Origin of the sequence: Archaeoglobus sp. UBA230 (genome assembly GCA_002507545.1) — an archaeon.
GTDB lineage: Archaea > Halobacteriota > Archaeoglobi > Archaeoglobales > Archaeoglobaceae > Archaeoglobus.
Genome location: DAVR01000042.1, coordinates 1 through 48,381 on the forward strand (window position 1 = coordinate 1; position 48,381 = coordinate 48,381).

The following is a 48,381-nucleotide window of genomic DNA, read 5'->3' on the forward strand; positions in this document are numbered from 1 at the left end:
ATGGGCGGCTCTTTTCGGGGGCGGTTTCAGGCTTAGATGCTTTCAGCCTTTAACCGCGTGGCGCGTAGCTGCCCGGCAGTGCCCTGCCGGACAACCGGTAGACCAGTGGCGCCGGAGGCTCGTTCCTCTCGTACTAGAGCCTCCTTCCCCTCAGCCGCCCTGACACCCCCGTTAGATAGCAACCGACCTGTCTCACGACGGTCTAAACCCAGCTCACGATCCCCTTTAATAGGCGAACAACCTCACCCTTGGCCGCTGCTGCACGGCCAGGATGGGGAGAGCCGACATCGAGGTAGCAAGCCCCCGGGTCGATATGTACTCTCGCCGGGGACAACTCTGTTATCCCTGGGGTAGCTTTTCTGTCGTCACCCGGCCTCACCAAAAGGCCAGGGTGGTTCGCTAGGCCCGCCTTTCGGCTCGTGATCCCTTATTGTGCGGGATCACGTCAGGCCGGCTTTTGCCCTTGCACTCTACGGCGGAGTTCTGACCCGCCTGAGCCGACCTTTGGGCTCCCCCGATACCTTTTCGGGGGAGTGGCGCCCCACCCAAACTGCCCACCTACCGATGTCCCGGCAGAGCCGGTTAGCTCCACAGCTGGAAGTGGGCGGTGTCTCATCGACGGCTCCACCCCGCCCGGAGACGGGGCTTCGAAGCCTCCCGCCTACCCTGCGCACCCCCAGCTGTGAAGCAACGGCAGGCTGCAGTAAAGCTCCACAGGGTCTTCGCTTCCCAACGGGGGTCCCCAGACTCTTCACTGGGATGTCGGGTTCGCCGGCTTCCGGCCGGGGACAGTGGGGGAGTCGTTAATCCGTTCATGCAAGCCGCCAATTAAGCGGCAAGGTATTACGCTACCTTAAGAGGGTCATAGTTACCCCCGCCGTTTACGGGCCCTTCGCCCGGTTGTACCCGGGTTTCAGGTACCCGCACTGGGCAGGACTCAGGGGCTGTACTAACCCTTACGGGGTTGCAGCCCCCTGTGTTTTTAGTAAACAGTCGCTCCCCCCTAGTCACTGCGACCTGCGGAAGCTGCAGAGCAACCACCGCAGGCACCCCTTCTACCGAAGATACGGGGCTAATTTGCCGAATTCCCTCGGCCGGAGTGTTCCGCCACGCCTTAGGCTGTTAACCCAGGGCACCTGTGTCGGTTCTCGGTACGGTCCACTGCCCCCCCTTTTCACGGGCCCCAGGAGTCGGCCGGCTTACGCCATCACGCCTTCACCCCCTTCTCTCCATTACGGATCTCCGGGGGCTTCAGCGCTTGGACACCCTGGCAAAGGTGCCCGGCCTATCCCGAGGCGTCGGGTGCCTTAACGGCAGCGGGCAGCGGTGCGGGAATATTAACCCGCTTCCCTTTTCCCCCGCGTCGAGTTACGAGCGGGGTTAGGACCGACTAACCCACGGCTGACGAACATTGCCGTGGAACCCTTGCCCTTCCGGCGGTCGGGATTCTCACCCGACTATGCTGCTACTACCGCCAGGATATTCGTTACCGACGGCTCCACCCGAGCTCACGCCTCAGGCTTCTGCGCCATCGGCACGCCCCCCTACCGGATCGCCTTTCGGCGCCCCGAGGTATCGGCGGCCGGCTTGAGCCCCGTCCATTTTCGGCGCCCCGAGTCTCGGCGGGTGAGCTGTTACGCACTCTTTAAAGGGTGGCTGCTTCTAAGCCTACCTCCCCGCTGTCTTCGACCCGGGACCTCCTTTATCGTTTACACTTAGCCGGCACTTAGGGGCCTTAACCCCGGTCTGGGTTGTCTCCCTCTCGGACAGGGAGCTTACCCCCCTGCCCTGACTCCGTCCATCTACGGCGGCGGTGGATTCGGAGTTTGACAGGAGGGCGAGGGTGTCACCCCCCGGATCCTCCTATCAGTGCTCTACCCCACCGCCAACCTCCGGACGGGTCATACTGCGGTATGTCTCGGGGGGAACCAGCTATCCCCGGGCTCGATTGGACTTTCACCCCTAGACGGGGGTCAGAGGAGCGATTTGCACATCAACACCCCTTCGGGCCTCCACGGCGCTTTCGCACCGCTTCACCCTGCCCCCGCCTAGATCGCCCGGCTTCGGGTCGTACGGCAGAGACTGCGGGCGAGCACACCCCGCCCCTCGCAGAAGCTGCGGGCAGTCGGTTTCCCTCCGGCTCCGGGCTTTCAGCCCTTAGCCTCGCCTCTGCCGTACACTCCCTGGCCCGTTCTTCAAAACGTACGCAGCGACTCCGGCATGTCCCGGCTCGTACTCGCACCTCGCGGTGCTTTCCTTCGCCGGGATTACCTTTCGAGCCGCTGCTCACTATCCCCGGCCGATTTCAGGCTCTTTTCACTCCCCTTCTTGGGGTTCTTTTCAGCTTTCGGTCACCCTACTACTGCGCTATCGGACTCGGGACGTATTTAGCCTTGGGGGTTGATGACCCCCAGCTTCCCGCGAGAATTCCAACCCGCGGTACTCAGGAGACCCCACCTTGTAACCGCGAGGCTTACGCCTACGGGGCTCTCACCCTCTACGGCGGGCCGTTCCAGACCACTTCGGCTTCACCCCACGGCATTAGGCAGGGTCCTACAACACCACATCCATCCCGTGTTACCACGGGATGTTCGGTTTGGGCTGTGCCGCTTTCGGTCGCCCCTACTCACGGCATCGCGTTTGCTTTCTTTTCCTGCGGGTACACAGATGTTTCCTTTCCCCGCGTTCCCGCTCCAAACGGAGCGTCCCCGAAGGGACAGGATTGCCCATTCGGGAATCCCGGGTTCTAAGGCTCCATGCGCCTCCCCCGGGCTTTTCGCAGCTTGGCACGCCCTTCGTCGGCGCCCGAGCCGAGCCATCCACCGGCCGGGATAATCGCCGGTAAAGCCGGTCCCAGATTGCATTTGGGGACGAACCTCTGCACGGCTTCACCTGGGCACTTTGCCCATCAACCCTTCCCCGACGACTTTCATCGCCGGGTGCACGGAATAATGGACTCGGCGGGATTTGAACCCGCGGCCTCCGCCTCGCAAAGGCGGCGCTCTCCCGCTGAGCTACGAGCCCATGGGCTTGCCAGCATATGAGCCCGGCAGGCGAGGCTGAACGCACCTTTAGGAGGTGATCCAGCCGCAGATTCCCCTACGGCTACCTTGTTACGACTTAGCCCCCCTCGCGGACCCTGGGCTCGAGGATGGCCAGCGACCATCCCCTCGCCCCTGGCCCACTCGGGTGGCTTGACGGGCGGTGTGTGCAAGGAGCAGGGACGTATTCACCGCGCCATTTTGAGGCGCGATTACTACGGATTCCAGGTTCACGAGGGCGAGTTGCAGCCCTCGATCCCAGGTTAGACCGGGTTTAGGGGATTACCTACCCCTTTCGGGGTCGGTACCCATTGTCCCGGCCATTGTAGCCCGCGTGTAGCCCGGGGGATTCGGGGCATACGGACCTGCCGTTGCCCGCACCTTCCTCCGGCTTAGCGCCGGCAGTCCCCCCAGTGTGCCCGGCATCCCCGAAGGGATCCGCTGGCAACTGGGGGCGCGGGTCTCGCTCGTTGCCTGACTTAACAGGATGCTTCACAGTACGAACTGACGGCGGCCATGCACCACCTCTCAGCTAGTCTGGTAAGGTCTTCAGCCCGACCTTCATCCCGCTGTCTCCCCCGGTAAGCTTCCCGGCGTTGAATCCAATTAAACCGCAGGCTCCACCCGTTGTAGTGCTCCCCCGCCAATTCCTTTAAGTTTCAGCCTTGCGGCCGTACTCCCCAGGCGGCGGACTTAACGGCTTCCCTCCGGCACCACCGAAGCTCGTAGCTTCGGTGACACCTAGTCCGCATCGTTTACAGCCAGGACTACCCGGGTATCTAATCCGGTTCGCTCCCCTGGCCTTCGTCCCTCACCGTCGGACCCGTTCCAGCCGGGCGCCTTCGCCACAGGTGGTCCTCCCGGGATTACAGGATTTCACCCCTACCCCGGGAATACCCCCGGCCTCTCCCGGTCCCTAGGCTGGCAGTATCCTCCGGCAGTCTGACGGTTAAGCCGCCAGATTTCCCGGAGGACTTACCAGCCCGGCTACGGACGCTTTAGGCCCAATAAAAGTGGCCGCCACTCGGGCCGCCGGTATTACCGCGGCGGCTGCCACCGGCCTTGCCCGGCCCTTGCTATGGGGTGCTTTTTAGGCACCCCGACAGCCCGCGCGATGCGCGAGCACTCCGGCTGACCCCGTCGCGGTTTCCCGCATTGCGGAGGTTTCGCGCCTGCTGCGCCCCGTAGGGCCTGGACCCGTGTCTCAGGGTCCATCTCCGGGCTCCTGCTCCCACAGCCCGTACGGATCTTCGGCTTGGTGGGCCGTTACCCCACCAACAACCTAATCCGCCGCAGACCCATCCTCGGGCGCTAAGCGCTTTCGGAGATGGGACATTCCAGTACCCATCCCCTATGGGGGATTAGCCCCAGTTTCCCGGGGTTATCCCCCACCCGAGGGCAGGTTGTCCACGTGTTACTGAGCCGTCCGCCGGTGCTTGCATCCCCGAAGGGATACAAGCCCCTTGACTCGCATGGCTTAGTCCCAGCCGGATAGCAGCGGCCTCTGGCAGGATCAACCAGAATTGGCGGGGAGTGTAAAGCGGGTGAATACGTCCCTCGCCTGCCGGTTTACTCTGCTGGCAAGCCCACATCAGACCGCATTACCTGCGGTCCTCCCGTATTATACCGTGGGTAGGAAGGCTTCCCCTCATACCAGGCTTACGCCTTGTCAGGGCACTTGCCGGACCCACGGTTTCAACCGTTTTGGCAACATCTTATTTGGTTTTTAGATTTATAAGGCTTTTGCTTACGCCCTTAACTTTCAAGGGCATCTGTTATGAGATTAGGTGCATGAGGTAGGGTATTTAAGACTTTTGGATTGTCAGACAAGCGCTTATCGCTATTTTTCCTGTAAAATCATCTCAAGATACGACTGAGTTATACTTTCTTCCCTTGAGTAACCCAGTAATTTAGCAATATCAAAGAGTATCTCCTTGTCCCTAATACTTCCAGACTCAATTTCAATCTCAATAAACCTCCCAACACCTTCAACATCATCAACGCACACTATGGCACCCTTTAATCTGTAGATTTTCCTCAGTTTCTTCACTTCCCTAACAGGTCTGAACCCCAACTTCTGGAGAAGTTCAAAGGCGTTTTCAAAGCTGTCAACTTTAACCTTAACTTCCTCTCTGCTTTTCGTTTCTAAATCAACCTTGGGACCTTTGTACGTAACGGTTACACCCTCAACGTCCCTTCTTATTCTAACGGCTTCATCCGTTTTCTTGAAGTCTTTACACGGATGATTGAAATAGATGTCATGCTCAAACTTTTCGATAACAGGTTCGGCAATCTCTCTGAGCTTTTCTTCAACACCTTCCTTGTAGATAAACTTGGCCTCGACCTCCATCTCAATCTTTTTATACCCGCCCCTTGGGGCTTAAAAAGGTGGTGCTAATGATATCGGAAGGTGACGTTATCAGGATCAGCTATACAGCTAAGCTCGAAGATGGTACTATTGTAGACACTACAGACGAGGAAGTGGCCAAAAAACACGACATATTCAATGAGAATGCAAGGTATGGAGACATATACTTAATTGTTGGTAAAGGGCACGTTCTGCCGGGACTTGAAGAAGATATAAAAGGAAAAGAAGTGGGTTACAAGGGAACGGTAGAAGTGCCGCCAGAGAAGGCATTTGGAGAGTATGACCCAGAACTCAAAGACACGTTCAGTGTGAACAGATTCAAGGAAAGACCAGAGGTTGGGCAACGAGTTAGAATTGGAGACAGACTTGGGACTGTAGAAAGGATAGTAGGAAGAAGAGTCATCGTTGACTTCAACCATCCTCTCGCGGGAAAGAAAATCATATTCGAGTATGAGATTAAAGAGAAACTTGAGAAACCAGAGGACAAAATCAAAGCTCTGTTTGTAATTCACACTGGTGTTGATACCAAAGATGTGAAAATTGAAGATGGAAAAGCGGTTGTCGAGGTGTCGAGTGACGCGTATCTGAACCAGTTGTTCCTTATAGGAAGATATAGAGCTGTAAAGGAAATCTTTGAGGCAACAGATGTTAAGGAAATAGAAATCATCGAAAGATTTGAGAGAGAACATGAACTGCTTAAACTTGGAAAGGAGATTAAGGGAGAAAAGAGTGGAGAGGAGGAGTCAAAAGAGAGTAGCGAGACGAAGAAGACAAATGAATAAGTTTTTTCTTTAATAACAAATTCGTAACCTTTTTTGATTTTGGCTGTAAAGTGTGAAATTAATGGAGAGCGCCCGGGCCGGGATTTGAACCCGAGTCGCGGGCTTTCCGCGGAATTGGAGCTTACCCTCACTCCACCTCCACGACAGGCCCGCATGATAGGCCGGACTACACCACCCGGGCTTCTTTAAGGCTTAGGGCTGTGAGGTTTTTAAGAATTTTGGTAAAATCACGGGTGGGTATAAATCGCCAAAACCTCCTCTCCAGCCTTCTCAATCTTGCAAAACGCAAATCTTTCAAACTGCACAACCTTTCCTTCATCACGCACAACGCTCTTTTCCACCAGACCTCCCCACGTTTTCTCTCCTAAAACCGTGCATTGGAGAGTTTCTCCATCAGGAAGCCAGTGGATGATGTTCTTTCCCTTCTTCACATCACCAAGCTCAAATCCTCTGAACTCAGCCTTTTTATCAAGCAAGATGTTACAGAAGTCCTTCAACCTCACAACCTTCCCCTTAAGCCTCTCGAAGTCATCCCTTGTTACATACACTACACTCCTCCCCCTCAGCCTCCTACTCGTCCCTTTATTTGGATTGAGAGGTAATTCAACCTCTATATCCTCGGACAATCCTTCAATCTCAACCTTGACAGGATTCCAGACGAAGAAATAGCGATTAGCCTTAGGGTCAATAATTTTCCTATTCTCCGCATAGAGATTCTTAAGGCTGATGGAAACATCATTCTCTCCAACTCCGAGTGAAATGAAGAACTTTCTGATCGCCTCACTCTCAAACCCTCTCCGTCTGAAGGCTCTGATCGTCGGCAGTCTCGGATCATCCCATCCCTCATATCTCCCACTCTCCACATCCCTTCTCAGCGAAGAGGTTGAGAGTTTGCCAAACTCGAATATTTTCACCCTGCCCCAGTGCTTGGTAACCGGATACTCCCAGTTAAAGTATTGGTAGATATACCTCTGCCTTCTCTCAGAGTCTATCAAATCTTTACCCCTTATTATGTGCGTAATCCCACAGAGACGGTCCTCAATCGCAGACTCAAAGTCGAGGGTGGGATACACCACAAAACTATCGCCCGTCAGAGGATGAGACTCCTTTATTATCCTGAAGGCGACCCAGTCCCTTATCGCGGGGTCTTTGTGTCTCATGTCTGTCTTGATCCTGAGAACGACTTCTCCCTCCCCATACTCACCATCCAACATCCTCTCCCACACTTCGAGAGTTACTTCGGGTGAAATATCACGATGAGGACACTCAACACCACTATCTCTGTACACCTTGAACTCCTTCTGACTGCAAAAGCACGTATAGGCTTTCCCCATCTCAATAAGCTTTCTGGCGTATTCATAATACACTGGGATTCTTTTTGAAGCATAAATAACCTCATCTGGTTTGTAACCAAGCCACTCAATGTCCTCGAGATACCAGTCATACGCCTCAATCATCGGCCTCTTTGTTCTCGGATCGGTATCGTCAAATCTAATGACAAACTTTCCATGATACATTTTCACGTATTCTCCATTGACAATTATCCCTCTCGCAGAACCGAGTGTTGGTGGGCCGTTAGGGTTAGGGGCAAAACGCATCACAACCTTTCCCTTCTCCGCTTTTTCGAGAGGGGGTAAAGCTACAACCTGTTCCCTTCTCTTTTCGGCTTTTTCAGTACTAAATTTTTGGATTAACTCCCCTTTTTCACCTTCACTCAGACTTTCAAACTCAGCAATGCATTCCCTGACCATCTCAAGAACCTCTTTCACCCTACTTCTCAGTTCAGGGTTCTCTGCCATCACCTTACCCATTACTGCCTTCTCGTTCGCCTTTCCGTATTTTGCTGCGTTAGCAACCACATATTTCATTATCAGGTCTTTCACAAATGCAATTCAGGGGGCAGAAATATAAAGTCTGTGAAAAAGGTTAAAAGACAGGAGACTACCAATGAGAGATGAATCAGAGTTTTGCGCTGCTCGCATCAATTGCACTTGTTCTCATGCTTATCAAAAGGCTGGGCATTGGAGTATCCCTATTCATTGGCTCAGCTGTACTCAGCTACCTATTATTCGGATTTGATAGGTTCGAAATTCTTCTACAAGCCCTCACCAGCCCCCAAACCTTAGAAATTGTTGTAATAGTCATCCTTGCATTCACACTCGGCTACTCCATGGAATATTTTGGAATGTTGAACGAGCTTGCAGATGAACTTTCAAAGTCCATTGGAGCTCTGAGCTTCGTTATGATACCTCTTCTTATCGGATTGCTTCCAATGCCGGGTGGAGCGTTGATTTCTGCTGTAATGCTCGGCCCGCTGATGAAAAAATACACTCTCTCTCCAGAAAAAGCGACATTACTGAACTACTGGTTCAGACACGTTTGGGTCTCCTTCTGGCCTTTGTATCCGAGCGTGATAATTGGTGCTGCAGTCCTTAACATCAATTCCTTCACCTTCGCAGCCTCAACTTTTCCTATTGCGATATTAGCGATTGTTTCGGGACTAATGTTAACGAGGGGGATTGAAAAAAGGTTCCATATTTCGAGAGATACCTTCAAAGCCTTAATCCACCTCTACCCAATAGCCATCCTGCTACTCCTTTCTGTGATCCTTAAGTTCGATCTTCTGATTTCACTCCTGATTGCCATCTTTGCAGTCGCGATCCTCAGAAAGGGTAGTGTAAAGGATTTTGAAAAAATTCTGAAAAAAACCGTTGACAGAAAAATAATAGTGCTGGTCTTTGCTGTCATGTGCTATAAGAGCGTGATACAGTTGAGTGGTGTTGCTGAGAGCTTGCTCACTGACATATCTCTCGAATTTCCCATGCCTATTGCAGCCTTCATCCTAACTCTGATCGTGGGTTTTGCAACTGGCATCGAGATGAGCTATTCATCTATCGCACTTCCTCTGCTCACCGGGTTTACAGGGGTTGAAGCTGTCAATCCAAAGAACCTCATGCTCGTAATAGCTGCTGGCTATCTTGGTGTTATGCTTTCTCCGATGCACCTTTGCTACGTTCTGACCGCTGAATACTTCGGCACGGATGTGAGCAGGACCTACAGGCAGCTTGCCCTTATTGCAGCTGTCGTTGCAGTACTTGTGTGGGTGCTTTACCTGATTTAATCTATTGTTTCATGTAATAATCCTTGTACTGTTCCCTCAGCATTCTCTTGCTGAACTTCCCAACACTCGTCTTTGGAATCTCATCTGTGATTATTATGTCATCTGGGAGTTGCCATTTTGCAAATCTCTGTCTGAGGTGCTCGTACAGCTCTTCCTTGGTTATATTACCCTTAAAGTCAGGTTTTGGAACAACGAAAGCCAACGGTCTCTCCTCCCATTTGGGATGAGATATACCAACAACGCACGCTTCAAAGACCTTTGGGTGCGCCATCAGGTAGTTTTCCAGATCAACGCTGCTTATCCACTCCCCACCACTCTTTATCAAATCTTTGAACCTGTCAACGATCTTGATATACCCATACTCGTCAATTGTTGCCGCATCTCCACTTTTCCACCACTTCATAACCCCGTCTTCAATGAAGGACTCGAAAGTTCTCGGATCCTTGTAGTAGCTTCCAGTAATCCAGTGTCCCCTTATGCAAAGCTCCCCAATTGTTTTTCCGTCATGAGGTAGCTTGTTCCCTTCATCATCGGCAAGCATAACCTCAACACCAAATACAGGGATTCCCTGCTTCCTCTTTAGCTCCCACAACTCGTCCTCAGACATTTCCTTCTCAAGACCCGGCTTGACGAAGTTGTAGCAGACAAGCGGAGAGGTTTCTGTTGCTCCATAGGCGTGAACGATCTCTATACCAAACTCCTTCAGACCCTTCATCATTGCAAGTGGTGGTTCAGTTGCTCCACTCCAAGCCCTTATGTTGAATTTCGGTTTCGGCTCCATCTTTTGCAGATAGTTCAGCAGAGGGATGAATATAGCCGGAGCTCCTGCTGTTGCCGTCACACCTTCACTCTGCATAAGCTCAACCACTGGGGCAAGGTTGTCTACTGCATACCTTCCGGGAAATACAAGCTTACTCCCTGCAATCGTAGCCGCGAAGAAGACTCCCCAGCCGTTCGCATGAAACATCGGCACAATCTGCATATAGACATCCTCAGGTTTGAGTCCCATTCCAACCGCTGCAATGATTGAGTGCAACACCATTGATCTGTGGGAGTAATAAACGCCCTTTGGATTCCCGGTGGTGCCAGAAGTGTAGCATGCAGCATAAGCAGAGGTCTCATCAACCATAGGAAAGTCATACTCTTCATCAGCGTCCTTTAACAGCTCCTCATAGCTGTAAACCTCTGGCAGCTTTGTCTCAGGAAGTTCACCATCCGTCATTACAACATATTTCTCCGCCTTTATCGCGGGAGCTATAGCTTCAGCAAGCGGTAACAGAGATTCATCAACAAATATCACCTTTGCTCCACTGTGATTTGCGACATAGGCTATTTCCTTCGGATGCAGCCTCAGATTCATCTCAAGAAGCACAGCTCCGATTCCAGAGATACCAAAGAAGAGTTCATAGAACCTGTGGGTGTTCCAGCTCAGAACCCCAACTCTGTCTCCAACGTCAACACCTATACTTTCAAGGGCATTGGCAAGTTTCGAAACCCTTCTGAAGGCTTCGCCATAGCTGTATCTGAACAAACTTCCATCCAAGTTCCTCGAAACTACCTCTCTCTCCGGGAAGTTCGTCGCTGCATATTTCAAGATGTTTATCATATTCAACTGGTAGTCATCCATCATTGTTGATGGAAACCCTCTCACAAATCGCATCTTCTATCACCAATTTTAACTACAATTAATCACCATATTTAAATTTAACTTAGAGAGCTGTAGGATGGTGACAAACCATCTCCGTTCTCAGGACAAAGTTTAAATTCATTGTGGCAAAGAAGCTGATGAGCCGCCGTAGCTTAGCTGGTAGAGCGTCCGGCTGTTAACCGGACGGTCGCAGGTTCGAATCCTGCCGGCGGCGCTTCGTCGCCGCTTTTAAAGCATTTTTGAGTTCGTTTACTTTAACACCCCCCTAACTTTGTAACTGAGCTGTCCTGTTCTACAACAAAATTTTTAAATACTGCATGGCAAACAACAGGCAATGGGTCTAACGCCAAGACTCGAAAACACCTTTGGATTTTTCTTCGGTTTTAGATATAGCTTTAGCTTTTAAAAGGAGGTGAACTGCATTGGTTTCGGGTGTTTGTATATGTCTATGGTCTAAAAATATAAGAGGTGTTTTATATGATAGGTAAAAGAAGAAGGATGCAAAGAATACTTAAGAATGGAAGGTCAGTGATACTTCCAATGGATCACGGAATCACTCAGCCAGAGAAAGGGATTGAAAAAGTTGACAGAGTCGTCGAAGTAGTACAGGAATATGTGGATGCCATAATTGTACATAAGGGAGTTGCGAAGAGGTCAGAGGTTATTGCAGAGATGGATGCAGGACTGATTATACATCTGAGCGGTTCTACGATGTGGGCTGAAGACCCGAATGACAAGAGACTGGTGACAACCGTGGAGAAGGCAATCTCTCTGGGAGCGGATGGTGTAAGCATGCATGTAAATATCGGGAGCAAAACTGAAGCCGATCAAATCGAGAAACTTGGTTACGTATCCGAGGTATGCGACTGGTATAGCATTCCGCTGCTTGCGATGATGTATCCGAGAGGGGATATTGAAGTCAACACTGAAACTGTAAAACATGCGGCAAGAATTGGCTATGAACTGGGAGCAGACATAATCAAGGTTCCTTACACCCTCAAGTTCGAGAAAGTGACAGCAATTTGTGATTTGCCTGTTGTCATAGCCGGAGGAAGTAAAGGGAGCGAATATGAACTTTACAAAAAAGTGGAAGATGCCATGAGCAGGGGTGCTGCTGGAGTCGCTGTTGGGAGAAATATATTTAACAGTAGCCATCCAGCTAAGGTTGCCAAAGCACTGCACATGATAGTCCATAACAACCTGAGTGCAGAGGATGTGATAGAATATGAAGGAAATATGGTTGTTGGCTGAAACTGAAAGTTGGGAAGTTGCCAAGGAGATGCTGAAAGACGCGATCGAAATTGGATTCGACGGTGCTGTTGTAAGTGAGAAGTTTCTGGACAAAGCGAAGAAGCTCGGCAGGATAAAACTCCTGCCCCTTGAGAAGGCTTTGATGAAAATAAGCTCAGCAGATGACCAGCTTAAGGCTGTTGAAAGTGGTGACGTCGTCATTTTGAAGTTTGAAGACTGGAAGGTTATTCCGCTTGAGAACATCGTAGCAATGAAAAAGGGTGGGAAGGTAATTGCTGCAGTTGATAATACCGACGATGCAAAGCTGGCTCTGACAACACTGGAAAAAGGAGCTGACGGCATAGCGGTCAGGGGCGATAGAGAAGAGCTGATGAGCTACTACAGATTAGTTAAAGAGCAGAAAGAGAGCATTGAACTTCTGAGAGGTAAAATTGTAGAAATAAAGCCTCTTGGAGTTGGTGAGAGAGTCTGCATTGATACCGTAACACTGATGACTCCCGGAGAGGGGATGCTTGTTGGCAACAGGTCTGCTTTCATGTTTCTTGTGGCAAGTGAGAGTGAAGAAAGTGAGTATGTCGCTTCAAGACCTTTCAGAGTAAACGCCGGAAGTGTCAACGCTTATCTGAAGGTGGGAAACAAGACGAAGTATCTTGCAGAGCTTAAGGCTGGGGATGGAGTTGAGATTGTGAGGTATGACGGAAAAGTGAGAGAGAGCTACGTGGGTAGAGTTAAGATTGAGAGGAGACCGCTTATCCTTGTCAAGGCTTCTGTGAATGGAGAAGTAGGTAGCATCATACTCCAGAACGCTGAAACGATAAAGCTTATCGCTCCAGATGGAAAGCACATTTCGGTTTCTGAACTGAAGGAAGGTGATGAAGTGCTTATCTGGATTGGTGAAAAGGCGAGACATTTTGGTGTTGAAGTTGATGAATTTATTGTGGAGAGATGAAGCTCGTTGCCACAGTTTCAAGCCTTAAAGAGGTAAAGCTGGCAGAGAAGGCCGATTTAATCGAAATCAGGCTTGATCTGTTCAATAGAGTTTGGGAAGCCATTGACGAGATAAGAGGGATTGAAAAGGAGATAATTGCAACCTGCAGAAGAGAGAGAGATGGTGGGAAGTTCACAGGAAGAGAGGAGGAAAGAATCGAGGCTTTGAGAAAGTTCGCTGAGGAGACCAATGTGGCCTATGTAGATGTTGAGTGTGACATGCCAGATTCCGCCTTCAATTTTGATTGTGAAATAATCGAATCATACCATAACTTTAAGGAGACGCCTGACTATTCAGAACTCAGGAGTATTGTTGAGGGCAAACGGGGAGACCTTGTTAAGGTCGTGACGATGGGGAGGAGCAAAAAAGATGTTGGAAAGATTGTCAAACTCCTTCTGGAATTTGAGGGTGTGATTGCTTTTCTTATGGGCAAAGAGTTTTCCTTCACCCGCATAATGGCTGCCTACTTGGGGTCACCCTTCATTTACTGCCATGTTGGCGAATCCAAAGCTCCGGGACAGATTCATCTTAATGACGCCTACAAGATACTGAAAACTCTGGGGTGATATGTTTGAAAATTCTGATTTATGGCGTTGGGAACATGGGGGAGCTTTTCAGAGACCTGTTCTACAGTAGAGGTTACTATGTAAAGGGATACGATATTGACGAGATGAAAAGAGATACAAACACCGTTTCAGGCTTTGATGTGATTTTTGTTTGCACACCCATGTATGCGCTTGAAGAATCTATCAAACATCTGATGAGGGAGGCTGACCCAACATCCCTCCTCGTTGACATTTCCTCAGTAAAGAAGGATTCAATTCCAATCTTTGAGAAATCTGGTTTTGACTTTCTCAGCATTCACCCTATGTTTGGGGGTGACAGTGAGATTGCACTTTCGAATATTATCGTAGTTCACGAGTCGGGAAGAGAAGAGGAGAGAGCGATCCTTAATGAGTTCATAAAGAGCGGAGCGGTGATAAGCAAGCTGGATGTTGAGGAGCACGACAGGAAGATGGCAGAGATTCAGGGTGTGGCTCATTTTCTGCTTGTCTCGATGGCCGATTTTCTGAGATACAAGAAAGATGAACTAAGATACGCCTCTCCGATTTTTACAGTTCTTTACAAACTTGCAAGCAGGATAATCAACCAGAACTGGGAAATGTATTACAGGATTCAGAAAAACGCTGAAGATGTGAGGCAGCAATTTTTAGAAAGAGCTTTGAAGCTCCACGAAAATTTAAAGAACTATGATAAGTTTAGAGAAACTTTTGAGGATTTGAGGAAGATTTACACTGATTACGAATCGAGCACGATAATCTTGGAGGCTTACAAAGCGACGAAGAGAGTCGAGAACCTTGATGAACTCAGGGGACTCATAAGGTCTATTGACTCCCTCCTACTCAGGTTGATAGAGAGGAGGGTAGAGGCTGCAAGAGAAATAGCGAGAATAAAGGCTGAGAGGGGTGAACCTATAGAGATCAAAGATGTGGAAGAAGAGAAGATAAGGGATGTGATTTCAAAAACCGGACTTAACCCCATTAGGGTGAAGGATATCTTTGAAAGCATAATGGCACTTACAAAGGAGGAGGAATACAGAGTTACTGGGATACAAAGAACCGTTGCCGTTCTCGGTCCTCAAGGTAGCTTTAGCGATGAAATGGCACTAAAGCTTGTCGGTTCGAGAGTGCCATTGAGATACTGCGCCACAACAGATGAGATTATAAAGCTGGTTGAAAGGGGTGAAGTTGATTTTGGTATTGTTCCCATTGAGAACTCGGTTAACGGAACAGTTCTACCAGTCCTTGACGCTTTAATGAGCCACGATGTTGAGGTTTTTGGCGAGGCAAGGCTTGAAGTTAATCATTGCCTCGTCGCGAAACGTAAGATTGAGCTGAAGGATATCAAGACCATCTACTCTCATCCTCAGGCAGTTGCACAGTGCATGGGATTCATAAACAACTATCTGCCAAATGCAAGCATTCGTTACACGTCTTCGACAAGCGATGCTGCAAAAATGCTCGATGATTATTCTGCAGCGATAATGTCAGAAAATGCCGCAAGGTTCTACAGGCTGCATGTGCTGAGGAAGGGAATTCAGGATTTGAAGGGACGAAACATAACGAGGTTTTACCTGATAAGGCGTAAAACTGGTAGGAGAGAAGGGAAGATTACCTCTCTTTTCTTTGGAGTTGAAGATAGACCGGGAGCGCTGAAGGATGTTTTAGAGGTGTTTTACAGGAAAGGATTCAACCTGAGAAAGCTTGAATCAAGACCCGCAGGGACGGGATTGGGAGACTACGTCTTCTTCGTTGAAGTGGAAGCGTCACTCAGTGAGGATGATCTAAAAGACCTTAAGAACGTTACAGCATTCTACAAGGTGGTAGGGGTATTTGATGAGATCGAAACCCTGGACGTGTATAATTTCTGACCTCAAACAAGTCTAAAAAATAGGGTGTAGAGAACCAGTACAACCAGTACAACAACTTTCAGAATCCAATATCTGTCAAAATAACTCTTTGCGAAGAGATAAAGTGTCAAGTAGAGGAACACAAGTGTGCTAAGGAAATTAAGCATGCCGGGATAAAGAATGTACATGGCTAAACTCAATAAGATGCCAAAAGGTGCCAGATACTTAAGCAGAGCCATGTAACCTCTACCATAAGTCACGTCCAGCACGGGATAACCTTTATCTACCTTTTCAAGTGGCTCCGGCAATTCTTCAATCGGAAGTTCCATAAAAACCGTTCCAACAAAACCGCATCGGTTACATCTGTAGCTGTAAAGAGCGCCAAAAGCGACTGCTGCCGGAATGGAGAGATCGGGAGAAATATCAGCGCTTCTGCAGACCGGACAGATTCTGACGTTCTTCATTTTATTTTTCAAGTCACCACGTTTCATAGTGTGTTAGCATGCTTACAGGATACCTGCTTCTTCTACCCGGATTCTCCGCTGGATGCCCTATTGGCACGATCGCCATCGGTCTTACGAACTCCGGAAGATTCAAGATTCTGGATACCTCTCTCTCATCGAAGGCACCAACCCAAACAGCTCCGAGATCAAGAGCTGTTACAGCCAGTAGTATGTTCTCAACCGCTGCTGTTGCATCCTGCTCAGCATAGAGCTTTCCTCTTTCCCCATAAACCCTCATGCTTCTCGGATAGTTCGCACACACAACGACAACAACCGGAGCTTCGGCGATGAACATCTGCTTCAACGCCGCTTTTGCCAGTTTGATCTTCCTCTCTTTGTCCCTAACAACAACAAAATCCCTCGCCTGCAAATTTCCGGCTGACGGAGCGGCGTTGGCAGCTTCCAGTATGAGTTGAAGAGTTTTATCGTCAATATCATCACTGGTGAATCTCCTTATCGAGACCCTCTTAAAAATTAACTCGAGTCTTTCCTTCATGGAATAATTTTTGCAAGGGGTTTAAAGAATTTAATGTTTAAGCCTTTTCCTCAATCCTCTCTCTGAGTTCATGGAAGAATCCACGTGGCATTAAAATTCCGATTGCAATCAGAATTGCGTAAAGTACTATTTCATCGTTTATCGGGAGCGATGCAATGTCTATCAAATCCCTCAGCCACCAGTTCTTGGCGAGGTAAATGACAATAGCTCCGATCAAAGGTCCATAAATTGTTCCAAGACCACCAAGAACTGCGGATAAAATTACGAGAAGCATGAGAGGGATATCATATAGCTCCGGGCCGACTGTATAGCGGTAGTTCACAATTGCCGCTCCAGCTATGCCAGCGAAAAAGGAGCTGAGAACGAACGCCAATACCTTGTATTTTGTCGTATCTATCCCGATTGACTCTGCAAGTTCCTCGCTATCCCTTACAGCCATAAACCTTAATCCTATCCTGCTTTTTACAATCCTACGCATCGCAGCAAGTGAGACGAGGAGTAGAGCAAGGGAAAAGTAGTATTTTGACAGAGTGGTGTCAAGCAAAGAGTATCCTGCTATCGAGAATCCCTCTTCTCCACCAAAAACGTCTCTCCAAATGAAAACCGTCTGCATAAAGACAAGGGGAAGAATAGCTGTCACGAGTGAGAAGTAATATCCCCTCAATCTAAGAGTGATTATGCCAATAAAAAAGCCAACGAGTGCTGCTGCAAGTCCACCAAGGATTATTGCAGCTAAGGGGTGAATTGCAATTCCTATTCTCATTGGAGTCTGGAGCAGTGCTGCGATGTATGCCCCAAGTCCCACGAAGGTCGTATGACCGAGATTTACCTGCCCTGTATAGCCCACCATCAGGTCCCAACTTATCACAACGATTGCAAAGAGATACGTGAGGCCGATGAGATAAAGGTACGCTTCTGGAATTACTACCGGAAGAGCTGCGGAGACGAGAATCATTAAAACTCCAAAAAGCTTTAGGATACTCTTCATTCTTCCACCCCAAATAACCCTGTTGGTCTCACAACCAGTATCGTCACTATTGCAAGCAGCATGACAAATTCAGACCATCTTGCTCCAAGAAATGTTATCGTCAGGACCAGTATGTAGCCCACTATGAAAGACGAGACTATGCTTCCTCTCAAACTACCAAGCCCACCGAGTATGACTATGGCAAAGGCGTAAATTAAAGCTTTGAGCGAGGTTTCAGGAGATATCGCGAAAATCTGTGCATAAAGGATGCCAGCAAATCCCGCAAGAATAGATGAAAGAACCATAACAAGAATAAAGACCTTCTCAACATCTATCCCAATAAGCATTGCCGCCTCACTGTCTTGTGATGTAGCAATTATCTTCTTTCCGATGCTCGTTTTTGAGACCATGAGGTCAAGGGAGACCAAAGATGTTACAGCGAGAACAAAAGATGCTATTCTCATATTTGTAACCTTAACATTGTTTAGCTCTACAACTCCCTGAACTAAGGGAAGCATGGAAATCCCCTTGTCACCAAAATTAACAAGTAAAATCTGCTGAATGAGGAGAGCAAGGGCAAGGGTTATGATTATGACCATCACCTCGTTTTTACGAACCGGTCGGGTTAACAGGTAAACGAGAAGTCCGAGCAAACCTGAGACTGCCAAACCGGCGAGAATGCTTAGATAAACGTTAAATCCACTTCCAGAAAGTAAAAATGCCACATAAGCCGCACAAACAAAAGCTGCACCATGAGCGAAGTTCAGAATTCTCGATACTCCAAAAATTAAGGAGAAACCTGAGGCCACGAGACCCCAGATTCCCCCAACGACCGTGCCAAATACTATGATCTTGAGCAGGACATCTATCATGTACCTGCTGCGTTATCTAAGTGTTTATTTACCTTACTCAATCCATGGTGGTAGCTTTAGCTCTCCATTCGCAACGCTCTCTGGATAGATGATGTATTGCTTCCCGTCCTGCCACTGTGATATCCAGTTCCTGACGTAGTTGTCACCCCACATCAGGTCGTGGTTTTTGTAGAAGGCAATAGGTCTTGTCAGCTCGATGGGATTTGAGGCGTCGAACTTCTCGAGATACTTCACCAGAACATCCGGGTCAAAGGGGTCCTTCTCACCAGCCTTTGCTGCCATCTCGACCACTGTCTTGTAGAGGTAAACTGCATCATAAGCTCCATACGCCTGATGCGACTCTGGATAATGGCCGTACTTCTTCTTGTAGGCATCAACAAACTCCTTGCATTTCTCTGTCGGAGGAGCAGTAATGAGAGCACCACCATCAGCGAGGAATATCTCGTAATTTGCCATTCCATTTGTCTTGTTGTAGAATTCAGCATCTATCGCAGCAAGGTCATGCCCGGCAAGCAGAATGTTCGGTTTCAGCGTTGCCCATTGCTTGGTCAGTATATCCCCTGTACCGGCAATCGCAAGTATTGGCATTATGAGGTCGGCATCCAAGCTCTCAGCTTCGTGAATAAGCTGCTCGTATTCTGAATAGCCTCTGGGAACTCTGACATCTTTGACAATTTCAACCCCTTGCTCTTCGAGCAGGGGTGTGAGAGCCTCTACAACAGGGTCTGTCCAAACGTGCTCGTCCCTGATTATGTAAACCTTCTTGACATCATATCCGCTGTCTCTCAGGAATCTAACCATATCAGCCAGATCAAGTGCAAAGGTTGAGCCGTTGTTTTGAGTAACCCTGAACCAGTACTTATACCTTTCATAATTCTCAGCGACCTTTTTGGCGTGTGCAGGTGACGACGCATCTGCAAGAAATAGGGTTTTTGTTTCTGCCATCGTCTCCATCATCGTAAGCATTACACCGCTCGAAAAACCACCGATTATGACATCAGCATTTTCTATGGTCGCAAGTCTCCTGAACTCTGTTGAGGCTGTATTAGAATCAAGCTTGGTGTCTCCCACAACCACCTCAACCGGATGTCCGAGTATACCCCCCTGTGCGTTTATTTCCTCCGCAGCCAGCTTCACAGCTTTTTCTTCTGCCATCCCCTCAGGTAGAGACATGGGACCAATTACACCGATTACCACCTTTTCTCTTTCAGTCTTCTGTCCTCCCTGCACACATAGCGACGTTATAGCAGCGAGCAGTATTAAGGCTGTTAGCACAGCTTTAGCATATCTCATGTTGTGGATGAGCACAGCAAAGTATTTAAACCTTCCTCAAACACAACGAATCATGCTAAAGGTCAAAGACGTGCACAAGAGCTTCGGCGAACTCAAGGTTCTTGAAGGTGTAAATCTTGAGGTTAACAAAAGAGAGAGGGTTGGTATTATAGGTCCAAACGGGGCTGGAAAGACAACCCTGTTCAACATAATATCAGGTTTTCTCAGACCGGATGACGGTAAAGTTATCTTCAAGAACAAAAACGTTGTTGGTTTAAGACCGAATCAGCTTGCAAAAATGGGGTTGGTCAGAACATTCCAGATTGTTAAGGTATTCAGTAACATGACAGTTGAAGAGAACATACTAACTATCTCTTCCGATCTCGACTACCTTAAGGATTTTGGTTTATGGGAGAAAAGAAGGGAAATTGCAGCAAATCTATCCTACGGAGAACTCAGAAAGCTCAGCATTGCCCTTGCTATTGCCTCAAACCCGAAATTGCTTTTGCTTGATGAACCATTTTCCGGCCTTAGTCCGAAGGAGGCGAGGGAGCTTGCAGACATAATCAGAGATATACATTATAACGGCCAGTCTATTGCGATAATTGAGCACAGGCTCAGCGATCTCTTTGATGTTGCGGAAAAGGTTCTGGTTTTGAATTCAGGGAAGATAATATTTGAGGGGCAACCCGATGAGGTGGTGAGGGAAAAGTCTGTTATAGAAGCATATCTTGGTAAAAAGTATGCGAAAGTATTTGCTTGAAGTCGAGAACCTTTATGCCTACTACGGAAAAGCCGAGATACTCAGGAACATTAACATTTATGTTGAAAAGGGAGAATCTGTAGCGGTTTTAGGTCCAAACGGGGCTGGAAAGACAACCTTACTCAAATCTATTTGCGGACTTGTTGAAACTAAGGGGGAGATTCGATTTAACGGTGTAGAGATTTCCGGATTGAAGCCGCACGAAAGAATCAAGCTCGGAATTGCTATAAGTCCGGAAGGTCGAAGGTTATTCCCCGAAATGACCGTTGAAGACAACCTACTGCTTGCTGGAAATGGTGAAAAGCTCGAATTCGTTTACAACCTTTTTCCAAATTTAAAGGAAAAGAGGGGGCAGCTTGCGAGGAACATGAGTGGTGGAGAGCAGCAAATGATTGCCATCGCAAGGGCTTTGATGCTGGAACCAAAGCTTTTATTGCTCGATGAACCCTCCATGGGTCTCGCCCCCATCGTTGTTGAAACAATAGCCGAGGCTATAGATAGAATAAGGGACGAGCTTGGCATATCCATCCTTATAGTCGAACAAAATACACAGATGGCCTTTGATGTTGCAGAGAGAGCATATATTCTCGCAAGCGGTGAGGTAGTAAAAGAAGGAATGATTGAGAGTTTACAGGGGATAGAAAGGGACTACTTTGGTTAACCCTTTGAATTTATTGTCCCTCTCCATCTACTCCATTGATTGGGTACTCATCAGTAAAAACTAAGCCCCCAAGCTGAAAATTGCCTCCCAAATCCTTTCTTCAATCCCGAGCCTCTCCTCCTCTTCATAAAGGTCAATGGCTGCGGTAATTGCTGAAATTTCCTCTCTCGTAAATTCACTCTCCATAAATATTTCGTCCAGCTTTGCCTTTATCGGTCTGAAAGCTGCCATATACTCCTTTACCTTCTCTGCTATGTTTCTCTCCTCCACGAATCTCGTGTGGATGTTCCCCTTCACAAACTCTTCGTCGTTCATCACCGCAATGTGGAAGGGGATGTTGGTTTCAACACCCTCAATCACATACTCGTAGAGAGCCCGCCTCATCCTCGCAATAGCCTCTCTTCTTGTCTCTCCGTACGTAACAAGCTTTGAAATCATACTGTCGTATTCCTCTGGAATGCGGTAGCCCATATGGATGCCACTATCAACTCTTACACCTATCCCACCCGGACTTCTGTAGTGCACTATCCTTCCGCTTCTTGGATAGAAGTTAATGGGGTCTTCAGCATTGATCCTACACTCTATCGCATGTCCTCTAAACGTAACATCCTCCTGATCGTGGTGCAACGGTTCTCCATCAGCTATCAGAATCTGATATTTCACAATATCAATCCCCGTGACTACCTCAGTGATCGTGTGTTCAACTTGTAGTCTCGAATTTATTTCAAGGAAGTAAAATTCACCATTCTCATACAAGAACTCAAAGGTTCCCGCATTGGTGTATCCAATCTCCTTGGCACCTCTCACTGCAAGTTCGCCGATTTTTTCCCTTAACTCCTCATCAACCACTGGGGAGGGCGATTCCTCAATCAACTTCTGATGCCTTCTCTGTATGCTGCACTCCCTCTCCCCCAGATGAATTACATTTCCATGCTCATCAGCGATAATCTGAACCTCAATGTGTCTCGGCTTTGCGAGATACTTTTCGAGATATATCGTCGAGTCCTTGAAATAGCTCTCTCCCAGCTTTTTGGACTTCTTAAAGGCCTCTTCCAGCTCAGAAGGGTTGTTTGCAATTACAATGCCTATGCCCCCTCCACCGCCGGATGCCTTAACAGCTACAGGATAACCAAGTTTTTCAGCCCATTCAAAGGCATCATCAACACTATCAATCTTCGGTGAACCGGGAATAACTGGCACACCAGCACTCGTCATCTTCTCCCTTGATCTAACCTTGGAGCCGGCTATTCTGATAGCCTCCGGGCTTGGGCCGATGAAGATGAAGCCCTCCTCCTCACACATCTCAGCAAATTCGGCATTTTCTGCAAGAAAGCCATAACCGGGATGAATAGCATCAACTTCAGCCTTTTTCGCCACCTCAAGAATTCTCTCAATGTTCAGATAACTTCTCCTCGGATCAGCCTTACCGATATAGTGGGCTTCATCCGCATAAACCCTGTGGAAGGCTTTTTTGTCTGCTGAGCTATAAATAGCAACACTTTCAATTCCAAGCTCCCTGCAGGCTCTCATCACTCTTACCGCTATTTCCCCCCTGTTCGCCACCAGCACTTTGCTGAACATCCGGTTTAAAGGCTAAAACACCCGATTTAAAAACCTTTTTTCAAATAATGCTGCTGTAATACATAAATTTGAGGACAGAAATATCTCGAATACGTATTTGATTTGTACCACCTGCAGAGAATTTTATTCTATAAGTTAAAATAATTAATTTTGTCACCGAAAACAATTTACAGCGGATGCGACTTGTGAACATGATGAGCGAAGTTAGAGTGTTTGACACAACTCTCAGGGACGGAGAGCAGATGCCAGGAGTTTCTCTACCCTTGAATTACAAGGTGAGGATTGCGAAGCAGCTTGACAAGCTCGGGGTTGATGTTATCGAAGCTGGCTTTCCCTCTGCCACAAAAGGTGAGTTTGAAGCTGTTAAGGAGATAAGCTCACTCGACCTTAATGCTAACGTTTGTGGGCTTGCAAGAATCGTTAAAGAAGATATTGACGCTGCCCTTGACGCTAATGTTGATATGGTCCATATCTTCGTTCCCACCTCGGAGATTCAGATCGAGCACACTGTAAAAATGACTAAGGAAGAGATCATCGAGAAATCTGTTGAGTGTGTAGAGTACATCAAGTCTCACGGTGTAAAATGCATGTTTTCCGCAATGGATGCCACAAGAACAGAGATTGACTATCTCAAGAGGATTTTCAAGGCTGTTGAGGATGCCAATGTTGATATTGTGAATGTTCCGGACACCGTTGGTGTTGCAACACCCTTCAAGTTCCACGAGGTGATAAGGCAGCTCAGAGAATACCTGACAGTTCCCATTGACGTTCACTGTCACAACGACTTTGGTCTTGCAGTGGCAAATACCTACGCAGCGGTTCTTGCTGGAGCCAATGAGGTGCAGGTCACGGTGAATGGCATAGGAGAGAGAGCTGGTAATGCTGACTTAGCTCAGGTAGTAATGATTCTGCATTCGATTGAGGGGATCAAGACAAACGTTAAAACTGAACATCTCTTCGAAACTTCAAAACTCGTGGAAAGGCTCACGGGGATTAAAATGCCTCCCAATACCCCCATTGTAGGGGATAATGCCTTCAGCCATGAGAGTGGAATTCACGCCCACGGAGTGCTGAAGGAGTTCTCAACCTTTGAGCCGGGAGTCGTAACTCCCGAGATGGTTGGGCACAAGAGGAGAATCGTTATTGGAAAGCACGCTGGCAGGCACCAGATCAAGAAGATTCTGGAAGATGCAGGATACGCTGTTGATGATGAAACGCTGAACAAGATATTCGAGAAGGTCAAGGAGATCGGAGACAAAGGGAAGAGAGTTACAGACCTCGACCTCTTTGCCATTGCGGAGGTTGTGATAGGAGAGCTCAGGAAGGAGGAGAAAGCAATACTTGTTGATGAGGTTACTGTGCTTACCGGTAATAAAATCACACCGACTGCAGTTTTGAACGCAGAGGTCTTTGGTGAGAGAAAGGTAACCTCTGCAATCGGTGTTGGACCCGTGGATGCATCGCTCAAAGCTGTCACTGGGCTTCTCGGCAAGAGTGTGAAGATAACAGAGTTCAGAATGGATGCCATTACTGGCGGTAGTGACGCTCTGGCTGAAGTATACGTCACGGTTGAGGATGAAGAGGGACACTCCTTCACAGCCAGAGGTGCAGCACAGGACATTGTCATGGCCTCCATAGATGCGGTGATAAACGCCGTGAACTACCTTTTGAAGATGAAGAGCAGAAAATAAATCAGTAGGCGAAAAATACGGGTGGAAGGCACACGTAAGCAATCTTCCCACAACCCATTTCCTTTAAAATTTTTATCGCCTCATCCATGTCCTCAGCTGACTCAAATCCGAGTGGTTTTAAGGCTGTGGACTTGCTGCCAGCAACTACAACCTTCTCAAGTCTTTCCATGCCCAGAGCACCCCAGTAGTAGGCAATCACGGCATGGGCAGGGTGATACGCAAATCCATTTCCGTAGGCATTCATGAGCTTTGAATTTTCAACAAGCTGTCTCTCGGCACTCTCAATTTCATCAAAGTCCGTCTTTCCCTTGGAAATGTATTTACAGTAAAATTCCCGGTAAGCGGGATGCTGCTTTTCATCAAAAACCTCATAAACAGGATTCTGAACGACAAAAAATGCCCTCTTCCTTAGCATCTTCTCGAACATGTTGCACAGATAGCCTCTTACCATTGTGTGGAATAGAATTGGATTAAGCTCCGAATTTACGCTGTAAGGAGACATGTTTGGCAGTCCGAATATAAGCGCATCGTACTTCTTCTCGATTTTCAATCCTCTGTGCTCGTAAACCCTCTGAAGCACTTCAGAATGCACTTCATCAACCTCGCCTGCCGCAACGTAGGCGATTTCGTAACCTGCTCTGTATCTTCTCCTCACTCTGGACTTTATGGATGAGGGCATCATATTGGAGAGGGACATCAAAAGCTTCTGGTCAAGCCTATCCTCCCCCCTAACATTTTTCCATGCTTTGCTGACAAATCCCCTGTAAAAGCTGTTGTTCACCACAGCATCAATGTGAAGGACGGGAATTTGCTCCGCGACATGCCTGCCGATCTCCTCTATAATTCTGTGCATATCGGAATGCGGATTCATGTATGGGGATTTTGTAAGAATGTCGGGGAGATGATGCTGCCTGATGCAAGCATAACTCCCCAACCCAACAGCAATTGACTTCCATCCTCCGTTCATCGGGAGGAATGGCACGCTCAGATAGATTATCACATCCGATTCGGCAGCATACCTGTTTATCTCAACAATGTATCCGCTTTCAGTTTCTCCAAGCGACACAACATCCCTGCAGTCATGGTTCACAACTCTGTAAGCTGAAACCACTTCTCCGAGCATTTGCCTGAGTTCCGCATTACTGCATTTCCTGTGCATTCCCGTGGCGCATACAAGCGTTACCTGCTCTTTACCAATACCCATACTTTTCAACTTTCTCAAAATCTCTTTAACCATGAGCCTTCTTGGATCAGTTTGAGGGAGGGGCAGAGGAACACTTACGTCATCAAATGCTATGACCACCTTGGAGTTCTTGCTCATTTTTAGCTCTGCATCGTCTATCGCCTTTTTTACAATCTCACGGGCTGGTTTAGAAGTGGAGATTGGCTCAGGAGGGTAGATTATGTCAACTTCATCCGGAAAATCGTAAATTTCAACGTTATCTCCGTTGAAGATTACCTCCCTCATACCATCCCCTTTAGCATCTCACAAGGTTTGAAGGTCTCCGCCCCTGTCTCCCCGTATTTCTTCTCCAGCGCATCAAGGATGGTCGCGTAGCCGAGCATTTCTGCAACATCCAGTATCCCTACAGGTGAGCCAAGTGCGAGACTGTAGGCTCTGTTTACGGTATCTCTATCCGCTAAACCCTCTTCAATTTCTCTAAGAGCCTCATTTACCGTTGCAGCTGCCATTGGAAGGATGTCTGCAGGTTCAGCTTCGGGAACTGTTGCCCTGCCGTTTATCCATCTGTAAAACCCTTCCCCACTCTTTTTGCCCAGTTTGCCCCACTCAACCATCCTTTCAAGCAGCCATCTGAAACCCTTTGAAAGCTCAAATCTATCACCGTGAGCCTCTATAAGACTATCCTGAACCATCAGAAGAACGTCTATTCCGATGTGGTCAAGCAATTCAAAAAAGCCTACAGGTGAGCCAAGGCTTTTTATCGCTGCATCAATTTGCGGTGGCGAGAATTTTCCCAAATCCCAACCTATAGCTGCGACGGCAGCACAGAGAAACCTGTTGAATACGTGTCCTCTGCTATCTTTTCTCAGCACGACGGGCTCTTTCCCTATGCTTTTTACAATCTCCAGCACCTCCTGCATGTATTCCTCAGCCAGTGTCTCTCCTCCAACCTCCACAATCTCCCTCAGTATGGGAGGATTGGAAAAGTGGAATAAAGTGAACCTATCTGGTCTTTTCAACTTTACAGCAAGCTCGGAGGGTTTAAATGAGGAAGTGTTGGTCGCGATTATGCAGTCCTCAGACACGAGATGCTCAAGCTTTTCGAGAAGCTCGATTTTCACCGGGAGCTTTTCAACAATTGCTTCAACGACAAAGGAGCAGTTCCCTAAGTCTTTTATATCCAAGGTATATTTTATTTTCGAAACCAGATCATCCCTCTTCTTTAAGCCAGCCTCCATGAGTTCTCTTAAAATCTCTCCCTCATGTCTTTCCTTAGCCTTCTTCAGGGCTTCCTCACTTACGTCAACAAGAACTACATCATAGTCAGCATTGGCAAACAGGGCAGCTATTGCAGCACCCATCGTTCCTGCCCCTATAACTCCTACCCTGAGCATGGTCTTAATTGAACATGATTTACTAAATACTTTTGGGAAATACGAATGGCATAAATATTCCCGAGCAGATTCAGCCTGTGAACATCATAATTGGGAGTGGCGATAGGGTAGGTAAGATAGCCTCAAAACTTCCAGAAAGCCTGATTATTGACCGAAATCCCAAAAGTGCAGCCGATCTTGAGCTTAAGGGATTTAACGTGCTCAATGCCGATGCTTCGAATGTTGAAGTTCTCTCGAAATTCGACAGTGGTTCAAAACTAATACTTGCGGATGAGGATGAGTTTAACCTGAAAGTCGCAAAGATTGCAAAAACTCTCGGTTTCGACGTTTTTGCTGTTGTTAGTGACGAGGAAAAGTGCAGTCTTTACGAAATTGAAGGTATAAGCAAGGTTTGCAGTTCTGTCGAATCTTTAATTTCGTCAGTATTTGGAAAAACGAGGTATCTTGAGGTTCCAGTTAGTGACGAAATGGAGGGTCTGACCCTAAGGGAATACGATGCTGGAGAGGACTGTATGGTTGTTTCTATTTTCCGTGAGGGTAAGATTTTGCATCCATTTCCCGAAATGAAGCTCAAAAGCGGAGATCTACTTGGTGTGGTTTGTGGAGAGCACGTCAGAATTACCAAGAATCCCTTTGATAACATTTTACTGCTGAAAGGAGAAATGGGGGAGGGTGAAGTAAAAGAGGCAGAAATGCTTGCAGAGAAGTTTTCTGCCAATCTCATTCTGTTTGAAAAGGTTGGAAATGCCTTTGCTTGTGTTTTAGATGGTTACTCCGAAAGTTTTAATCTCGATGAGGCTGTTGAGATGCTTAAAAGGAGCGATGAGCTTGACCTGATAGTGACGACATTAAAGGAGAAAAACGAAAAGATTCTGAAAGACTTGGTGTCGAAATTTCCAACTTTAATCCTGACAGGCAAAGGCAACTACAGAAGAACACTTGCCCTCGTGAACACTTCTAACCCCGATAGTGTAATAAACATAGCCAAAGCCTTTTCAAGGTACTTCGGTGGGGTTAAGGTTCTTTTCTTGGAGGAGGAACAGCTCAAGCACTTCTCGAAATTCACCGAAACTGAGATGGAGGTAGAGGTTTCGAAGGGGAATCCAATGGTTGATGCCGTTAAGGAGTTCAAGAGCGGCTATGATCTGGTAATACTCTCTCTGAGCAACAACATCGGGAACATTGACAGAGACATACTCTGGAAGATTATCCTCGACAAGAATTCGTCGGTTCTGGTGGTCGAGTGATTGAAGTTGCAGGAGAGTTTGCCACAATTGCCTTAATCTCCGCTATAGCCTTTGTCTCACCCATAATTGCTGAAAGAGTGAAGATTCCTGCGGTTGTTCTTGAAATAGTTCTCGGCATGGTTTTTGGAGTTAGCTTTCTCAACATTATTCAGGAGTCCGAGTGGCTGTCGTTCCTGTCCCTTTTTGGTCTCATCTTCCTTATGTTTCTCGCTGGGCTGGAAATTGAGGTTGAGAACGTCCTGAGAAGTGGAAACTTAAAGCAGATAGTTGCCTTCTTTTCCCTTTCCCTTTCACTGGCAGTAGTTTTTGCAGTTTTGATGGGATTCGACCTTTTTTACGCAATAATTCTCACAAACGTTGCTGTTGGTGTTGTTGTTTCCGTTCTGAGAGAGGTAGGGCTGGAGAAAGAGAACTTTGGACAAATAAACATAGTTACAGCCCTCGTTTCAGACTTTTCGACCATGTTCCTGCTTTCAATATACTTCCTCACTGGCCTTTTGCAGATTGCCTTCGCCCTCATGATTATTCTGGTCTTCTATGTCGCCTATCGCTTTGGCAAACTCGCAATCTGGTACTTTCCCGACTTCATTTCAAGGTGGTTCTCGGATGAACCTTCAGAAATTGGTGTGAGGGGGAGTCTGGCAATAATGATCCTCTTTGTGGGCTTAAGCTCCCTGCTCGGTGTTGAGGCAATTCTCGGAGCATTCCTTGCAGGAGTTCTCCTTTCCATAACCTTCAGGGGTGGAAGAAAGCTCTATGATAAGCTTTACGGCATGGGTTTTGGCTTCTTCATCCCCATATTTTTCATAAAAACTGGAAGCGAACTCAACATCTTTCAGGGGATTGAAAGACTCGATCTCGTTATCATACTGCTTTTAGCCTCAATGCTGGTGAAGATCGTCCCATCTCTGATATTCTCCCCAGTATTTGGAGTTAGAAAAGCTATTTCAATGGGCGCTTTGCAGTCTACAAAGCTCAGCTTAACAGTCGCGGGAGTGGCGATTGCAATGACTGCAGGAATTATAACGGAGATTGAAGCCACAGCCCTCGTAACCTTTACGATAGTGTCCTGTCTGCTTTCTCCAACCCTTTTCCAGTACCTTTATCCAAGTTTTCTGCCAAATACAAGATAACCGGTATGCCAGATTTTGGTCGAAGCTCTCGTTCCAACACGCTTTATGTCCAAGTCTACCTTTAAAAGCTCGAAAGCTTCAATTTCCTTAAAATCACGCCTTTCCATTTCCCTGTAAACATCCCTCGCAGCCTCGATGTATGGGTTGTAAACCACCACATATCCGCCGGGCTTCAGAATCTCCTTAGCCTTGGGTATAAAGGCAACATCATCCTTCATATCAAGCACAATCAGGTCAAAATCAACCTTAAATCCATCCGCAACAAAAAGGGCATCTCCGATTATCTGATGGATGTTCTTCAGACCTGCAGTTTCAAAGTTTTTTCTCGCAATCTCAGCAAAATCCTTTCTCTTCTCAACCGTGACTACCTCCCCATACTTGTTGAAGTAGGCAAGGTAGGCTGCAAGAACTCCACTGCCAGTTCCAGCATCAAAAATGATTGAGTCCGGAGATAAGCCGGTGTAGGCTATTATAGCCCCTATGTCCTTGGGCATTATCGGTGTAGCCCCTCTTTTGAAGTGTCTGAAAAAGTCAGAAGGTTTGAAGGGCAAAATTCTGTATTTGACACCGAGATGTGTTCTTACCTCATCCCCATAGTCCTTCTCTTTAAGCTCCTCCAGCTTAATTACTCCGTGATGGGTATGCAAAACACCTTCAAATCTCTCAACGAGAAAGCTATGCTTACCCCTTGAGAGAACTACTGGTGGTTCCATTTTTATTCCTGAAGCTTCATAAGGGCTTCTGCCAAATCCCCATTTGCCTCTTCAAGTGCTCTTCTCGCAGTTTCCTCGTCAACATTTGCTTGTTCCATGATCAGCTTCACGTCCTCCTCGCTGATCTGAGGTGCCCTTTTGATAACCTCATACTCGCCAATGACCTGAAAGGTCTCAACACCTCTCGCAGAAATCTTGGAAACATTCGGATTCCGAAAAACCAGCTCTTCATCGCTTGTTCTGATTATCACTTCTTCTGCATCAAGTTCTTCCATCTCTATGCCCATCTGTTTCATCATCTTTTTCATTTGCTTGGGATTCATTGGGAGCATAGTATGAGTTTGAGAGAATGTTAAAATATTTTGGGTCAACCTTCCCCTTTCCCTTTCTCCTTCTCCTTCACCCTCTTCCTCACAAATCCTCCCGCAATTATTAGCGCGATTAAAGCAAGGAAGAGTGCTACGTAGATCAGGTAGGGTTGTGACTGCTTTACTTCAAGAGATATCACGATGGAATTGGATATATGACTGTATCCCCTTTCGTCGTAGTACTTGACCTTTACAGAGGCTGGATAGCTTCCCTCTCCCGCATCCTTGTCAACTTCAACCCTGAACTTTGCTATTGCAGTATCTCCGGGTTTCATAGTTCCAATAAAGTATTTACCGGGCTGTGACTGACCCACAAAACTGGCTATAGAGGTCGTTCCTGCAATAGACAGGGGTGGTGAAACTTCGAGCATTATTACGGTGTTGTAAATCTCAGCGTTCCCCGAATTTTTGATTTCAAGCACCACCTCACCCGTAGAGTCGGGATAAAGGTCACTCTTTATCGAGAGAATCTGGAATGACGCAAGCTTCGGTGCGATGTAGATCGGGAATTCGGCAACACTGACGAGGTCTTTTGCATACCGGGTATCAAAGGATTCTACAAGATACAGCAAATGTTTTCCAGCAAGCGAATCATCACTGACCGCAACTCTAAAATTGGCCCTTTCGCCAACATTATCAATGTAGGATGTAGAACTAACAGGAGTTATGGTCGGATCGGGTGATATCAGGTAAAGTTTCACATTGTTGACATCCAATTCGCTGCTCAGGCTAAGTTCGAGATCGCCAACAAGCCCGACACCTAAATTTGAGGTTTCAATCTCTTTAACAGAGATTGCAGGATCCGCGCTTACTTCCACATTAACGTATATTTTTGGGCTGACAACCTCGCCACCATACTCATCCTCGTATTTTATAATCACATACCCCAGATAGCTTCCCGCAGGAGCGTTCGAGGTTACGTAAAAGGTAATATTGCTGCTCTCTCCACCCTCCAAGTCACCGATATAGGGTGTGCTTGTTGACGTCAGCAGCGGAGTATCAAAAATCAGAGAGGCGTAGGCATCTCTGATTGTCTCACCCGTGTTCGTGATCCGGATAGTTACATAGCCACGTGAGGGTATGGTTATAATACTGCTCGCACTCTGCTGCGAAACTGATTGTTGTGTAGAGGGAAGTGCTGGTATGTTTAAAGATGGCACTTGTATCTTCTGCTCAACTCTTACAGTCTTAACCGAACTCAGAAACTCGCTGATTTTTTCAACCTTGAAGTAACCCTTACCCTCTATCTCAAGACCGAGTGGCTTTGAATTCCTGGCAGGCAATCCTGAGGACGTCCTGAATATCATGACGAGTTCTGCGGGATATGACTGAAGAAAGACACCATCAGGAACAAAGACCTTGAAGGACGCTGATGCTGTATCCCCTTCTTCCATATCTCCCACATACACACTCATAGCTTTTGGATTGGGTTTTAAGGGGGGCGTTGTGTTGAGAACCAAGACAGCGTCGTAAATCTTCTTTTGTCCCGTGTTCTTTATCTCAACCGTAACAACCCCCTCTCTACCGGCAACGAGGTTTGAGGTTACGGACTGAATGCTGAAGTCGTAATCCTTCTTCTCGATTTCGATTTTAACAGACACACTGTCCTTCTGATCTGTAACATACTTCAGCGTCACATTTCCTCCAGAATCAATCTCAGCCCTCATCTTCGTGTAGTAAATATCAAATTTTAGGCTGTGAGTGCCCTCCGTTGCTCTCTCATCAACATCCACAACAATCGTGATCGGGATTGCTCTCCCGCAAGGCAGATCTCCGACAAGAATCTCTTCGCTTTCAACCTCAATCACCGAGGCATAGGGTTCCAGCCTCACATCTTTGGCAGTTGTCAGCATGGGCAAAATTTCAGATGTGTTCTCATTTACTGGCAAATACTCTATGCTTCCACCCGTAACCTCGCATGATAAAAGGAGGGTCACCGATGTCTTATCTCCCGGATGCAGGATGTTTGTTCCTGCCAAACTCGCGTGAAAGTCAAAATTTGACTCAAAGCTTACAGCAGATACCTTCGCTGCTAAAAGTAACAGCACAACGACAACGAGTAAACCTGACCGCATGGTAATTTGGCTTTAAAAAAGTATATAATTTTGTTGTTACCAGCAGAGTTACAATGGATGATGTGGTTGAAGCTCTAAAAAAGCTGGGTTTCAGGGAGTACGAGGCGAGGATTTATGCAACTCTCGCGGTAAAGGGAGAAGCTACGGCGAGTGAGATTCACAAAATCAGCGGTGTTCCAAGGACAAAGGTTTACGAGGTGCTGAAGTCGCTGGAATCCAAAGGCTTTGTGGAGACAATAAAAAGCTCTCCAGCGTCTTTCAGGGTGATTGATCCCGAAAAAGTGCTTGAAGATTACAAGCAGGATTTTGTCAGCGCTGTAAACACAGTTGTTGAGGCCTTCAAAGATATGAAGTACGAGCGGCATATGCAGCATCCCGTTTGGTGTGTGAGAGGTTCTGCCGGTGTGAGAAACAGGGCAAAGGCTATAGTTCAGGAAAGCAATGAGCTTATTGTTATCACAGCAAGGAGAGACCTGGTTGACAGGATTATGGCTATCAAACGAGATAAGACGAAAGTTGTAATTGTTACAGACGATTCCAGCAGATTCAGAGATTTGGACGCTGAGGTCATGGAAATTCGAAGGGATTTTGCTTCGATATTCGAGGAAACCGTGATTGATGAAGTTAAATACAAATTCGAAATCTTGCTCATTTCTGATGGATACGAGTCATTCGGAGTTTACAGAACCGGCGATGACATCGTTGGAGTGAGTATAAAACTACCTTTGATAATACTGTTCCAGAAGATGATTTTTCTTGGCTTGCTGGCGAAGAGATGAAACATTTTAAAGCCTCTGATAACTTTTTCCATGAACGAAATTCTCAGCCTCAGAAGAGAATTCAAGATTGACGATTACATCGAGAAGGTCAAGCCTGTGGTAGACGCAGTAAGAAAGGAGGGAGATAAGGCGGTAATAAAGTTCACGAAGGAGTTTGATGGCGTTGAACTTAGAGAAATTAAAGTTGGCGAAGACGAGATTGACGCAGCATACGATGAGGTCAGTGACGATTTGATTGATGCCTTGGAAGTTGCAAAGGAGAATATTGAGAGATTTCATTACGTCACGGCAATTGAGAGGGAGATGAGAATTCAGTTCGAGGACTGTTTGATGGGCAAGATTTACACGCCAATTGAGAAAGTTGGAGCTTACGTACCCGGTGGAAGGGCAAGCTATCCTTCAACGGCGCTCATGATTGGCATTCCTGCAAAGATTGCGGGAGTCGAAAAGCTGATAGCTTGCACACCTCCAGACAGTGACGGAAAGATTGGCCCGCTTACCCTTGTTGCTCTCGATATGGCAGGATTTGACGCCGTTTACAAAGCTGGGGGGGCACAGGCAATAGCAGCCATGGCTTACGGAACTGAAAGCATACCGAAAGTATACAAGATAGTAGGGCCGGGGAACATATTTGTCACCGCTGCAAAGCTGCTGGTTGCGAAGGATGTGGCAATTGATATGCCCGCAGGCCCTTCAGAGATTATGGTTATTGCCGATAATACTGCAAATGCCGAGTTTATAGCCTATGACTGCTTGGCTCAGCTTGAACACGATCCTATGGCTGTAGCTGTGGTGTTAACAACCTCAAAAGACCTTGCTGAGAGAGTTAGAGAACTGGTGGAAAAGCACGGCAGCTTTGAGAATTTCAGAATAGCAGTTGTTGAAAGCATTGAGAAGGCAATCGAAATATCCAATGAGTTTGCCCCTGAACACCTGACCATTGCTGTTGAGAATGTCGAAGAGTTACTGAGCAAAATCAGAAATGCTGGAAGTGTCTTTCTCGGAAATTACTCCCCCGTTGCCGCTGGAGATTATGCATCCGGAACGAATCATGTCCTACCCACTGCAGGCTTTGCGAGGATGTTTGGAGGGTTGAGTGTCGAGAGTTTCATGAAGCACTTCACTTTCCAGATGCTGAGCGAGGAGACGATGAACAGAATTGGAGATGCAATAATTAAGATTGCTGAAGCTGAAGGGCTGAGATTTCACGCTGAGAGTGTGAGGAGGAGGCTTGGGAGATAGTTTTTGGCACTTTTTAATTTGGATTGGCTGCAAACTGATTTGCGGTCGTCAGATTGCACATTGTCTTGATGCTTACACTTATAGAACAGTTAAAGTTATATAATAGCTGGATAGTATGTAACTATGCGATTAAGGGTTAATCTGACACCCCCTGAGGGTGTGGCCAAGGTTGACCTCAACTATTCCTACTACCTCTCTTCTCTCATATACCGGGCCATAAAATCCGCAGACAAAACCCTTTCACTGGAACTCCACAGGCCTTATGGTCCAAAACTCTTCACCTTCAGCAAACTTTTTGCCGAAAACTTCAAAATTGATGGAGGACGGATGTGGATTGAGGGCTCAGCCCACTTCTTCTTCTCCTCGCCAAAAAACGAGATGTGTGGGAAGTTCGTTGAGGGACTTCTAACGAACCCTGAGGTAAATATCGGAGATGCACAGTTTCTCGTCACCGGTATTGAGGTACTGAGGGAGAAGAAGATAGGAAAAAAGGAGAAGTTCGTCACCCTGAGTCCCATAACGGTCTCAACCGTCGAGCGTCAGGGTTATTCCAGAAAAAGCGTTGACCTCTATCCATCAGATGCGAGATTTTACGAAGTCATCAGGAAAAACCTCGTGAAGAAATACGTAGCTCTTCACGGCATCGAGCCAGAGGATGTTGAATTGAGTATAAAGCCAATTGCCGTGAAACCGAAGAGGTTGAGGATAAAGAATACGTTTCACCGCTGTTCAGAGATGGTTTTCGTCGCAGAGGGAAGCAGGGAGCTTCTTGAGGTAGGCTACAAGACAGGTTTTGGGGCGAAGAACAGCATGGGGTTTGGGATGGTGAAGGTGGTATGAAAATGAACTTGCTTAATACCCTCAGCTCATTGATGAGGGGATAATAAATGATCGAATATTGGCTCCAAAATGGTGACGCATATCTACTTGAGAACAATCTTGAACCAGAAGATATACCTTCAGAATTTCAAATAAGAGATCCTCCAAAACAAATACGGGATATCTTAGAACCATTACTTCAAAACAATGGTAAAGCTACAATATTCTTTAACTCTTATTTTGGGCAATTTAGGGGAGGTAAAGCTAGATTCAAAGAGAGTAAAACCAAGACTTGCTCTACTTGCGGAAATAAAGGTGCAGACAAAATAAAAGGATGGATATTTCCATTCATAATTGACAAGAACAAGTTTCCAAATCTTTACCCACATGGAAAGATAGAATCCTTAAATCTCTGTAGAAATTGCGCTGTTAGAAGTTTTGCAGCTTATCACAATGTCTATTTCACAGCCCAAAGAGACTACATAAGCTTTGTGATATTTTACTCTGACACACCAAAAGACCTTAACGAATTTTTAAAAACATATGCTCCAAAAAGAGTTTCAAGAGAATATTACTACAATTGGAGAGCTCCAGATAGAGTTTTCTTTCCATACGAGTATTTGGCAACGATACTTAATGAAATTTCCGAAAATATTAAAATTGAAACTGAAATATTTGAAAAAAGAACTGGAGCCTTAGTTTTTGGCGTATCTGTGAGAGGTAACAAGAAAATATTTGAGTTTGCAGAAATACTTAGTGATTTATCAGAATTCATAAATATTTTCCAAATATTCAAAAGCAAGCACACAAAAAATCCATTTTATCAGTTATTTAGAAATCTTCGAAAAGGAAAAGATGGGGAAGTTAAACCCGATTTATTTATCTGGAGGAACTTATTTTTCAAGAAACTTTTCAAATATCGTGATATAGACTGGAATATTGTAGAGAACATATTGTTCTATAACATAAGGGAGAGGAACCAAACTCCACCTTTTTTACCTTCTTTTTTGTTATCTGTAATGGAGGTGTTCGGAATGGGTGATAAAGAATTGTATGAGAAAGTTTCAACCTTGGGGTACAGATTAGGAATGGAAACTTTAAGAAAGGAGTTGGGGAAAAATATAGAGGAAGCTAATAGAGATGAAATCGATAGAGCGAGGAAAAAGCTAGTTCAGCGGATATATGAGTTGAAAAGAAAGAGAACGTTAGAAGAGTTCCTAGATTCTCTGAATACTCTCCAGCTAAGCGCAGAAAGTGAAATAGACGATAGACCATTTAGAGAGAATGAAAAAATTTTCTACAAACTGAAAGTTTTCTTTTTGATTGGTATAAGCAACGCGGCGTTTAGCAAAAGGAAAGAAAAAGGAGGTGATAAGAATGAGGGCTAATTTTGTGGAAATAGCTTTTTTAAGTAAGCTAGAGAAAACAAACATAAATGCAAGTGGAACTGAAGGGAACGTAACAATTCTAAAGAAAACAGAAGAAATTGATGGAACTCAGAGAATTTACATTTCTGGAGCATCGCTTAAATATGCAATTAAAACATATTTAGCAGAGAATGGATGGATACTCTCCGAAGTAAAACCAAAAACACGCACAGCACAAATAACAACCGAATGTAATCCAAAGGAGCGAATAGACGATGATTTATTTGGTTATTTGGATACAGAAGCAGATAAAAAGAGAGTTGCACCTATTAAAACAAATGGTATGATTTCGCTATTCCCATATAAGGGTGACCTAAACAGAGGAGTTAGATTTGACCCAGAAGGGAAGGAACACAGTCTTTATGATATAGAAATTGCAACAAACGTCTTTAGAAGCAATTGGGCAGTTGAATTAGACAGGATAGGGAAGGGCGATGATTGGGAAATTCCAGTAGAGGAGAAAGAGAAAAGAATTAAAGCGTTCCTAAAAGCTTTATTTAATCTTTGGAGCAGAGTCAAGCAAACAAACTTTCTAACAAAAATATCCCCTGAGGTTATTGTGTTCGCTTTTAGAGACGATAAAACACTTACTATTGCAGATAAACTAAGAATTGACGAAAATTACAATCTTGACATTGAAGCTCTTAAAGAGGCTTTGGATTACCATAAAGATTCACTAAAAGAGGTTTATATTGGTGGTATGAAGTCTTCTATTAAAAACTGGAATTATGTTGCAAAAGAGCTTGATGGCTACCTAAATGGTAAAGTAAGAGTAACGGATTTACCATCGTTAAAGAGTCTAATATTAGGCGATGATTTCAAGTTCTATGGGTGAAAAATATGCATGGATTATACTTCGAAGTAACATCAGATTTTGGACACTTTAGAAATCCGTTTACATTATCTTTTTTTGAAACTTTTTTAGCACCACCCAGAACAACGATCCTTGGGCTTGTTGGAGCTGCACTGGGGCTTGATGAAAGTGAAACTATAAAGTTAGGAGATAAATTGAAGGTAGGAGTGAAGATTCTCGAAATTAAAGGATTTGCAAGAGAGATCGTCACTACATTTAATTACAAAGTAAAACCACCTGAGCGCACACCAATAATGAGAGAAATACTTGTAAATCCAACCTACAGAGTCTATTTAGGGTCTGAAGATAAAGATTTATTAAAATCGATCATTGAAGCATTAAAAAAACCAAAATACTCATTATATATGGGCATAAGCGAGTTTTTAGCGAGAGTTACTAAAATAAGTAAATTACAGAAATTTGATGGAGTTATGGAAAAACGTTTCGGCTGTATAGTCCCGATAAATGGAGAATACAAAGTCAGGGTAGAACTAGATGTTGGCAAAAGCTATTTTCCTCCTAAGATATGCAAAACTGTTTATTCATATGAAATTACAAAGAAGGGGAGAAATCCTAAAAAATTTATAAATTTGCTAATGTTTTTAGGGTATGATGTTGAATTAGAAAAACCAATTAAAGCATACAAGACAGAGGAGAACGAAGTTATATGTCTACTATGAATCTACTTGCAAAACCCAATAAAAGCTTAAAAAGTCATTTGGAGGAGACACTGAAAATTGCAGAAAAGATATGGATAGGTGACGGAAAATTAAAAAAATATGCTTTAATTGCTTCAGCTTTTCATGATATCGGTAAAGCTGATAAGAGATTCCAGGAATATATCAGAAACGGGAGAAGAGCCCCTCCTCATCCATTGTTGGGGTTACCTATCTTGAATAATGTTTTAAGTAATTTGGGTATAGAGGAACCATATAAAAGTTTAGTAATCTTAGCTGTTGCTTCGCACCACACTCCTTTGCATGAGAAACTTTATTTTGATTACCCCTTAGATTTGAAGATCGAGATCAAAGCAGTTAATGAATTAAAAGCAATAATAAGTGGATTGTTATCCACTATGGGGTACGATGTTGAAATTGACTTAAATAACTTGGATTTACCGAGAAAAATTTTGGAACTTGCAAGAAAACAGATTGTTGGAAAATATGCTTCACAAATCAGAGAAGATTTTGTTGAAATTCAAGGTTGTTTAATGTACGCTGATTACCTAGCGAGTGCTGAAAAAGAAGTTGAAGACTTTCGTTTTCCGAGCAAATTTGTTGAGGAGGAATATTATTACCAAATAAAAGCGATGAAATTGATGGGAAATGTGTTCATCACGCTTCCTACTGGCACTGGTAAAACTGAAACCGCTCTTTATTGGGCTAAAAACAATTTTAAAGGATGTTTATTCTATGTTCTACCAACGGCTACTACAATAAATGCAATGTATAAAAGACTCAGAAAATTCTTTAAAGAGTCTGTTGCATTGTATCATTCATATGCAGATATGTTTTTATTTCATGAAGATGAGAACCTAGAGAATCTTTTATATTATAAATATTTCCTTTATCCAATCAATGTTACAACTCCCGACCAATTAATGTTAGCTTTAATGAACTACAAAAAATACACCTTGAAGAACTTTAGAATTCTTAACTCCACAATAATAATTGACGAAGTGCATTCTTATGATCCTGAAACGTTCTTCCTTTTAAAATATTTGTTGAAGTATCTCTCAAGAAACTCAAATATTTGTGTTATGAGCGCTACTTTTCCAGAAAAGTTCAAAGAGGAGCTATCCTTTCTGAATGCAAAAGAATTAATGTCAAAAAATGAAATAGAGGAGATATATTCCTCCAAAAGAAGGACAAAACCGGTGTTTATTCGTGATTATTTGCTCAATTATATTGAAGACGTATTAAAAGACTATAAGAATGGTAAAAGTGTCCTTGTTGTTTTGAATACTGTAAAAAGAGCACAGGAATTTTATAAAAATATTTTAGATAAAATCCCAGAAGAAGCAGACGTGGAATTATTTCATAGCAGATACATTGCCAAGCACAAGATGGACAAAGAAAATAAAATTACACAAAATAGTGTAAAGATTCTTGTGACAACACAGGTAGTTGAGGTATCGCTGGATATCGATTATGATCTGTTATACACTGAGGCAGCATATCTTGATTCTTTAATTCAAAGAGCAGGTAGAGTAAATAGGAGAGGACTAAAAGTTTTTGGTGAGCACAATGTCAAGATCTTCGAGCCAGAAAATTATTATCCGTACAACAAAAAGCTTTTGGAAACAGCATTAAATATTCTTGAAAATTCGGATATGATAAACTCAGAGTTCGAGTACTTGAGGTTGACAAATTTATTTTATGATGAAATATGGGCTGAAATAAAAAAGAATGAGGAGAACAGATATAAAAAAATATGGAAAGAGTTAAGCTATATTTATTCTGCAGATCTAACAGATGAGCAAATCCAGAAGTTATTGAAAACAAGAAGTGGAATTATAAATATACCCGCTATACCATACACATATAAAGATTATATGGAAGAAATCAATGCGAGAATTGACGAGATTAATGCTAAATTAAAAAGAACTCATAACAATAATCTTGAGTACAATAGACTGAAACTAATTGAGGAGAAGAGAATGTATATCGTTAATGTTCCAATTTTTTATAAAGATTATATTACGTTGGATAACAAAGATTATTATGTGATGTTAGAATACGACAGGAAACTTGGACTAACAGATGAGTTTGATAACATGATTTGAAATACAAAATTGGAAACTCCTGGATGAAAAAGCGAAAGCAATTGACGAAAACTAACCAAACTTCAAAAGCATCTCACAGCTTTTGATAAACTCATAATAATTGAGAAAATATGCCTACCATCTGTTGATGTTTCTGTTGACGGTAAGTTATACAGACCAACTAAAACTCCTCCAAACCCCTCACAAACACCCCATACTCGTCCCTTAAACTATCAATAAGCTTCCTGTCAGCAGTGACCATGACAGAATCCTTCAGAATGGCCAAAGAGACATACGCAGCATCGTAAACAGTAACGTTATTTTCAAAAGCTACCTCCAAGGTTTTTCTTGCATATTCTCCCCTCAGGGGATACAATTCCATCGAATAAGCTTCCAAAGCCTCTGAAATATCCTTTAGCTCGGAAATTGAGAAGAGTTTTTTGTAGTAAAGAGCATTTAAAACTTCAAAAACTATCAGCTCTGGAGCGATAAGTTTTATTTTTCCATTAATGTATGCATCTCTTATCTTCAGGGCCTCATCTGATTTCTCTTCCTCCACAAACCACTTGACAACAACGCTCGCATCAACTACGATTTTCTCCATATCTATCCTCTCTGAATTGCCTTATTATTTCTTCAGCCTTGGCCTCCCCTTTGCTCTTCTTCCTTAATCTCTCATTTATAAGTATTGCCTTGGCCAAATTTCTGTTTTTTTCCTCTTCTATCTTTTTTCTTATGGCTTCTCTTATGAATTCGCTCCAGTTTATCCTTATCTCATTCATCAGTTTCTTTGTCTCATCATCTATCCTCACGGTAATTACAGCCATATTCGTATTATTGTCATTACAGTAAATATTGTTTTCTCTACTTATAACCTGAAAATCTCCCATCACCCCTCAATACAGGGAGCTTATGCAGATTTTTTGTGAGCCACCCTACTTTCTCTGTCTCTCTCGCATCGAATTCCGGGACGTAGGGTTTGATATCCAGCAGAGGAGTTCCATCCACAATGTCCACATCTCGATGTGCAGCACATTTTCCTCAACTCTGACGAGGCGCACAACCGGGCTGGTGCTCTGGTTGCAAATACTCCACGGAACTGGTCATCCAGAAACGGCTTTACCTTTAAGCTGTAGCCCTTGGCCAAATGGAAGTGATATATCAGAATGATATGGGAGAAACCCTCGATATCTTTTAAACCCTCAACGTATTCGGGGAATACTTCAACTGTCCCGTCAATACCAATCGCAGCAGCAGGCTGTATCGGCGTTCCCTTGGGTTCCTTAAATGGAGAATGAATGATCCCGATCGGTCTGTAATTTATAACGTCCATCATGGACTCACCTCTTTTAATTCAAATAATCTCATCCACACTGCTTTTCTCTATCCCCAAAACCTCCCTCTTTGCCGCATCCCTCGACCTTAACCTGTATATCACAATCATGTCCTCATCCTCGTTTATGATTTCCCGCAGCCCCATTTTGACTTCCTCAAGGTCGGCTTGTGTCAGCTCACCCTCAAACAGCGAGTTTTGAATCCAGTTTAGGTGCTTCCTCAGAAACTTCTTCACTTTGTTCACCCTCTCCACGTTGACATCGTAGGCAATTATCACATACATACTACCACCACATCATGAAAGGCCTGTACTTTTCCACCCCCAGAATGTGTTTAACGAGCTTGTAACATTCCAGTCTTATCAGCCGCTGGTAGGAAACGTTCCTGCCCAATGTTCTGTGTTTTACAGTCCTCTCAAGCCTCTCGTTGAAAGCCTTTAGAAATTTCTTCCTGCCCTTCTCACTCAAAAGAACTCCTTTAAAGTCCTCATCAAAGTCCCCTTCACCAACCATTTTTTTGTTCACGAGGGAAATAACAAGTCTGTCCACGAGCAAGGGTTTGAAAATCTCTGCAAGGTCAAGCGAGAGGCTGAATCTCCTCTCAGACGGTTCATGGAGATAGCTAATTGCCGGATGCAGCTGAGTGTGGTAGATTTCAGTAAGAACTGCAGAATACAGGAGAGAATTGCCGAAGCTGATCATGGCATTAACTTCATTCTCCGGCGGTTGCCTGCTCCTTTTCTCGAACTTCATTCCAGTCAGCATGTTATCAAACTTTGAATAATACTCCGTCCTTGCTGCTGCTTCAGCTCCCATCACCTCCTCCACACTCTCTGACTCTTCAAGGCCTTGAAGAGCTGAAATTACGCCTGAATCATCTTCTCCACTCCTCCTTAGCACACGGGCCATGTTCATGATGCTGCCCTCAACGAACGCCTTTGCAAGGTACAGCCTCTTCACCCTGTCAAGGTAATGCTCCGCCTGCCTGACCACCACATCTCCGGAGATTAAGCTCTCTCTGGGATAAAACGAGCCGGTGTAGTAACCATATCTGTTGAAGAAATGCACACAGATGCCCTCCTTGGCCAGATAGTTGAGAGCCTGCGAGGTTATGGTCAGCGAACCGAGAGCGTATATGGCGTATATTGAGTTTATCGGAATCGGCCTCTTTCCTTCGGCATTCTCAAAGTATATCGTATTCTCCTTCCTTTTCAGCTTGCCGTCGGAGACTATATAGAAGTTCCTTTTCCTCATTTTGTCACCCGGCAAAGCAGAACTCGAAATAAGCGCACTTCCTGCAGTGCTTTTTCCTGACGGGCTTTGGCATCTCTCCCCTCTTCAACCCATCAATTTCTCTCAAGATTTTTTCCAAATCTCTTGACTTCTCCTCGTCCAACTCAACATTCACAACTTCCTTGCTCTTTGGATATGTGATTCTGCCCTTGGCGGATATTCCAAGCTTTGACAGGTAAAACAGATAGTATGCCATCTGAAAAAAGTCAGCTTTTTCCATCGATTTTGCTTTCTTTACCTCCTGAATCTCCAGCTCATTTCCCTTCCTGATAACATCTATTGCTATTGGCCCAATCTGGACATCTTTTCTATCCCTCTGGTAGAATTCTTTATGGACGAGCTTTCCAAGTTTTACAAGGTCGCTCTCCTTCTCTAAACTCACGTTATGACTGAAAAGCCAAAGTTTGGTCTTGCACACGAAATAATAGTTAACCTCCACGCCCCTGATGTACATTTCATCAATCATAAATTAACTACTTTTTGTACAATAAATAACTTACTTCACACTGATTTCTGTATTGAGCTTTAGCCTGAAGAGAAGTCGCAAAAATTGGAATAAACTGTTTAAAAAGGGGTTGGGCTGAAAAACGGCTGTTTGATACGGTCGCAAAACGATTTATTTTGGAATTTTATTGCATATACTTTTAATTTTTATTTCCTTTATTTTAAAAACAGAGTAACTGAATTTTTATTATAAGATTCCTCCACGCCGATTTGCCTTAAATTTCCTTAAAAAGTGATATGGTTCGTCCAATTTGAAATAAATCTCCAGAATAAAAGTTGCACATCTTTATAAATGACCTGCAACTTTAGGGATTTACGACAGTATATAAATCAAAGAAAGGACAAGAAAGCTTTAAATTAGAAATAGAGGAAATATTACTGGATGTTGAAATCAGACCAAAGTGGGATTGAAAGCGTAAGCGTCTAAATCGGTTACTGTCCACGTTCCACCACGTTGAAATCAGACCAAAGTGGGATTGAAAGTTTTGGAACAGAGATATTAAAGAATGAAATACTGCGCAGTTGAAATCAGACCAAAGTGGGATTGAAAGGAATCGTCTGGTAAGCATTTTATGCTTACAGAATCTGCGTTGAAATCAGACCAAAGTGGGATTGAAAGTTTTTGTTTTGACTGGTTTGGGGGCCTGCTCAAGGAGTGTTGAAATCAGACCAAAGTGGGATTGAAAGCCACCTCGCCGCGCTCCATGAGTTCTCCGAGCTTCAGGTTGAAATCATACCAAAGTGGGATTGAAAGACAGTAAAACTTGATGTCAACGCTTACGAAATCCTGGTTGAAATCAGACCAAAGTGGGATTGAAAGGTGGATGTATCGCAGCTACAAGAAGCAGCACAAAGAGTGTTGAAATCAGACCAAAGTGGGATTGAAAGTTAAATTTATATTCTTAAAAAGAAATTTTTAATTGGGGTTGAAATCAGACCCAAGTGGGATTGAAAGGAATCTGCAACTTCTGAAGTTAGCGTATATGGTGGTAAGTTGAAATCAGACCAAAGTGGGATTGAAAGACTTATGGAAGTGACAATAATGAAAAGTAAAAGTACAAGTTGAAATCAGACCAAAGTGGGATTGAAAGACTACAGCCCCTATAGAATCCGAATCTTTTGAATTCGTTGAAATCAGACCAAAGTGGGATTGAAAGTTATACAGATGACACTCAATTAATGTTTTGGACATTAGATGTTGAAATCAGACCAAAGTGGGATTGAAAGGAATACTTGCGAGGTCACAAAGCCCACCGAGTAATCGTTGAAATCAGACCAAAGTGGGATTGAAAGATTTACATGTCTATTTATTAATGCAAATAATTTATAAAGTTGAAATCAGACCAAAGTGGGATTGAAAGGAGGAGGAGGCGGGATGCAGACATCGGGATATGAGGGTTGAAATCAGACCAAAGTGGGATTGAAAGACATCCCCGACGATGTCGTGAGTCAGGTAGTGGAGCGTTGAAATCAGACCAAAGTGGGATTGAAAGGTGGTTTATGCGTTTTCTCAACTTCTTATTGCCAGAAGTTGAAATCAGACCAAAGTGGGATTGAAAGGTTGAGGTGAGGGTCGATGAAGTTGTTAAACATATTAGTTGAAATCAGACCAAAGTGGGATTGAAAGAAGAATCCTCCAATCCAGTTAACAAACGACGAAAACGAGTTGAAATCAGACCAAAGTGGGATTGAAAGAAGGGTGTTAAAACAAAATATAGATTTGGAATTGTGGCGTTGAAATCAGACCAAAGTGGGATTGAAAGATTAGAATTTTGCTGACATGCTCGACTACGGAGTTAGGTTGAAATCAGACCAAAGTGGGATTGAAAGAACCTATCCACTGCATTGTTGGGTCTGTTGGCATCGTTCGTTGAAATCAGACCAAAGTGGGATTGAAAGATAGTTGATGATTCAACAATATTTAAGGTTAGGGATTTAGTTGAAATCAGACCAAAGTGGGATTGAAAGTGAGGATGTTTCATAAGACTAATCTACCAATACCGAAATGTTGAAATCAGACCAAAGTGGGATTGAAAGACTTTATTGCTTCAATTGCTGCAAAGGTTGCATCTCTTAGTTGAAATCAGACCAAAGTGGGATTGAAAGCTGACATTTCTGAGAACTTCCTCTTTATCAATTCTGGTGGTTGAAATCAGACCAAAGTGGGATTGAAAGTGGACATTAGATGATCTTGATATGGCATGGCGTGAGGCTGTTGAAATCAGACCAAAGTGGGATTGAAAGATACTCAACATCAACAACTGAATTGACTCGATAAGTCGTTGAAATCAGACCAAAGTGGGATTGAAAGTTGCGGCAATAAGAGGTGCAAGGGGCGGCGTTAAGATAGTTGAAATCAGACCAAAGTGGGATTGAAAGATTGAAGCCTATTGGCTTAAGATTACCAAGAGGGTCTTGTTGAAATCAGACCAAAGTGGGATTGAAAGGTCTTGTGTCAAGAATCCACATCTGAGGCATCTTCTCCGTTGAAATCAGACCAAAGTGGGATTGAAAGACATCCAAGTTGGTTTACTGCAACATCCGCTGACTATGGTTGAAATCAGACCAAAGTGGGATTGAAAGGAAGTTTTTCCTGTCCACCCCGAACAGCACTTCAGCAGCCTTCAAAACAAGTTGAAATCAGACCAAAGTGGGATTGAAAGGACTCTCTGAAAGTTGGTGAGGTGACGCAGAGTGTTAGTTGAAATCAGACCAAAGTGGGATTGAAAGTCCACAAACTCACTATCTTCTCTCTCTCATCATACTGAGTTGAAATCAGACCAAAGTGGGATTGAAAGCGAGTTCGGTCATTAGTATGGAGTAGAGAGCAGCTAGAAGTTGAAATCAGACCAAAGTGGGATTGAAAGTCAGCTGCAGCTGAAACTGTGGATACAGTAAAATCAAAGTTGAAATCAGACCAAAGTGGGATTGAAAGAATTTTATATCTTCAACCGGATAATTGCTAAATGAAGTTGAAATCAGACCAAAGTGGGATTGAAAGAAACGTTGGAGTTACTTAAAAAAAGTCGTTAAAGATACGTTGAAATCAGACCAAAGTGGGATTGAAAGAGCTCTTCACAAATCAGGGAAGGATTAGGATACCAGCGTTGAAATCAGACCAAAGTGGGATTGAAAGTTGTTTGCTCCTCTGAACCACCTCCACTCCAAGAAGTATGTTGAAATCAGACCAAAGTGGGATTGAAAGATGCTTACAATATTGATGACAGTCGCTACATTACAGTGTTGAAATCAGACCAAAGTGGGATTGAAAGTGAATATCATTTTAGAAATGCAGTTCAAGCAGAGCCAGGTTGAAATCAGACCAAAGTGGGATTGAAAGCATGGTTTCACCAGCCCAAGGACACTGCAACCAGCAAGACCGAGTTGAAATTAGACCAAAGTGGGATTGAAAGGGAGTTCCTCAGAGAGCAGTCGGAGTTCTTGGACAAGGGTTGAAATCAGACCAAAGTGGGATTGAAAGAACAGTTTAAAAACATCTCTCAGTCCTTCTTTTCTTTTTTCGTTGAAATCAGACCAAAGTGGGATTGAAAGTGATGTAATTTTTCAGCCCCCTGCTGATCCGCTCCGGCAGTTGAAATCAGACCAAAGTGGGATTGAAAGACATTTACATTGACGAAACTGATTTTACGGCGGAGCGTTGAAATCAGACCAAAGTGGGATTGAAAGCAAGATACGCAACAAAGAGTACGCCCTCGTGATCTTCGTTGAAATCAGACCAAAGTGGGATTGAAAGCTTTACGTCCGACCAGTGGGTCTTTCCACTTGCGATTGGTTGAAATCAGACCAAAGTGGGATTGAAAGGTGTACACTGTTACGGTGCCGTACCTCTTCCTGCGGCCACCGTTGGTTGAAATCAGACCAAAGTGGGATTGAAAGGTCTTGGTCTTGAAACATGCTATCGTTAGGAGCGTGGTTGAAATCAGACCAAAGTGGGATTGAAAGCTTCACGACACCCATGATATTCCTTATACTCTCTCCATGTTGAAATCAGACCAAAGTGGGATTGAAAGCGCAAGAGCTACAGGAGGTGAAACATGCTCTGCCTTCTGGTTGAAATCAGACCAAAGTGGGATTGAAAGAGATGACTCTGCCTGCACCGTCAACGACGATTCCGTCTGTTGAAATCAGACCAAAGTGGGATTGAAAGTGACCTTTTTGGAGTGCTTGGATACCACCGTCAGCAGGTTGAAATCAGACCAAAGTGGGATTGAAAGTCAGTCGTGTCCTGCCTATTTCGCCAGTGCTGTGGACGTTGAAATCAGACCAAAGTGGGATTGAAAGTCCTTTCCCCAATCTTCATCGTACTGCTCTTTGTATTCCTCAGGTTGAAATCAGACCAAAGTGGGATTGAAAGCTCCTCTGTAAGGGCGTTCTTGTCCACTTCCAAATACAGTTGAAATCAGACCAAAGTGGGATTGAAAGCTCTGCATCGGCGAGCGTTGCGCTTGGTTCGTGCCAGTTGAAATCAGACCAAAGTGGGATTGAAAGAGATACCGAAGGGCAAGACAGTTCCCGATGAAGAAAGTTGAAATCAGACCAAAGTGGGATTGAAAGTCCTCTCTCCCCATCCTCCTCAACAAATCTCTTTTCCCGTTGAAATCAGACCAAAGTGGGATTGAAAGGTCAATTTCACTAACTCCAGTCGTTGGTGGACTCCAACCGCGTTGAAATCAGACCAAAGTGGGATTGAAAGCAGTTTTGAGGGATCTGTCGATGTACCAGCCCAGGTCGTTGAAATCAGACCAAAGTGGGATTGAAAGTTTTGCCGTTTATGACTGCGATGAGTTTGACGATTGATGTTGAAATCAGACCAAAGT

The 48,381-nt window shown here is 44.9% G+C and carries 37 protein-coding genes, 3 tRNA genes, 2 rRNA genes, 1 pseudogene and 1 CRISPR repeat array; of the genes and pseudogenes, 19 read left to right on the plus strand and 24 right to left on the minus strand.

Going from position 1 to position 48,381, the window contains the following annotated elements; genetic code table 11:
• From BP688_RS11855 to cyaB, 4 genes are all read right to left on the minus strand, one after another.
• Positions 1–2,847, minus strand: a 23S ribosomal RNA gene (locus tag BP688_RS11855); the annotation flags it as partial.
• A gap of 105 nt (positions 2,848–2,952) precedes the next feature.
• Positions 2,953–3,024: transfer RNA gene (locus BP688_RS11860), tRNA-Ala, on the minus strand.
• A gap of 49 nt (positions 3,025–3,073) precedes the next feature.
• A 16S ribosomal RNA gene (locus tag BP688_RS11865) occupies positions 3,074–4,565 on the minus strand.
• Positions 4,566–4,881: 316 nt separating this feature from the next.
• Positions 4,882–5,391: a class IV adenylate cyclase gene (gene cyaB, locus BP688_RS11870; protein ID WP_290596113.1), complete on the minus strand. Its 510-nt coding sequence runs from the start codon at positions 5,389–5,391 to the stop codon at positions 4,882–4,884.
• A gap of 47 nt (positions 5,392–5,438) precedes the next feature.
• Here cyaB and BP688_RS11875 point away from each other — a divergent pair, with 47 nt between their 5' ends.
• The gene (locus BP688_RS11875; RefSeq protein ID WP_290596114.1) at positions 5,439–6,191 is read left to right on the plus strand and encodes an FKBP-type peptidyl-prolyl cis-trans isomerase; all 753 of its coding nucleotides are present in this window, start codon (positions 5,439–5,441) and stop codon (positions 6,189–6,191) included.
• A gap of 69 nt (positions 6,192–6,260) precedes the next feature.
• Here the strand turns inward: BP688_RS11875 and BP688_RS11880 are convergent.
• Both BP688_RS11880 and gltX read right to left on the minus strand, forming a co-directional pair.
• A tRNA-Asp gene (locus BP688_RS11880) sits at positions 6,261–6,372 on the minus strand.
• 46 nt (positions 6,373–6,418) lie between these two features.
• On the minus strand, positions 6,419–8,059 hold the full coding sequence (gene gltX, locus BP688_RS11885) for a glutamate--tRNA ligase (RefSeq protein WP_394329803.1): 1,641 nt from the start codon (positions 8,057–8,059) through the stop codon (positions 6,419–6,421).
• A gap of 86 nt (positions 8,060–8,145) precedes the next feature.
• On the opposite strand from gltX, the gene BP688_RS11890 reads away from it, so the two are divergent.
• A complete protein-coding gene (locus BP688_RS11890; RefSeq protein WP_290596116.1) occupies positions 8,146–9,312 on the plus strand; it encodes a TIGR00529 family membrane protein in 1,167 nt (388 codons plus the stop codon).
• A 1-nt stretch (position 9,313) separates the two neighbouring features.
• Here the strand turns inward: BP688_RS11890 and BP688_RS11895 are convergent, their stop codons facing one another.
• Positions 9,314–10,972 (minus strand): long-chain fatty acid--CoA ligase, encoded by a 1,659-nt coding sequence (locus BP688_RS11895; protein ID WP_290596117.1) that lies wholly within the window; start codon positions 10,970–10,972, stop codon positions 9,314–9,316.
• Between the two features lie 129 nt (positions 10,973–11,101).
• Here BP688_RS11895 and BP688_RS11900 point away from each other — a divergent pair.
• The 5 genes from BP688_RS11900 (at position 11,102) to pheA (ending at position 15,630) form a co-directional block, all read left to right on the plus strand.
• A tRNA-Asn gene (locus BP688_RS11900) sits at positions 11,102–11,174 on the plus strand.
• Between the two features lie 263 nt (positions 11,175–11,437).
• A complete protein-coding gene (locus BP688_RS11905) occupies positions 11,438–12,211 on the plus strand; it encodes a 2-amino-3,7-dideoxy-D-threo-hept-6-ulosonate synthase (protein ID WP_290596118.1) in 774 nt (257 codons plus the stop codon).
• On the plus strand, positions 12,186–13,160 hold the full coding sequence (locus BP688_RS11910) for a 3-dehydroquinate synthase II (RefSeq protein WP_290596119.1): 975 nt from the start codon (positions 12,186–12,188) through the stop codon (positions 13,158–13,160). Before BP688_RS11905 ends, BP688_RS11910 begins: the two co-directional genes overlap by 26 nt.
• Positions 13,157–13,765, plus strand: a complete 609-nt coding sequence (gene aroD / locus BP688_RS11915) for a type I 3-dehydroquinate dehydratase (RefSeq protein WP_290596120.1) — start codon at positions 13,157–13,159, stop codon at positions 13,763–13,765. Before BP688_RS11910 ends, aroD begins: the two co-directional genes overlap by 4 nt.
• Positions 13,766–13,800: 35 nt before the next feature.
• On the plus strand, positions 13,801–15,630 hold the full coding sequence (pheA, locus tag BP688_RS11920) for a prephenate dehydratase (RefSeq protein ID WP_394329804.1): 1,830 nt from the start codon (positions 13,801–13,803) through the stop codon (positions 15,628–15,630).
• 2 nt (positions 15,631–15,632) lie between these two features.
• Here pheA and BP688_RS11925 read toward each other — a convergent pair whose 3' ends face one another.
• From BP688_RS11925 to BP688_RS11945, 5 genes are read right to left on the minus strand one after another with little or no spacing between them, the layout of a single operon-like run.
• Complete coding sequence (locus tag BP688_RS11925; protein ID WP_290596122.1) at positions 15,633–16,073, minus strand: hypothetical protein; 441 nt, start codon at positions 16,071–16,073, stop codon at positions 15,633–15,635.
• A 13-nt stretch (positions 16,074–16,086) separates the two neighbouring features.
• Positions 16,087–16,608: a nitroreductase family protein gene (locus tag BP688_RS11930; protein WP_290596123.1), complete on the minus strand. Its 522-nt coding sequence runs from the start codon at positions 16,606–16,608 to the stop codon at positions 16,087–16,089.
• A 37-nt stretch (positions 16,609–16,645) separates the two neighbouring features.
• Positions 16,646–17,596: a branched-chain amino acid ABC transporter permease gene (locus BP688_RS11935; protein WP_290596124.1), complete on the minus strand. Its 951-nt coding sequence runs from the start codon at positions 17,594–17,596 to the stop codon at positions 16,646–16,648.
• Positions 17,593–18,447, minus strand: a complete 855-nt coding sequence (locus BP688_RS11940) for a branched-chain amino acid ABC transporter permease (RefSeq protein ID WP_290596125.1) — start codon at positions 18,445–18,447, stop codon at positions 17,593–17,595. The genes BP688_RS11935 and BP688_RS11940 overlap by 4 nt, the downstream gene beginning before the upstream one ends.
• A 33-nt stretch (positions 18,448–18,480) precedes the next feature.
• The gene (locus BP688_RS11945) at positions 18,481–19,740 is read right to left on the minus strand and encodes an ABC transporter substrate-binding protein (RefSeq protein WP_290596126.1); all 1,260 of its coding nucleotides are present in this window, start codon (positions 19,738–19,740) and stop codon (positions 18,481–18,483) included.
• A 52-nt stretch (positions 19,741–19,792) separates the two neighbouring features.
• On the opposite strand from BP688_RS11945, the gene BP688_RS11950 reads away from it, so the two are divergent.
• Positions 19,793–20,482 carry an ABC transporter ATP-binding protein gene (locus tag BP688_RS11950; RefSeq protein ID WP_290596127.1) on the plus strand — a complete coding sequence of 230 codons (690 nt, stop codon included), beginning with the start codon at positions 19,793–19,795 and terminating at the stop codon, positions 20,480–20,482.
• Entirely contained in the window at positions 20,463–21,143 is a 681-nt protein-coding gene (locus BP688_RS11955) for an ABC transporter ATP-binding protein (protein ID WP_290596128.1), read from the plus strand. The genes BP688_RS11950 and BP688_RS11955 overlap by 20 nt, the downstream gene beginning before the upstream one ends.
• 60 nt (positions 21,144–21,203) lie before the next feature.
• Here BP688_RS11955 and BP688_RS11960 read toward each other — a convergent pair whose 3' ends face one another.
• Entirely contained in the window at positions 21,204–22,724 is a 1,521-nt protein-coding gene (locus BP688_RS11960; protein WP_290596129.1) for an acetyl-CoA carboxylase biotin carboxylase subunit, read from the minus strand.
• Between the two features lie 140 nt (positions 22,725–22,864).
• Here BP688_RS11960 and BP688_RS11965 point away from each other — a divergent pair, with 140 nt between their 5' ends.
• A complete protein-coding gene (locus BP688_RS11965) occupies positions 22,865–24,415 on the plus strand; it encodes a 2-isopropylmalate synthase (protein WP_394329805.1) in 1,551 nt (516 codons plus the stop codon).
• Between the two features lies 1 nt (position 24,416).
• Here BP688_RS11965 and BP688_RS11970 read toward each other — a convergent pair whose 3' ends face one another.
• Both BP688_RS11970 and BP688_RS11975 read right to left on the minus strand, forming a co-directional pair.
• Positions 24,417–25,883 carry a lactate racemase domain-containing protein gene (locus BP688_RS11970; RefSeq protein WP_290623904.1) on the minus strand — a complete coding sequence of 489 codons (1,467 nt, stop codon included), beginning with the start codon at positions 25,881–25,883 and terminating at the stop codon, positions 24,417–24,419.
• Positions 25,880–26,992, minus strand: coding sequence for a 3-hydroxyacyl-CoA dehydrogenase (locus tag BP688_RS11975; protein WP_290596132.1), 1,113 nt, complete (start codon positions 26,990–26,992; stop codon positions 25,880–25,882). The genes BP688_RS11970 and BP688_RS11975 overlap by 4 nt, the downstream gene beginning before the upstream one ends.
• Before the next feature lie 77 nt (positions 26,993–27,069).
• Here BP688_RS11975 and BP688_RS11980 point away from each other — a divergent pair, with 77 nt between their 5' ends.
• Positions 27,070–28,239, plus strand: a complete 1,170-nt coding sequence (locus BP688_RS11980; RefSeq protein WP_290596133.1) for a potassium channel family protein — start codon at positions 27,070–27,072, stop codon at positions 28,237–28,239.
• Complete coding sequence (locus BP688_RS11985; RefSeq protein ID WP_290596134.1) at positions 28,236–29,372, plus strand: cation:proton antiporter domain-containing protein; 1,137 nt, start codon at positions 28,236–28,238, stop codon at positions 29,370–29,372. Before BP688_RS11980 ends, BP688_RS11985 begins: the two co-directional genes overlap by 4 nt.
• On the opposite strand, the gene BP688_RS11990 is transcribed toward BP688_RS11985, so the two are convergent.
• The 3 genes from BP688_RS11990 to BP688_RS12000 are packed head-to-tail and all read right to left on the minus strand — an operon-like array spanning position 29,342 to position 32,528.
• A complete protein-coding gene (locus BP688_RS11990; RefSeq protein WP_290596135.1) occupies positions 29,342–30,085 on the minus strand; it encodes a tRNA (adenine-N1)-methyltransferase in 744 nt (247 codons plus the stop codon). The genes BP688_RS11985 and BP688_RS11990 overlap by 31 nt on opposite strands.
• Positions 30,086–30,087: 2 nt before the next feature.
• Positions 30,088–30,417, minus strand: a complete 330-nt coding sequence (locus BP688_RS11995) for a nascent polypeptide-associated complex protein (RefSeq protein WP_349677314.1) — start codon at positions 30,415–30,417, stop codon at positions 30,088–30,090.
• A gap of 35 nt (positions 30,418–30,452) precedes the next feature.
• On the minus strand, positions 30,453–32,528 hold the full coding sequence (locus BP688_RS12000; protein ID WP_290596137.1) for a COG1361 S-layer family protein: 2,076 nt from the start codon (positions 32,526–32,528) through the stop codon (positions 30,453–30,455).
• Positions 32,529–32,581: 53 nt separating this feature from the next.
• Here BP688_RS12000 and BP688_RS12005 point away from each other — a divergent pair, with 53 nt between their 5' ends.
• From BP688_RS12005 to cas3, 7 genes are all read left to right on the plus strand, one after another.
• On the plus strand, positions 32,582–33,307 hold the full coding sequence (locus BP688_RS12005) for a TrmB family transcriptional regulator (protein ID WP_290596138.1): 726 nt from the start codon (positions 32,582–32,584) through the stop codon (positions 33,305–33,307).
• 30 nt (positions 33,308–33,337) lie between these two features.
• The gene (gene hisD, locus BP688_RS12010; RefSeq protein WP_290596139.1) at positions 33,338–34,549 is read left to right on the plus strand and encodes a histidinol dehydrogenase; all 1,212 of its coding nucleotides are present in this window, start codon (positions 33,338–33,340) and stop codon (positions 34,547–34,549) included.
• A gap of 123 nt (positions 34,550–34,672) precedes the next feature.
• Entirely contained in the window at positions 34,673–35,389 is a 717-nt protein-coding gene (cas6, locus tag BP688_RS12015; RefSeq protein ID WP_290596140.1) for a CRISPR-associated endoribonuclease Cas6, read from the plus strand.
• Positions 35,390–35,436: 47 nt separating this feature from the next.
• Positions 35,437–36,756, plus strand: a complete 1,320-nt coding sequence (locus tag BP688_RS12020) for a hypothetical protein (protein ID WP_290596141.1) — start codon at positions 35,437–35,439, stop codon at positions 36,754–36,756.
• The gene (gene cas7i / locus BP688_RS12025; protein ID WP_290596142.1) at positions 36,746–37,630 is read left to right on the plus strand and encodes a type I-B CRISPR-associated protein Cas7/Cst2/DevR; all 885 of its coding nucleotides are present in this window, start codon (positions 36,746–36,748) and stop codon (positions 37,628–37,630) included. The genes BP688_RS12020 and cas7i overlap by 11 nt, the downstream gene beginning before the upstream one ends.
• A 5-nt stretch (positions 37,631–37,635) precedes the next feature.
• Complete coding sequence (cas5, locus tag BP688_RS12030; RefSeq protein WP_290596143.1) at positions 37,636–38,328, plus strand: CRISPR-associated protein Cas5; 693 nt, start codon at positions 37,636–37,638, stop codon at positions 38,326–38,328.
• Positions 38,325–40,433 (plus strand): CRISPR-associated helicase Cas3', encoded by a 2,109-nt coding sequence (gene cas3, locus BP688_RS12035; protein ID WP_290596144.1) that lies wholly within the window; start codon positions 38,325–38,327, stop codon positions 40,431–40,433. The genes cas5 and cas3 overlap by 4 nt, the downstream gene beginning before the upstream one ends.
• Positions 40,434–40,593: 160 nt before the next feature.
• Here cas3 and BP688_RS12040 read toward each other — a convergent pair whose 3' ends face one another.
• From BP688_RS12040 to cas4, 6 genes and pseudogenes are all read right to left on the minus strand, one after another.
• A complete protein-coding gene (locus BP688_RS12040; RefSeq protein ID WP_290596145.1) occupies positions 40,594–41,016 on the minus strand; it encodes a type II toxin-antitoxin system VapC family toxin in 423 nt (140 codons plus the stop codon).
• Positions 40,997–41,302 (minus strand): hypothetical protein, encoded by a 306-nt coding sequence (locus BP688_RS12045; protein WP_290596146.1) that lies wholly within the window; start codon positions 41,300–41,302, stop codon positions 40,997–40,999. Before BP688_RS12045 ends, BP688_RS12040 begins: the two co-directional genes overlap by 20 nt.
• Positions 41,277–41,745, minus strand: a pseudogene (tsaA, locus tag BP688_RS13540) (tRNA (N6-threonylcarbamoyladenosine(37)-N6)-methyltransferase TrmO). Before tsaA ends, BP688_RS12045 begins: the two are co-directional and overlap by 26 nt.
• A 21-nt stretch (positions 41,746–41,766) precedes the next feature.
• Positions 41,767–42,030, minus strand: coding sequence for a CRISPR-associated endonuclease Cas2 (gene cas2, locus BP688_RS12060; RefSeq protein WP_290596148.1), 264 nt, complete (start codon positions 42,028–42,030; stop codon positions 41,767–41,769).
• Position 42,031: 1 nt separating this feature from the next.
• The gene (gene cas1b, locus BP688_RS12065; RefSeq protein WP_290596149.1) at positions 42,032–43,000 is read right to left on the minus strand and encodes a type I-B CRISPR-associated endonuclease Cas1b; all 969 of its coding nucleotides are present in this window, start codon (positions 42,998–43,000) and stop codon (positions 42,032–42,034) included.
• A 4-nt stretch (positions 43,001–43,004) separates the two neighbouring features.
• Positions 43,005–43,505, minus strand: coding sequence for a CRISPR-associated protein Cas4 (gene cas4, locus BP688_RS12070; protein WP_290623902.1), 501 nt, complete (start codon positions 43,503–43,505; stop codon positions 43,005–43,007).
• Positions 43,506–43,927: 422 nt separating this feature from the next.
• Positions 43,928–48,324: a CRISPR direct-repeat array (repeat unit 30 nt; unit sequence GTTGAAATCAGACCAAAGTGGGATTGAAAG).
• Positions 48,325–48,381: the final 57 nt, after the last annotated feature.

Bases quoted from the DNA above. Each gene is read 5' to 3' on its own strand.
- aroD (WP_290596120.1), top strand. From the start codon at position 13,157: ATGAAGCTCGTTGCCACAGTTTCAAGCCTTAAAGAGGTAAAGCTGGCA.
- hisD (WP_290596139.1), top strand. From the start codon at position 33,338: ATGAACGAAATTCTCAGCCTCAGAAGAGAATTCAAGATTGACGATTAC.
- pheA (WP_394329804.1), top strand. From the start codon at position 13,801: ATGGGGGAGCTTTTCAGAGACCTGTTCTACAGTAGAGGTTACTATGTA.
- BP688_RS12040 (WP_290596145.1), bottom strand. From the start codon at position 41,016: ATGGAGAAAATCGTAGTTGATGCGAGCGTTGTTGTCAAGTGGTTTGTG.
- BP688_RS11930 (WP_290596123.1), bottom strand. From the start codon at position 16,608: ATGAAGGAAAGACTCGAGTTAATTTTTAAGAGGGTCTCGATAAGGAGA.
- BP688_RS11940 (WP_290596125.1), bottom strand. From the start codon at position 18,447: ATGATAGATGTCCTGCTCAAGATCATAGTATTTGGCACGGTCGTTGGG.
- BP688_RS12045 (WP_290596146.1), bottom strand. From the start codon at position 41,302: ATGGGAGATTTTCAGGTTATAAGTAGAGAAAACAATATTTACTGTAAT.
- BP688_RS11995 (WP_349677314.1), bottom strand. From the start codon at position 30,417: ATGCTCCCAATGAATCCCAAGCAAATGAAAAAGATGATGAAACAGATG.
- cas2 (WP_290596148.1), bottom strand. From the start codon at position 42,030: ATGTATGTGATAATTGCCTACGATGTCAACGTGGAGAGGGTGAACAAA.
- BP688_RS11895 (WP_290596117.1), bottom strand. From the start codon at position 10,972: ATGCGATTTGTGAGAGGGTTTCCATCAACAATGATGGATGACTACCAG.
- cas4 (WP_290623902.1), bottom strand. From the start codon at position 43,505: ATGATTGATGAAATGTACATCAGGGGCGTGGAGGTTAACTATTATTTC.
- BP688_RS12020 (WP_290596141.1), top strand. From the start codon at position 35,437: ATGATCGAATATTGGCTCCAAAATGGTGACGCATATCTACTTGAGAAC.
- BP688_RS11990 (WP_290596135.1), bottom strand. From the start codon at position 30,085: ATGGAACCACCAGTAGTTCTCTCAAGGGGTAAGCATAGCTTTCTCGTT.
- BP688_RS11935 (WP_290596124.1), bottom strand. From the start codon at position 17,596: ATGAAGAGTATCCTAAAGCTTTTTGGAGTTTTAATGATTCTCGTCTCC.
- BP688_RS11970 (WP_290623904.1), bottom strand. From the start codon at position 25,883: ATGAGGGAGGTAATCTTCAACGGAGATAACGTTGAAATTTACGATTTT.
- BP688_RS11875 (WP_290596114.1), top strand. From the start codon at position 5,439: ATGATATCGGAAGGTGACGTTATCAGGATCAGCTATACAGCTAAGCTC.
- cas1b (WP_290596149.1), bottom strand. From the start codon at position 43,000: ATGAGGAAAAGGAACTTCTATATAGTCTCCGACGGCAAGCTGAAAAGG.
- BP688_RS11950 (WP_290596127.1), top strand. From the start codon at position 19,793: ATGCTAAAGGTCAAAGACGTGCACAAGAGCTTCGGCGAACTCAAGGTT.
- BP688_RS11925 (WP_290596122.1), bottom strand. From the start codon at position 16,073: ATGAAGAACGTCAGAATCTGTCCGGTCTGCAGAAGCGCTGATATTTCT.
- cas3 (WP_290596144.1), top strand. From the start codon at position 38,325: ATGAATCTACTTGCAAAACCCAATAAAAGCTTAAAAAGTCATTTGGAG.
- cas7i (WP_290596142.1), top strand. From the start codon at position 36,746: ATGAGGGCTAATTTTGTGGAAATAGCTTTTTTAAGTAAGCTAGAGAAA.
- BP688_RS11945 (WP_290596126.1), bottom strand. From the start codon at position 19,740: ATGAGATATGCTAAAGCTGTGCTAACAGCCTTAATACTGCTCGCTGCT.
- BP688_RS12005 (WP_290596138.1), top strand. From the start codon at position 32,582: ATGGATGATGTGGTTGAAGCTCTAAAAAAGCTGGGTTTCAGGGAGTAC.
- cyaB (WP_290596113.1), bottom strand. From the start codon at position 5,391: ATGGAGGTCGAGGCCAAGTTTATCTACAAGGAAGGTGTTGAAGAAAAG.
- BP688_RS11975 (WP_290596132.1), bottom strand. From the start codon at position 26,992: ATGCTCAGGGTAGGAGTTATAGGGGCAGGAACGATGGGTGCTGCAATA.
- gltX (WP_394329803.1), bottom strand. From the start codon at position 8,059: ATGAAATATGTGGTTGCTAACGCAGCAAAATACGGAAAGGCGAACGAG.
- BP688_RS12000 (WP_290596137.1), bottom strand. From the start codon at position 32,528: ATGCGGTCAGGTTTACTCGTTGTCGTTGTGCTGTTACTTTTAGCAGCG.
- cas5 (WP_290596143.1), top strand. From the start codon at position 37,636: ATGCATGGATTATACTTCGAAGTAACATCAGATTTTGGACACTTTAGA.
- BP688_RS11955 (WP_290596128.1), top strand. From the start codon at position 20,463: ATGCGAAAGTATTTGCTTGAAGTCGAGAACCTTTATGCCTACTACGGA.
- BP688_RS11905 (WP_290596118.1), top strand. From the start codon at position 11,438: ATGATAGGTAAAAGAAGAAGGATGCAAAGAATACTTAAGAATGGAAGG.
- BP688_RS11960 (WP_290596129.1), bottom strand. From the start codon at position 22,724: ATGTTCAGCAAAGTGCTGGTGGCGAACAGGGGGGAAATAGCGGTAAGA.
- cas6 (WP_290596140.1), top strand. From the start codon at position 34,673: ATGCGATTAAGGGTTAATCTGACACCCCCTGAGGGTGTGGCCAAGGTT.
- BP688_RS11890 (WP_290596116.1), top strand. From the start codon at position 8,146: ATGAATCAGAGTTTTGCGCTGCTCGCATCAATTGCACTTGTTCTCATG.
- BP688_RS11910 (WP_290596119.1), top strand. From the start codon at position 12,186: ATGAAGGAAATATGGTTGTTGGCTGAAACTGAAAGTTGGGAAGTTGCC.